Consider the following 57,671-nt stretch of genomic DNA (forward strand, 5'->3'; position numbering starts at 1 on the left):
CAGCGCGGCTTGTTGATCGGGCCGTAGACCAGCGGGGACGCTTCCGGGTCGAACTCATCGTCGGCGCACATGCCGTAGACCTCGGAGGTCGACGGGAACACCAGGTGCTTCTTGTACTTCACGGCCGCGCGGACCATCGGCAGGTTGGCTTCGAAATCGAGCTCGAACACGCGCAGCGGGTGACGCACGTAGGTGGCCGGGGTGGCGATGGCCACCAGCGGCAGCACCACGTCGCACTTGCGGATGTTGTACTCGATCCACTCCTTGTTGATGGTGATGTCACCTTCGGAGAAGTGCAGGCGCGGATGGTTCACGAGATCGCCGAGGCGGTCGGAGGCCATGTCCATGCCGTAGACCTCCCAGTTGGTGGTCTCGAGGATGCGGCGCGTGAGGTGATGGCCGATAAAGCCGTTGACGCCAAGAATCAGGACTCGCTTGGGATGCATGGTTTCAGACAGGAACAGAAAGGTAAGCAGGAAAGCCGGTCAGCGCGACGTCGGGCTCGGGGTGGGCACGTTGGTCACCACCACCCGGCGCCAGTCGCGCGCCACCACGTACAGCGGCAGCGTGGGCGACAGCGCCAGATAGTTCTCCGGCGACATCACGGCCATGGCGGGCTGGCCGTTGCGCCAGACCTTGGCGAACGCGGCCATATCGGGCAGCCAGCGCTCCGGCTCCACCTCGGTGCCGAAGGACAGTTCGTCCGCCTCCGCCACCATGGTCAGCGGGTGCTGGACGTAGAACGGCAGGGTGTGATCGAGCATCTTCACGCCATAGAACGGCATGCCCGGGGTGAGCTCCTGCTGGACCAGCGGGGCGATGTCCGCGCCGGACGCCGGGCCGCCCACGGTTTCATGGCCGACCAGCGCCACCGTGAAGCCCAGGTACATGCCGAGCGCATACACGGCCACGCTGGGCAGCACGCCGCGCCGCAGCAGCCAGCGCGCGGCGGCAATGCCCAGCAGCATCACCACGAACGCCGCCGCTGCCCAGATCGCATAGGCGCGATAGAAGGCGTTCGGCGTATGGTTGGCGTTGAGCGTGGCCACCACCGGGCTGGCCAGCAGGCCGCACGCGGCCACGATGGCCATGCCGCCGAGCTGGCGCCGCCAGGCGCGCACGTCGAGGCGGTCCAGCGCCACGCCGGCCAGGATGCCCATCGCCGGGATCACGGGCACGATGTAGCCCGGCAGCTTCGAACGCGACAGGCTGAAGAACACGAAAATGGCGATGGCCCAGATGCCCGCCAGCAGCGCCGGGCGGAAGCGCTCCGCCGCATCATCCGKCTCATCGACCGGCGGCGTACCGATGGCACGCCACAGGCGCGGGAACAGTCCCACCCACGGCAGGAAGCCGCCCACCACCAGTGGCAGGAAGTACCAGATCGGCCCCGGCCGCGAGTGGACGCCCGAGGTATAGCGCTGCCAGTGTTCGTGGATAAAGAAGAAATGCAGGAATTCCGGGTTCCGCACCGATACGAGCCAGAACCACGGCACGGCCACGGCCAGCAGCACCAGCATGCCGGTGAATACGTGCAGCCGACGCCACAAGCGCCAGTCGCGCGTGATGCCTATATAGATAACGAGGACCAGCCCCGGCAGCGCTACGCCCACCAGCCCCTTGGTCAGCACGGCGGCGCCCATCGCCGCCCAGCAGGCGAGCATCCAGCCGCGCCGCGCGCTGGCCGAAGCGGCGGGATGCTGCGCCAGCAGCATGCAGGCGAGCACGCAGGCCATCACGCCGGCCAGCGTCATGTCGAGGGTGTTGAAGTGCGCCGCCACGCTCCACATCGGCGCCGCCAGCAGGGCCAGCCCCGCGAAGGCCGCCGCGCGGATGCCGAACCAGCGCCACGTGGCCAGCATCGACATGACGATGCCAGCCAGCCCGGCCAGCGCCACGCAAAGCCGCGCCTGCCATTCGCCCACGCCCCACAGCGCGTACGTCAGCGCCGTGACCCACATGTGGAACGGCGGCTTCTCGAAGTACTTCAGCGCGTTGTAGCGGATGGTGACCCAGTCGCCGGTAGCCAGCATCTCGCGCGAGATTTCGCCGTAGCGGCCCTCGTCCGGCCCCAGCAGGTGCCGCATGCCGAGCGTGCCGAACCAGACCAGCAACGCCACGGCGATGAACGCAGCGGCCCAGGCCATGGCTGGCGACCAGGCGCCCAGGCGCCAGCCCTCCAGCGGACGGGCCGGGGTGACGGCGGGCTGCTGAGTGGACAGGGAGGGGGACTGCGGATGAGACTGCGATTGCGGCATGCGCGCGGGGGGACTGGGTGAGACGAGCGCGCAGGTTAGGAGAGCAACCTTAATCCCACATTAAGCGTGCGACGCCGCCCGCGCGGTGCTACGCTTCACGCCGTTCCCCGTGCCGTATGCGCCCTTTTTCGCACCCAAGATGAGAATCCTTATCGTTGAAGACGACCCCATGCTCGGCGACGGCCTGCAACGCGGGCTGAAGCTCAAGGGGCATGCCGTGGACTGGTTCACCACCGGCGCGGAGGCGGATCGCGCCATCGCCAACATGCAATACGACGCCGTGGTGCTCGACCTCGGCCTGCCCGACGACGACGGCGTGGCCCTGCTCGCCCGCTGGCGCCAGCAGGGCTGCCAGACGCCGGTGCTGATGCTGACCGCGCGGGATGCGGTGTCCAGCCGCATCGGCGGCCTCGATGCCGGCGCCGACGACTACCTGATCAAGCCCGTCGATCTCGACGAACTCGCCGCCCGGCTGCGCGCCGTCACGCGACGCAGCGCGGGCATGCCCGAGCCGGTCTGGCACCACGGCGCGCTGGCCTACCAGCCGGCTGCCCGACAAGCTACGTGGCAGGGCCAGCCCGTGGACCTGACTGCCCGCGAGGCCATGCTGCTCGAGGTGCTCCTGGCGCACCCGAGCCGCGTGCTGACGCGCGAATTCCTGCGCGAAAAGCTCTACGCCTGGGAACAGGGTTCGGAGAGCAACACGCTCGAGGTCCACATCCATCATTTGCGCCGCAAGATCCACCCCGGCATCGTCCGCACCCTGCGCGGCGCCGGCTACACGCTCGGCACGCCGGAAGCCATCGCCAGCCCCGGAGACGACGCATGACCCTGCAGCGGCGCCTGATCCTGGCCGTGCTGGTGGGGGTGGCCCTCGCCTGGAGCCTCACCAGCGTGTTGATCTACCTCAGCACACAGGAGGAGATCAACGAGCTGTACGACACCGCCATGGTGCGCATGGCCCAGCAGATGCAGGCCGTGCTGCCGCTGATCAATGTGGGCGCGGTGCCGCAGCCGCCGCCCCAGAACGGTCCCCTGCCCGGCGATGCCGATCTGGGCGACATGGGTGACGCGGGCCTGGGCGACCTCGCCATCGCCGCGTGGCGGCCCGGCGGCGAGCCGCTGCATATCGATCCGGACGGCGACCGCCTGCCCCGCGCGCCGCGTGTGAAGGGCTTCACCAACGTCTCCATCGACGGTGTGCCGTGGCGGCTTTACTACCTCGACGATCCGGTGGAAGGCTGGCGCGTCTGCGTCGGACAGATCCAGGCCGAGCGCGAGGAACTGGTGGTGTCCTACCTCCAGGCCCAGGTGCTGCCGTGGGTGCTGGGCGTGCCGCTGCTGATGGCGCTGGTGGTGTGGGCCGTGCGCGCCACGCTGCGGCCGCTGCGCGCGCTCTCCACTGCCATCGCCGCGCGCGCCCCCGGCGACCCCGCGCCGTTGGAATTGGCCGATGTGCCGCCGGAACTGGCGCCGCTGGTCGGCGCGATGARCACCCTGCTCCACCGCGTCTCGGCGCTGATCGAGCACGAACGCCAGCTCACCGCCGATGCCGCACACGAGATGCGCACCCCGCTGGCCGCGCTCAAGGCGCAGTGGGACGTGGCGCGCCAGTCGAACGATCCCGAGGAACGCGCGCAGGCCTCTGCGAACGTGGAGGCCGGCATCGACCGGCTGAGCCATCTGGTGTCCCAACTGCTGACCATGAGCCGGCTCGAGGACGAGGACACGCAGCCGGTGCGCGCGGCGGTGGACTGGCGCGAGATCGTCCAGCAGGTGCTGTCCGATTGCCTGACGCTGTCCGAGCGTCGCCAGGTGGACATGGAGGTCACGTGGCCGGCGGCCATCCACCCGCCCCTGCCGGTGTGCGGCGATCCGGCACTGCTCGGCATCATGCTCCGCAACCTGATGGACAACGCCATCCGCTACAGCCCCGCCGGCACGCTGGTGACGCTGGCCTTCGCCCCAGACGCGATCACGGTGTCCGACCACGGCCCCGGCGTGGCGCCCGGCCTGCTGCCGCGCCTGGGCGACCGCTTCTTCCGGGGCGTCGGGCAGCGTGAACAGGGCAACGGGCTGGGCATCTCCATCGCCCGGCGCGTGGCCACGCTGCACGGCCTGTCATTAACTTTCGATAACCTCGCCAGCAGCGGCCGCACCGGGCTGCTCGCCACCATCCGCCCCGCCGAGGGCCAGACGCCGCCCCCCCAATCGCCATGAGTGCCGTGCCAGACCTCGAACACACAGACGCCCGCGGCAACGCCTGGGCGGTCTTCCTGATCTTCCTGCGGCTGGGGCTGACGTCGTTCGGCGGCCCGGTGGCGCATCTCGGCTATTTCCGGGAGGCCTTCGTCACGCGGCGGCGCTGGTTCAGCGAGCAAGCCTATTCCGATATCGTCGCGCTCTGCCAGTTCCTGCCCGGGCCGGCCAGCAGCCAGGTCGGCATGGTGATCGGGCTGTCCCGGGCCGGCTACCGGGGCGCGCTGGCGGCATGGCTGGGCTTCACCATGCCATCGGCCATCGCGCTGATCGTGCTGGCGATGGGGCTGTCGGCCACGGGCAACCATGTGCCGGAAGGCCTGCTGCACGGCCTGAAGGTGGCGGCGGTGGCCGTRGTGGCGCAGGCCGTGTGGGGCATGGCGCGTTCGCTCTGCCCGGACGCGCCGCGCCTGAGCGTGATGGCGCTGGCGGCGACGGCGGTCATCGTCGTGCCGTCGCCGTGGTGCCAGGTGGCCGTGATGCTGGCGGCGGGGCTGGCCGGCGCGCGCTGGTTCCGGCCCGCGCAGGCGCAGCCGCACGCGGCGCTGCCGGTGCCCATCGGCCAGCGTGCCGGCGCGGCCTTCCTGCTGGCGTTCGTCGTATTGCTGGTGGCACTGCCGCTGGCCCATCGGCTGTTTCCGAGCCAGCCGTTGGCAATGTTCGATGCCTTCTACCGGGCCGGCGCGCTGGTGTTCGGCGGCGGCCACGTGGTGCTGCCGCTGCTCCAGGCGGCCGTGGTGCCTACGGGCTGGGTCGACAACGACACCTTCCTGGCCGGCTATGGCGCCGCGCAGGCCGTGCCGGGCCCGCTGTTCACGTTCGCCGCCTTCCTCGGCGGCGCGATGCAAACGGCCCCCTCAGGATGGGCGGGCGGCATGCTCTGCCTCGTGGCGATCTTCGCGCCATCGTTCCTGCTGGTCTTTGGCGCGCTGCCGTTCTGGGAGCGGCTGCGCCGCAACGCCGGCACGCAGGCGGCGCTGGCCGGGGTGAACGCCGCCGTGGTCGGCCTGCTGGTGGCGGCGCTGTACTCGCCGGTCTGGACCAGCGCGATCCACGCCCCGGCGGACTTCGCGCTCGCGCTGCTGGCACTGGTGGCCTTGGCCGCGTGGCGGCTGCCGCCGTGGGCCGTGGTGCTGGCCTGCGCGGCGGCAGGCTGGGCGCTCGGGGGCTGAAGTGTCGAGGTATTAGCCCGGCAATGCGCTGGCGTCGTACATCGCCGCGAACTCGGGGCTCGGCGGAATGGGCTGGATGATGTCCAGCATCACGCCGCTGGGGTCCACGGTAATGAAATGGCGCTGGCCGAACGCTTCGTCGCGCAACGACAGCAGGATCGGCAACCCCGCCGCCTGCATGCGGGCGTGCACCGCGTCCACATCCTCCACTTCGAAGTTGAGCAGCAGCCCCGCCGCCCGCTGGCCGCGCGCCGGGGTGGGAATCGTCTCATGCGTGCAATCGAGAATGGCGAGGTTCGTGCGCGCGTCGGCGTTGGACTGCAGGTGCACGTACCAGTCGCTCTCGAACAGCGGGCGGAAATCGACGTGCTGCGTGTAGAACGCCACCGTCTCCGCCACGTTCGTGGTCATGATCACCGGGTAGTAACTCGTKGTTTTCATCGCAAATCTCCGTTGTGGCGCGCCGGCCGGGCGCGGATCGCATAACATACAGCCTGTATCTTTCCTGAATTTATAACATACAGGCTGTATGTATGCAAAGTAAAAAGACCCGTTCGAACCAGGAACGGACAGAAGCGACGCGCGCTGCCCTGCTATCCGCCGCGCGCAAGCTGTTTGTCGAAAAGGGCTATGCGGCCACTTCCACGCCCGAGATTGTGGCGGCGGCAGACATCACGCGCGGCGCGCTCTATCACCATTTCGCGGACAAGCAGGACCTGTTCCGCGCCATCCTGGAGGAGGAGGCGCGCGCCGTGGCCGGGGAGATCGAGCTGGCCGCGCCGGACGCGCTGCCGGTGCGCGCGGCATTGATCGCCGGCAGCGAGGCCTATCTGGCCGCCATGACGGTGCCGGGCCGCACCCGGCTGTTGCTGATCGACGGACCGGCCGTGCTCGGCACCGAAGCGATGTTCGCGCTCGATGCCGCCCACGCGGGCCGCACGCTGCGCGAGGGTCTGGCGATGGCGGTCGGCCACGGGCTGCCCGGCGGCACGCCGATCGATGCGCTGGCCGCCCTGCTCTCGGCCGCCTTCGACCGCACCGCGCTGGCCATCGCATCCGGCGCGGACGCCAACGCATTCCGCGCGGCGATGATCGGCATGATCGAACGGACAGTGGCGCCATCGTGATGCGCGCGTGGCGGTGGCTCGTCGGCAGCGCAATGGCCGCCACGCTGGCAGGCTGCAACGCCACGCCTGCTGCCGCCCCGGTCACGCCGGTCACCACCATCGACGTCGTGGAAGGCGACTGGCACACCGAACTCTGCATCCGCACCGAGGACGCCGATGCGCGTCTGCTGCGGCTGACCGTGGGCTACGCCGGCTCGCGTTTTCTGTGTTTTGGATTTGGGGATCGTCAATACCTGCTGAGCCGCGAGCGCGGCCCGATGACGCTGATCTCGGCGCTGTTCCCCGGAGAAGGCGCCATCCTGCTGACGATCCTGCGGGATACCCCAGCGGCGGCCTACGGCGCCGGTAACGTGGTGCGGCTCGCGCTCGACGAAGCCGGCATCTCGCAATTGCGCGAGTTTCTTGGCGATGCGGTGCAGACGGACGCGTCGGACAAGCCCATCGGCCTCGGGGATGGTCCCTACGAAGGCGGCGTGTATTTCGCGGCCACGGCCACCTACGCGGGCTTCTACACCTGCAATACGTGGACCGCGCACGCCCTGCGCACGGCCGGCGTGCCGGTGCGCGGGCCGGTGCTGTTTGCCGAAGGGGTGATGCGGCAGGTGCGCGAGATTGCGGCGGCGGCCCCGGAGGCGCCCTGAGACAGCTAGCGGGGCCGCCGCCCGCCGTTCTCCTAACGGCGTGGCGTCACGCCATCAGTCCTTCAGCAGCGCGGCGCGTCGTTGCACATCGGCAAGATCGCCGCTGACCGCCTTGGTCAGCCGCTGGCCATAGTCGGCATCGGCCTTGTAGAAGTGGCTCAGCATGATCTGCTTCACTTCCGCATGCTTCACCACGCCGAGGTCGGCCGCCAGGTTGCCGATCAGGTTCTCCTGCCCCGATTTGGACAACTTGCGATAGTAGTCGCCGGCTTGCGTGAAGTTGTCCGTGCGAGCGATCGGCGCCTGCTGGGTCGTGCCCGCCAGCGGCGTGCGTGCAAAGCGATAGTGCGGATTGTCGGAATACGCCCCGGCCATCCGCGACGGCTGGTAGTTGATATCGCCCGTCGTGCCGCCGATATCGCCATGCCCGTCGCTGTTGTAGTTGCGGACCGCCACGCGCGGACGGTTGACCGGCAGCTTCTGCTTGTTGGCGCCGAGCCGGTACGTCTGCGCGTCGTAGTACGAGAACAGCCGGCCCTGCAGCATGCGGTCTTCGGACGGCTCAATGCCCGGCACAAGGTTCGACGGCGCGAAGGCCGACATCTCCGAGGTCTCGAAGAAATTCTCCGGCACGGTATTCAGCGTCATGGTGCCGAGCTTGCGGAACGGCACGTCGGGCCAGACCTTGGTCGAATCRAGTGGATCGAATCGATATTTGCCGAGATCCTCGGGCTTCATCAGCTGCACGTAGAAGTCCCATTTCGGGAAATCGCCCCGCTGGATGGCGCCGAACAGATCGCTGGTGAGGTTGTTGAAGTCGGCGCCCTGGATCTTCGCGGCCTCTGCCCGGGTGAGATATTTCTCGCCCTGGCGCGGACGCCACTGGAACTTGGCGTAGTGCACCTCGCCCTTGGCGTTGATCAGCTTGTACGCGTGCACGCTGTTGCCCTGCATCATCCGGTACGACGCCGGGATGCCGAGGTCCGAATAGAGCTGCGTCAGCATATGGGTGCTCTCCGGCACGCTGCTGAAGAAGTCGAAGAAACGGTTCGGGTCCTGCAGGTTGGTCACGGGCGACGGCTTCAGCGAGTGAACCATGTCCGGGAACTTGATCGCGTCACGGATAAAGAAGATGGGCGTGTGGTTGCCCACCAGGTCCCAGTTGCCCTCGTCCGTGTAGAACTTGGTGGCGAAGCCGCGCGGATCGCGCACGGTCTCGGGCGATCCCTTGCCGTGGATCACCGTCGAGAACCGCACCGTGACCGGCGTGCGCTTGCCAGCCCCGGCGAACACCTTGGCGGTAGTCAGGTCCGAAAAATCGCCTTCGGACACAAATTCTCCCTGTGCTGCAGTGCCGCGTGCGTGCACCACGCGCTCGGGAATCCGCTCCCGATGGAAGCGCTGGAGCTTCTCGATCAGGTGGACGTCCTGCAGCAGCGTGGGACCGTTCGGGCCGGCGGTCTGGGAGTTCTGGTTGTCGCCGATGGGCGCGCCGTTGTCGCGCGTCATGGTCTGGGCACCGGCGGAGAGGGAAAACAGGGCAGCAAGGCCGTAAGCGACGGGTCTGAGTGCGAATCGTCTGAATCGAGCCATTTTGTGGGTCCTCGGAAATGCCTGAAAACAGGCAAGTGAGGGGGCGCCGCGCCATCTTATTTGGCCCGCCTGCCACGGCGCCAATTGTGATGTTCAATGACCCTGATGCATTGCATCAATCGATGCGCCGCACCATTTCTTACACCCGTTTGAGATGTTGGATGCCGCGTGCGCCAGCGCTACAGTGACGCGGCTTCACMTATCGAATAAAAACGAATTCCAAGGAGACATCATGCATCGAGCTGTTTCGCAGGCAGCCCTGTTCGTCGTGGCCGGCCTCCTCTTGTCGGGATGCGGCGGTAGTGACGATCCACCACCTGCTCCGCCTGTCGCCGAAACCCCGCCGCCCACCGTGCAGCCCGAGGACGCGCGRCCGCAGGACACCCGCRCGTTCACCATCGACACCGCCGCCGTGACGCAGAAATTCACGCCGATGGCGGGCGCACCCGCCGCCGACCGCTGGTCCGGCGTGCTCGGCAAGGCCGGCTACATGGTCGAGGTACCTGCGGCCTGGAACGGCAAGCTCGTGATGTATGCGCATGGCTACGCCGGCACCGGCAACGCGCTCGACGTCAATCCGCCAAGCATCCGCCGTCACCTGCTGGAAGCCGGCTATGCCTGGGCCGCGTCCAGTTATTCAACGAATTACTATGACGTGCGGGCCGGTGTGGAAGACACGAACGCGCTCGCGCTGGCCTTCGTCAACATCGCCAAACAGAACGGCCGCACGCTGGCCGCGCCGACGCGCGTGTACATCATCGGCCATTCGATGGGCGGCCATGTCAGCGCGGCGGCCGTGGAAGCCGAGACGATCGCCACGGCCAACCACAAGGTCACGTACCACGGCGCGGTGCCGATGTGCGGCGTGGTGGGCGACACCGAGCTGTTCAACTACTTCGGCGGCTACCAGACCGCCGCCCAACTGCTGGCCAAMGTGCCGGCCACGTCCTGGCCCGTGAGCAACTGGGCGCAGATCGTGACCTCGGTGCAGGCGGCGCTGTTCACCACCTACCCGGTCACCAACACGGGCCAGGGCGAGAAACTCCGCCAGATCGTCAAGAACCTGACCGGCGGCGAGCGGCCGATGTTCGCCATCGGCTTCAGCGGCAGCCCCGCCTCCAAGAGCCTGCAGGACGCGGTCTGGAGCACCTTCGGCCAGGATGGCACGGTCAACGGCGTGCTGACGCAGAACGTGGTGGACACCACCGGCCTGACCTTCCAGATGGATGACGACGCGGCGCTGACGCCCGAGGAGCAGGCGATCAACACCTCGATCTTCCGCGTGAAGCCGGTGGCCGACGCCAACCGCCTGCGCCGCGACGGCCTGCGCTGGATCCCGAAAACGGCCGCGCAGATCAGCGTGCCGGTGCTGACGCTGCACACGCTGGGCGACATGTACGTGCCCTTCAGCATGGAGCAGATCTACAAGCGCCGCGCGGACACCAACGGCACGGCGAAATGGCTGGTCCAGCGYGCGATCCGGGGCATCAGCCACTGCGATTTCACCGTGGCCGAGCAGGTGCGCGCGTTCGACGACATGGTGGCCTGGGAGCAAACCGGCACCCCWCCCRCCGGCGACGACGTGCTGACGCCATCGGTRGTGGCCAACGCCAACTACGGCTGCAAGTTCACCGACAACACGCTGGGGGCGGACGACTCAGACACCAACAAGGCCCTGCGGCAGGGGGCGGCGATGGCGGCGCCTTGTTTGCCGTAGCGGGCTGGAAATGAAAACAGAGCCGTCGGGAGACGGCTCTGTTTRTCAACTAGCGTGGATTATCTGGCGATATGGTCGGAAGCTGGACAGCAGTAATTGGGGCACCGTGCCGCGACAGCAATCTCGACTGTGTGGAGCATTTGGTCGTCGGCTCCCCTCATGTCCGTGTGGCGGATCTGCGGAGGTTCAGCCAACGCGCTATCCGGCATACCCGAGTTCTTCAGCAGTCGCTGCACGTGTTCCACTCTCGTTTCGGCCGTTTTACGGGTAACCCCATAGCCCTCCCACGCGACGATTATTATTGCGTCGAACCCCGAGGGAAAATACTTTCGCGTCTGGATCCGCCAATCCGCAAACCGCTTGACCTCCGTGGTCGAGAGCGTCGTCGAACCGGGAAGAAACTTCACTTCGTGCGTGGCTGCCGACAGACTGCAGGTGTGGGAACCAAAGCTTGTGAGCGTGAACGTTGCGATCACTGCGAGGCACGTCAGGGTTTCCATTTGTGGTCTCCGGAGCCGTGCGGGAACATAGCCGACGGCCACCAGATTCTCTCGGCTGAACCGCTCGAAGAGCCGTCGGGAGATGGCTCTGTTTGTCGGGTTGGATGAATCAGCGGACGACGTTGTCGGGGAGTGGTTCGAGGCTGCAACAGTAGTTGGGGCAGTGAGCAAGGGCGTCGATACGCACCACATCTGGCCCATCGGTTATTGATGCGGTATACCACGGCCGTATTTCCACCTCTTTCAGCGCATCCTGAGGCAGGCCGGAGTTCAATAACAGCCTCTGAACCTCTGAGATCCGCTTCTTCGCCATTTCACCGGTAATGCCGCGCCCTTCGAATCCCAAAAGGTAGACATCGAAGCCAGAATAGAATTTCTTGCGGGTGCCAACTCGCCATTCGGCAAATTTCTTGATCTGGTGGACTCCCACAGCTGTAGCGCCATTTTCGAAGTACACGGTGTGCTCCACTTCGAGCATATGGCAGGCGCCGGCATTGAATGTTATGGCGGCGAGAATTAATGCAACTGTAAGGCGACTCAAGGATTTCATCGTCCCCCTCCATTACCAGTTCGGAACGTCGGCGACATATGCAGCGATGTTATCGGCATTTTCAATGACGAATCTATTGCGGAGCTTCGCCAGCAGCCGGGCCGCCTTGATGCCAGAATAGCGATCTACCGTGTCCATTGCAGCGGGAAAATGGGAAACCTCATGAATAAAAACCGTGGTCATACTGCTGACATTTTCGATTATTCCTTGATAATTCCTCTTTTCCTCATGCAAATAACAAAACGTGGTGCCAATGAATATCGCAAACGTCTTATCGGRCTTACAGACGCTCGCCCCATGCCGGTTCATCGCCTTTCCCGGCGGCGGGCACACAGCCAACGCGCCGCACCGCTTCCTCACTAAAGCGCTCGAAATTTTTCTCGGTAAGCGATAGAGAGATTTTCCGAATTCTCGTGATTCCCTCACGCAAGCGTTTGCGAATGTCCGGCGTGGCATTCGYAAACCAGATGCGTACCTTATCCTTATCCGACTCGCTCCAGCGCGCCAGTTCCATCAAACGCGCCTCCATGTGTGCGACGGCAATATCCCGTACCCGCATGACCGCCGCATAGAATTCCGCGTTGGTCATATTGGGACAAATCATCGTCGGATCCGCCTCGTACGCGGCAAGACTCGCTGCGTCAGGCGTGGTTGTACGGCCCGCCAAATTGTTATGGGTGTACGGCATTTTCGAATCGGCGCCCGCCGCCGCGCCCTTCACATTGCCGCTGACAACCTCCGTGGACATCGTGAACTGCGATGCAAACACCCGCGGCTTTTCCTTGCATTGGCAATACACGCGCGCGCCTTCCACCAGCACGGATTTCCCCATGTCGGTCCAGCGTGGATCGCAGTCGTTGTAGACCGGGCCGCCGACCTTGCAGGCGGGGCACGTGGCGTGGTCCCCTTCCAGGCCAAGGCGTTTGCCCATGTTTGTAGAATCGCTGGTGGCGATCAGCCAGCCACCAGTGCCGGTGCGGCTCGCCCCATCCAGCATGTGCCGCTTGTCGTTTCGCATCATGTCCTCTTCCATTCATGGTAAGAGCACACAGCATCACGTGACGCGATTGAGGCGGTCTATAGCAGTTCTCTGAATTCGCGCGGCGTGCGGGGAGTTTCCCGCCGCGGCTTCCGAATCGTCGTGGGACTGCAATGGAAATGTGCCGGCGCACAAACAAATAGAGCCGTCCTTAGGACGGCTCCGATTCCCCGCTTGCTTGGCAATCCACCCGACCCATCCCGTAGCTCTATGGCTTGTCGTGGATATCGGTCAGGCGGTGTTTTGTCGGGCCCGTGGCAACCCCTCCGGTCGCATTATTCAGTGCGATATATACAGCGGACGCGACAAGATGACATTCTGCGCACGCAATATTTCCGTAATAAGTCGCAGTGGGGCAGCATCGCGCACATCCACTGTCTGCTGACRCAAATTTCGAAAACTACGCGACCTGATCCATCGTTAGAATGAAACGGCCCTTAACTCGGAGTTGCCATGAAACGCCATCCCATTGCCGTGACGGAAACGACACCAGAGGGCCTAGCTGCCCTCGTCTATCACCTTGCCCATGGTGCCAGCCAGGGGCAGCTCGACCCGGAATTCGTGCGTAAGCTTGCCAAGCGCGTTGGCAAGGAGCTGGAGGCCATGGAAGCCGCCGACATGTTGTCGCCGCACGACAAGACGCAGTTGCATCAGGCCATCAACACGCTGTGCCACACCGCTGAAGCCGAAGAGGGTGCGATGTTAACCAAGGCGCTGGAGCGCCTGCGCGCCGAGGACGCGAGCCACGCCCGTCCCATCTGATCCATTTCCGCGCCGCTCCCAATACCGAACACAAAAAGCAGAACGCCCCTTCCCGCCAAGCCGGGTAAGGGGCGTTGTGCTTTCCGGCAGGACGAGGGGAAAGGCCTCGCCTGCCGGCTCTCGCTCAAACGTGGTGCTTAGAAGCGATGACGCACGCCGACGACTGCGCCGGTCTGGTTCTGGCCGGCCACAGCCGTGCCAACTCCGCTCAGGCCCAGGTTGGACGTGCCCTTGTTGCGCACGTAGCCAACGTTCAGGTAAGCGTCCGTACGCTTCGAGAACGAGTAGTCGGCCGACAGGACAAACATCCACGGATCGTTGCCGCTGTCGTTGGCATCGGTGTAGTACGCGGCGCCGGTCAGCGACAGGGCCGGCGTCACGCGGTACAGGCCGCCGAGCCAGTAGACGTTGCTGCGGGTCGCTGCCGTGGCTGCGGTAGCGATGCCGTCATCGCGCATCCAGCGGTAGCCGGCAAACACCTTGGCCACGCCGAAGTCGTACGACGAGCCCACGGCCAGGCGCTTGGCAGCGCGGTCGGACGTAGCCGACGTGGCGCCCTGGTACTGGTCATACGCCGTGCCGATCGAGAAGCCGCCGGCGGTGTAGGCCACGCCTGCGCCCACGTTGCGGCCAGCCTTGTAGTCGCCCGGCAGTTCGCCCGGCGAGCCAGCCACGGCGTCACGGCCCGTGCTGTAGAAGGCCGTGGCGGTCAGGCCGCCGAACTTGCCGGTGTACTTCAGGGCGTTGTCGGCGCGGCCGTTGAAGCCCGAATCGACGCTGTTCAGCGAGTAGCGCGGGCCCACGCCCATCGGGTCATAGGCACCGAACAGGTCGTACAGCGAGTTCTGCTGGCGACCCAGGGTCACGGCGCCGAAGCTGCCTTGCAGGCCGACGAAAGCCTGGCGACCGAACAGGCGGTTGCCCTGGCCGGACACGCCGGTGTCAATATCGAAGCCCGATTCCAGGGTGAAGATGCCCTTCAGGCCGCCACCGAGGTCTTCCACGCCACGCAGGCCCCAGCGCGAGCCGGACAGGTTGCCCGAGTTCATGCGCACGGCCGTCTGACCATTGCCGCCCGGCACGTGGGTCGCCACTTCTACGCCGGCGTCGACGATGCCATACAGCGTGACGTTGGATGCGGACTGGGCGAGGGCTGCGCCGGACGTTGCGCAGGTAGCGGCTGCCGCCAGGGCAAATAGAGCTTTCTTCACTGTGGTTTCTCGTTTTGTTAAGACATTGAGATGCTTCCCCGTTCCGGTCGCGGCGCGCGCGCGGCGGCGCCTTGCTGGACCAGATGCCCGTGCGGGTCTTTGGGGGGCGAGGCGGATTGTTACAACCCAATATGAAATGAATGTGTCGTAGGCATTACTGCAACACCCTACTACCGGGGGATACGCGCACGCAAAACATGCAAAATCCGGGTTTTCCCGACCCGGGTTTTGGTAGGATTCACACCTTTCGAGATTGGCGTGTGAGCGGACCGGATGTGATGCGGACGCAACATGYCTGCGTCATGCCCCTGGACCCCATCAGAAGACCTRTCAAGCCAAGGCTTGCCGCCCCGCTGGCTCGACTGCGCACCCACCTGCAATCGCGGTGGCTGCCCGTCCTGCAACCGGCAATCCAGCGGCTGCGCCGTCCCACCCGGCGCGAAGTCCTGCTGGGCCTCGCGGCCATCCCGGCGCTGTTCCTGCTTTATCTGCTGGTCCTGATTCCGTTCACGCCGGGCATCAGCGACATCCGCAAGGCCAAGTCCGAACAGCCAGCGCAGGTACTCTCCGCCGATGGCAAGGAACTGGCCGTCTACCGCTGGGCCAACCGCGACTGGGTCGGGCTCAAGGACATCTCCCCCAATGTCATCGATGCGCTGATCGCCACCGAGGACCACCGCTTCTACCAGCACCACGGGCTGGACTGGCGCCGCACCGCCTCCGCCGCGTTCCACACCTTCTCGGGCGACCGCCAGGGCGGCTCCACCATCACGCAGCAGCTGGCCCGCAACCGCTATCCCGAAGACATCGGCCGTGCGCCGACGATGACGCGCAAGCTCAAAGAAGCGATCACCGCGTTCAAGATCGAGGCGCTGTATTCCAAGGACGAGATCCTTGAGACGTATCTCAATACGGTGCCCTTCCTGTACAACGCGTTCGGCATCGAGATGGCCGCGCGCACCTATTTCGACAAATCCGCCGACAAGCTCGACGTGCTGGAAGCCGCCACGCTGATCGGCATGCTCAAGGGCAACAGCTACTACAACCCGGTGCTGAACCCCGAGCGCGCGCTGGAGCGGCGCAACATCGTGCTGGCGCAGATGGTCAAGCGCGGCAAGCTCGACGCCGGCCGCTTCGAGACGCTCAGGAAACGGCCATTGCGGATCGACTTCGAGCGCCAGACCGAGGCCCCCGGCCCGGCCGCCCACTTCGCCCAGCAGCTACGCAAATGGCTGATCGGCTGGGCCGATCGCAACGACTACAACCTCTATACCGATGGGCTGGTCGTCCGTACGACCATCGATTCGCGCCTCCAGGCCATGGCCAACCAGGCGGTCACGCGCCAGGGCAACCAGCTTCAGTCGATTGCCAACGCGGCCTGGGCGCCGCGCGCGGGCTGGGCGGAAAGCCGGGCGCTGGTGCAGGCCTTCGTGCGGGAGACGCCCGAGTTCCGCAACGCCGTCGCCAGCGGCCAGAGCGAGGAGGACGCGCTCAAGCGTCTCTTCGCCGACCGCGCGTTCATGCAGGCGCTGCGCCAGCAGAAGACGCGCGTGCAGGCCGGCTTCATGGCGCTGGACCCGTCCACGGGCGCCATCCGCGCCTGGGTCGGCAGCCGGGACTTCACGGTCGATGCCTTTGACCACGTGGCCCAGGCGCGCCGCCAGCCGGGCTCCACGTTCAAGCCCTTCGTCTATGGCGAAGCCTTCGCGCACGGCCACGCCCCCGAGGAAACGCTGTTCGACAACCCGGTGGAAATGCAACTGGCCGGCGGCGAGATCTGGCGCCCGACCGACGAGTCCCCCGCCACGGGCCGCGCCCTGAGCCTGCGCGACGGGCTGGTCTATTCGAAGAACACCATCACCGCGCAACTGGTGCAGGCCGTGGGGCCAGACCGCGTGGCGCGGCTGGCGCGGGCCATGGGCGTGCGCGAGAGCAAGCTCGATGCCGTACCGTCGCTGGCGCTGGGCACCAGCCCGGTCACACTCAAGGAGATGGTGTCGGCCTACGGCACCATCGCCAACGGCGGCCTGTACATCGCGCCGACCATGGTCACGCGCATCGAGGACCGCGAAGGCAATGTGCTGGCGCAGTTCCGCGAGCCGTCACCCGAGCGTGCGCTGTCGGCCACGGCCACCGAGACGCTGGTCGATGTGATGCGCGATGTGATCGACCGCGGCACCGGCACCGCCATCCGCAGCCGCTACGGCATCCGCGCCGACGTGGCCGGCAAGACCGGCACCACGCAGGACAACGCCGACGGCTGGTTCATCCTGATGCACCCGCAATTGGTGGCGGGCGCCTGGGTGGGCTTCAACGACAGCCGCGTGACGCTGCGTAGCGACTACTGGGGCCAGGGCGCCCATAGCGCGCTGCCCATCGTCGGCGATTTCTACCAGCGCGCGCTACGCACGCGGGTCATCGACGGCCGCGCGCGGTTTGCGGAGGCGGACGAGAAGACCTGGTACACGTCGATCACGGGGCAGGTGCGTGGCTGGTTCCAGCGGCTGTTCGCTTCGAACAAGTCTGATCAGGCGCCGGCCACCCCGCGCCCGTCGCCGCGCCGGCCGGTACTGCCGGCCACGGAGGCGGAGGCCATGCCATCCGGAGGTTCGGGAGGTTCGGGGGGAGCTGGTGCCTCTGCGGCGATGGCTGGGAACAGTCAGGCAGGCGGGGCAAATACCGAGCACGGGGAAGCCGCCGAGCCCGGCATGGCGCTCGATGCCAATGAAGTCGTCGAGGTCATCCCGGCATCGGAGCCGGAACCGGTGATGGCTTCTGCGCCAGGCGCGCCGATCGGACCCAGCGCACCCTCCCCGCTCCCTGCGGGCCCGTCGATGGCGCCGGCGCCCGTCCGCTAAGGACGGCCGGGTTTACTCGCCGGACCGCAGGCGCATGGCTGGGTCGGTGCCCGGCTCGGACACCTTGTCGCCCGGCAACACCTCCACCGGGCCGGAACGGATCACGCGCAAGGCGTCTTCCGAAATCGTCAGCGGCGGCTCGGCCGTGGGCCGTGCCAGCAGGTAGCCCTGCGCGTAGTCGATGCCAAGGTCGCGGCAGATGCGCAGATCCGCTTCCTGCTCGATACCCTCCGCCACCAGCGCCGTGCCGCTGCTATCGGCCAGCCGGCGTATGGCGCGCAGCGCCTCCARCTGGAACGGCGACGTCGCCACGCCATCCACCACCACGCGGGCGATCTTCACGTAATCGGGTTTCAGGGCGATCCACTGCCCCAGGCTGGCGTGGCCGGTGCCGTAGTCGTCCAGCGCGAACTGGGCGCCGCGCCCACGGATGGACTCCACCGCCCGCGACAGGCTATCCAGCGAGCCCAGCGGGGCCTGCTCGGTCAGTTCGATGACGATGCGGTCCGAAGTAATGCCGTGGGTTTTCAGGAAGGCGCGCACTTCGTCGCGATGGCTGTCCACCTCGCGAATCGAATCCGCGCTGTAGTTGATGAAGAGCTTGCCGGRGAGCCCGGCGCGCATGAACGCGGCAATACAGATGCGTGACGCCAACCGCTCGAGCCGCACCAGACAACCCAGACGCGCCGCTTCAGCGAACAGCGCAACAGGGCTCTCCAGCGGCGTCCCGGCGGGACCGCGGATCAGGGCCTCGTAGCCAATGATCTCGCCATTGGCGAGCGACCCGATCGGCTGGAARACAGGCCGCAGGCGTTGGTGTTCGAGGCAATCGGCAATAGTAGGCGTCAGAGGTCGCGACAAGGGCTTGCACTCAAACTGGCTGTGGATCGTGCTGTGGGCAAAAGCCACTCCCACTGTTGGCTAACGGCGCGCCCAAGACGCAACTTGATCCCCCACTTGCAGGGGGGATGCCATGCAGCGTGCACTTTGCGTCACACCGGTGCCGTACCCGCGACAAGGCGGCGGTCCATGCGCCCGGTCCGGCATATTCCCGATCTTGTGTGGCAATTTTGTGACGAAAGGCGCATGGGTGCTGTCATGGCGGCGTCATGAAACGGCCGGAGAATCCACCCCGAWTCAACAGGCGCAAGCCCGCCGGGCCTGCCGCAAATGCGGCACYGCAGCGACGGAATACCTTGACGCCTGATTTTTTGGCGCTTCAATGAAAACGTTTTCATTGCTCGCCGACTACCCGCCGAACCTGCCCATGCCCAACGCCCGCCGTTCCGTTTTGCTGTCTGCCGATACCGAAGGCGAACGCGGCAATGGCGTGACGCTGGCGGACGTGGCGCTGGCCGCCGAAGTCTCGTTGGCCACGGCCTCGCGCGTGTTCAGCCATCCGCAGCTGGTGCGGGAGACCACCGCCCAGCGCGTGCACGAGGCCGCGCGCCGGCTGGCCTTCCGGCCCAACCTGCTCGGCGCCAAACTGCGCTCGCAGCAGACGCGCATCCTGGGCGTGATGCTGCCCACGCTGGAGAACGCGGTGTTCGCCGAATGCTGGGCCGGGATCGAGGAAGTCTCGCTGGCCACCGGCTATTCGCTGATGCTGGTGACCAGCGGCTACGACTCCGCCCGCGAGCGCGAACGTGTGGAATATTTGCTGCGCCACCGCGTGGACGGCATGGTGCTGACCGTCTCGGACGCCGCGCAGAGCGCCGTGCTCGACCAGCTCGACAGTGAAGGCGTGCCCTACGTGCTGGCCTACAACCAGGCCAGCCCGGCCGGCCAGCGGCACTCGGTCTCCGTGGACAACCGCACCAGCGCCTGCGAGGGTGTGAACGCGCTGATCGCTGCGGGCCATCGGCGTATCGCGGTGGTGTCGGGCGCGTTCATGGCGTCCGACCGCGCCCGCCAACGGTTTGCCGGCTATGAGGATGCGATGCGCGCCCATGGCCTGCCGCCGCTGCCGCCCGTGAACCTGCCCTCCCATACCGCCAGCCATAGCGAGCGGATTGGCACGCTGATGGGCGGCGCCACCGCGCCCACCGCGTTCTTCTGCACCAACGACCTGCTGGCGATCGGCGTGATTTCGGATCTCAAGCGCCTGGGCCTGCGCGTGCCGCGCGACGTCTCCGTGCTCGGCTACGACGGCATCGCGCTCGGCGCACTGGTGGAGCCGCCGCTGGCCACCGTGGTGCAGCCCAATACCGACATCGGCGCCACCGCCGTGCGCCTGCTGCTCAAGCGCCTGCACGCCGGCACGCGTCCGGAGGCGCTGTCCGCCTCCGCCCCGAGCGTGACCCTGCTGCCCCACGCGCTGCGCGTGGCCGGCACCGTGGCCGCGCCGCCTGCATCCTGACCGATCGCCTGACTGACCGTTTCGCCTGCCGCCCTGCTGTCCTTATCCAATCGATCTCAAACCCGGGAGCCTGACATGACAACGCAATTTTCCTGGCGCCGCCCGCTGCGCTGGCTGGCCACTGCCGTGGCGGCCACCGCCTTCGGCGTCGCCTTCAGCCAGGGCGCGGCCGCGCAGACCGCCATCTGCTACAACTGCCCGCCCGAATGGGCCGACTGGGCCGCGCAGATCCGCGCCATCAAGGAAAAGACCGGCGTGACGGTGCCGCTCGACAACAAGAACTCGGGCCAGGCGCTCGCGCAGCTGGTGGCAGAGCGCGCCAGCCCGGTGGCGGACGTGACCTACCTCGGCGTGACCTTCGGCATCCAGGCCAAGGCCGACGGCGTGACCCAGCCGTACAAGCCGGCCCACTGGGCCGACATCCCCGAGGGCCTGAAAGACCCGCAGGGCAACTGGTTCGCCATCCACTCGGGCACGCTGGGCTTCATGGTCAACGTCGATGCGCTGCGCGGCAAGCCCGTGCCGCAGTCGTGGGCCGACCTGCTCAAGCCGGAGTACAAGGGGCTGATCGGCTACCTGGACCCGTCCAGCGCCTTCGTCGGCTATGTGGGTGCCGTGGCCGTGAACCAGGCCCTTGGCGGCTCGCTGGACAACTTCGCGCCGGCCTACAAGTTCTTCAAGGATCTGCAGAAGAACCAGCCGATCGTGCCGAAGCAGACCGCCTACGCCCGCGTGCTGTCCGGCGAAATCCCGATCCTGCTCGACTACGACTTCAACGCCTACCGCGCCCGCTACAAGGACCGCGCCAACGTGGCCTTCGTGATTCCGAAGGAAGGCTCGCTGGTGGTGCCGTACGTGATGAGCCTGGTCAACAACGCGCCCCACCCGGCCGAGGGCCGCAAGGTGCTGGACTTCGTGCTGTCGGACGCCGGCCAGGCGCTGTGGGCCAACGCCTACCTGCGCCCGGTGCGTAACGTGCCGATGCCGAAGGACGTGGAAGCGCGCTTCCTGCCGGCCGCCGACTACGCCCGCGCCAAGCCGGTCGATTTCGGCAAGATGGCCGCCGCGCAGAAGGCGTTCAGCGAGCAGTACATGAAGGAAGTACGGTAAGCATTTGCAGCTTGCCGCGTGTGTTCTCCCCTCTCCCGCTCGCGGGAGAGGGGAGAACACCAATCTTGGACCAAACCGCCCCCGTCACTGCCATGACCAAGCGATCTCTCCCGCTGTTCCTGTTCGCCCTGCCCGCGCTGGTGGTCTTCCTGGCGTTCTTCTGCCTGCCGATGGCGCGCCTGATCGAGGTCAGCGTCACCGGCAAGCAGGGCGCGGGCGTCTACTGGACCGTGCTGACCAGCGCGCGCTACCTGCATAGCCTGCTGGTGACGGTGGCGCTCTCCGCCGCCGTCACGCTGGCCACGCTGGTGATTGCCGGCATCGCCGGCACCTTCCTCCAGCGCCACCCCGTACCCGGCAAACCCGTGCTGGTGGCCATCCTCACCTTTCCGCTGGCCTTTCCCGGCGTGGTGATCGGCTTCATGGTCATCATGCTCGGCGGGCGCAACGGCCTGCTGGCGATGGTCGGCGACGCGCTCGTCGGCGAGCGCTGGACCTTCGCCTACGGGCTGGCCGGGCTGTTCGTCGGCTACCTGTATTTCTCGATTCCGCGCGTGATCCTGACCGTGATGGCCGCCGTGGAGAAGCTCGACCCCTCGCTCGAGGAAGCCGCACGGTCGCTCGGCGCCAGCCCGTGGCGCGTGGTGCGGGACGTCATGCTGCCMGCGCTGATGCCGGCCATGCTGTCCAGCGGGGCGATCTGCTTCGCCACCAGCATGGGCGCCTTCGGCACCGCGTTCACGCTCGCCACGCAGCTCGACGTACTGCCGCTGACCATCTACAACGAGTTCACCAACTACGCCAACTTCGGCATGGCCGCTGCGCTCTCGCTGCTGCTCGGCGCGGTCACCTGGGCCCTGCTGGCTGTGGCGCGCTGGATCTCGGGCGACGCCGTCGCCGCCACCGCATGAGTACCGCGAAAAAAGCCATGAAGAAACCGCCGATGACCGCACCGCGCCGCCGCGCCGGCTACTGGCTGCAACTGGCGCTCACGCTGGCCGTCTGCCTGTTCATGACCGTGCCGGTGGTGCTGTCCGTGCTGGCCGGGCTGACCAACAACATCTTCGTGGGCCTCTCCAGCGGGCTCACCACGCGCTGGCTGCTGGAGGTCTGGGCGCTCTATCGCAACACCATCTTCCTCTCGCTCGGCATTGCGCTCGCCTGCCTCGCCTGCACGCTGGTGATTGGCGTGCCTGCCGCCTACTACATGGCGCTGCGCCGCAACCGCGTGACGCGGCTGATCGAGGAACTGCTGATGCTGCCCGTGGCCGTGCCGGGGCTGGCCACCGCGCTGGGGCTGATCCTGCTCTATGGCGGCTGGCAGGCGCTGCGCACGAGCTGGGTGTTCATCCTGATCGGCCACGTGCTGTTCACGCTGCCGTTCATGGTGCGGGCAGTGCTGGCCATCCTGTCCGCCATCGACATCCGCACACTGGAAGACGCCGCCGCCAGCCTGGGCGCCACGCGGCTGCAGCGCTTCTTCACCGTGGTGCTGCCGAACTGCCGGCAGGGCATCCTGGCCGGGGCGCTGATGGTGGTCACGCTGTCCGTGGGCGAGTTCAACCTGACCTGGATGCTGCACACGCCCACCACGCAAACCCTGCCGGTGGGGCTGGCAGACAGCTATGCGTCGATGCGGCTGGAGATCGGCTCCGCCTACACCATCGTCTTCTTYGTSATGATCATTCCGCTGCTGGTAGCGATGCAGGCGTTCAGCGCCATGGGCGCCCGMGCGCGSCGCCATGTATCAGAACCTGCCGAGCCGGCCACCGCCCCACTCCCCGCCGCCACGCCCGTAACYGCCTCCGCCGAGACCCGCCATGCATGAGCCCACCCCGATTCGCCTGCGCCAGTGCGCCAAGACCTTCGCGGATGGCACGCTGGCCCTGCAACCGCTTGACCTCGACATCGGGGCCGCCGAGACCGTGGTGCTGTTGGGGCCGTCCGGCTGCGGCAAGACCACCACGCTGCGCATCATCGCCGGGCTGGAGCAGCCSGACGCGGGTGGCGAGGTCTGGTTTGGCGAGACCCGCGTGACCGACCAGCCGATCGAGCAGCGCGGCGTGGGCATGGTGTTCCAGAACTACGCGCTGTTCCCCAACATGACCGTGGCCGAGAACATCGGCTATGGCCTGCGCGTGCGGCGCGTGGATGGTGCCACGCAGCGCCGGCGSGTCGGCGATATGTTATCGATGATGCACCTCGAGCCGTTCGCCGACCGYCGCGTGGACCAGCTCTCCGGCGGCCAGCGCCAGCGCGTGGCCCTGGCGCGCGCCATCGCCGTGCAGCCGCGCGTGCTGCTGCTCGATGAACCGCTGACMGCGCTGGACGCCAAGCTGCGCGACGCCCTGCGCGCGGACATCAACCAGCTGCTGCGCAGCCTCCATATCACCGCGGTCTACGTCACCCACGACCAGGCCGAGGCGATGGCGCTGGGCGACCGCATCATCGTCATGGACCGCGGCCGCATCGCCCAGTCCGGCACGCCGCAGGAGATCTACCGCGCGCCGGCCAACGCCTTCGTGGCGGACTTCATCGGCACCATGAACCACCTGCCCGCGCAGGCCGAAGCCGGCCTGTGGCGCGTGCCAGGCGGCAGCGTGCCGATGGGGCCGCCCAGCGACGCCCCCGCGACGCCAGCCGCGCGGCTGATGTTCCGGCCCGAGGACGTGGCGCTGGTGCACGCTGATAGCGCCGATCGCGCCCATGTGGAAGGCACCGTGGTCACCGCGCTGTTCCTCGGCAACCACACACGCCTGCTGGTGGACGTGGGCGCCGCCACGCCGCTGATTGTCGATACCGCGCGCCGCGACGGCTGGCCGGCTGGCGCRCGCGTCGGCCTGCGCATCGACACCGCCCACCTGATCACCCTTCCCGACGCTGCATGACCGCTCCTTCCCCCTATCTCGTCGCGCAACTGAGCGACCTCCATATCAAGGCCGGCGGCAAGCTGTCCTAYCGGCGGGTCGATACGGCCGGCGCGCTCCATCAGGCCATCGACACCCTGCTGGCGGCCCCGCAAATCCCCGATAYGGTCATCATTACCGGCGATCTGGTCGACTTCGGCAGCGAAGACGAATACCGCTTCCTGCGCGACATCCTGCAACGGCTGCCGATGCCGGTGCGGCTGCTGCCCGGCAACCACGACCACCGCACCACGCTGCGCAAGGTGTTCCCCGACCACGCCTACCTGTTCGACCACGGCGACGGCGAGGCGCCCATCCACTATGCGATGGCGGCGGGCCCGCTGCGGCTGGTCGGCTTCGACTGCACCGTCCCCGGCCAGCCCGGCGGCCGGGTGACACCCGAAGGACTGGCCTGGCTCGATGCCACGCTGGCCGCCSCGCCGGCCCAGCCGACGCTGCTGATGCTGCACCATCCGCCCTTTGTCACCGGCATCGGCCATATGGACCAGCAGGGGCTCGACAACGCCGCCGCGCTGGAGGCCCTGATCGCCCGGCACCCGCAGGTGGAGCGCGTGGTCTGCGGCCACCTGCACCGCCAGATCACGCGGCGCTTTGGCGGCACCATCGCTATCACCGCGCCGGGGCCGGCCCACCAGGTGGCGCTGGACCTCGATCCGCAGGCCGCCTCCCGCTTCCGCATGGAGCCGCCCGGCTACCTGCTGCACTGGTGGCACCCGGCCCACGGGCTGGTGACCCACCTCGCCGCCAGCGGGGACTACGGCCCGGCGCACCCGTTCTTCGACGCCAACGGGCGGCTGATCGACTGATCCGGCCCGGAAACCGCAAGACACACTAATAGATATAGGGAGATGAACAGGAGATGAGCGGAGCGCGGTTGTCACGCGCCCGCCACCTTGGGTACCATCGTCGGCTTACCCAACTTCCGGATCGCGGTTCCGCATAACGGAACACGACGACCTGCTTCGACATGGATCTCCTGCTGCTGAGCAATTCCACCTCCGACGACGGCTACCTCGTGCACGCGCACGCAGCCATCACGGAACTGGCCGATGGCCGTACCGACGCGCTGTTCGTCCCCTACGCCGGGGTCACGCGTGACTGGGACGCCTACACCGAACAGGTCCGCGAGGCGCTGGCGCCCATCGGCATCACCGTGCGCGGCCTGCACGCCGAGGCGGACCCGCTGGCGGCAGTCAACGCGGCCACGCTGATCGTGGTGGGCGGCGGCAATACCTTCCGSCTGCTCCAGGTACTGCGCCAGCAGGCGCTGCTGGCCCCGATGGCCGCCCGCGTGCGCGCCGGCGCCGCGCGCTATATCGGCTGGAGTGCCGGCTCCAACCTCGCCACGCCCAGCATCCGCACAACTAACGACATGCCCGTGGTAGACCCGGGCGGCCTCGACGCCCTCGGCCTGATCCCGTTCCAGCTCAACCCGCACTACTACAACCTCGTGATCCCCGGCTTCCGCGGCGAAACCCGCGACCAACGCCTGGCCGAGTTCACCACCCTCTCCCCCGACACCCCCGTCCTCGGCCTGCCCGAAGGCAACTGGGTTCGCGTGTCGGGTAATCGCCACACTTTGCATGGTCCGCACGCGGCGCGGTGGTTTTTGGGGGATCGGACTTGGGATGTGGCGGCGGGGCCATTGGCAGCGCCTTGACTTCATAAGCGGCGACCATTGGGCTGTAGAGATCTCTACAGCATTGAAGCAGGGCCTACGACCCATTAAGCTGGGCGCATGACTGCTCTTCAATTCGCTTCCCCCTGGGTGGTGCTGGTTGTCAGCCTGCCCACCTCGGCCGCCACCGCTCGCATGCGATTCTGGCGCGGCATCAAGGCGTTGGGCGCGGCGGCATTACGCGATGGCGTCTATGTCGTGCCCGACGTCGCAGGCTTGCGAGACCCGTTGCAAGCCCTGGCCACAGACGCGACCAGCGAGGATGGCAAGGTCTGGACGCTTTCCGTGCAGGCCACCGACACACAGCAAGATGCCGAGTACCGCGCGTTGTTCGATCGGACTCCCGAATACGCCSACTGGATGGCCGAACTCTCCCGCGCCCGTGCGACGTTGGCGGAAACGGACGAAGCAAGCCTCCTACGCATGGCTCGCCGGTACGGCCGTGGATTCGAAGCGATCCGCAAGATCGACTTCTTCCCGAATGAGGCCTCGGCCCGCGCCGAAGCACAGTGGCGCGATTTCAATGCGGCCATCGACATCATGCTGTCGCCGGGCGAACCRCAGGGCATGGCGGGCAGCATTCCGAGACGCGACCCAAGCCAATACCAAGGCCGACGCTGGGCAACGCGCCGGCACCTCTGGGTGGACCGCGTTGCCTGTGCCTGGCTGATCCGGCGCTTTATCGATCCCCACGCCAAYTTCCTCTGGCTGGAGGACGTTCGCCAATGCCCAAAGGAGGCGCTGGGGTTCGACTTCGATGGTGCGACATTCACCCATGTCGGCGACCGGGTCTCCTTCGAGGTGCTGCTCGCCAGCTTCGGGCTCGACGAGAACAAGGGACTGGCGCGCGTGGGCCAGATGGTTCACGTACTGGACATCGGCGGGACACCCGTTGCGGAGGCCAGTGGTTTTGAAGCGGTACTGGCAGGCGCACGCGAGCGCCTGCCCGATGACGATGCGCTACTGGAGGAGGTAGGGAATGTCCTCGACTCGCTCTATGCGCACTTTTCCAGCGCGCGCAAACGCTAGGTCGTTGCCTGCTSCCAGACTGCCGGACCGCTCTCCACGCAAGCCAAGATGAACTCACCCCAGCCGCCTGCTTCCGCCCCTTCCGGCCCTTCTGCGCACGAACGCCCCGGTTACACGCTGCGGCAACTGGTGATGTACTTCCTGCGGCTTGGCACCTTGGGCTTCGGGGGACCGGTGGCGCTTGCGGGCTATATGCACCGGGATCTGGTCGATGCGCGGCAGTGGATTACCGATGCCGACTACAAGGAAGGCCTTGCCCTCGCGCAACTGGCGCCGGGCCCGCTTGCCGCCCAACTCGCGATCTACCTCGGATACGTGCACTACCGCATCCTCGGGGCCACACTCGTCGGCGTCGCCTTCGTGCTGCCATCATTCCTGATGGTGCTGGCGCTCGGCTGGGCCTATGTACGCTTCGGCGGTCTCACCTGGATGCAGTCGGTGTTCTACGGCGTGGGCGCGGCGGTGATCGGCATCATCGCGATCAGCGCCTACAAGCTGACCAGGAAGAGCGTAGGCAAAGACAAGCTGCTGTGGTTCATCTATCTGGTGCTCGTGGCGGTCACGGTCATCACCGAATCGGAGGTCGCGTGGCTGTTCCTCGCGGCCGGGGTGCTGGTCTGGTTCTGGCGCGCACCGCCAAAGTGGCTGCGGCAAGGCAGGCTGAATGCGATCGCGGCAGCCCCATTACCGGCCGCAAGCGGCATGCTGAGTACCGTGGATTGGCCGCTGCTCTCGCAGATCGGTGTGTTCTTTGCCAAGGCCGGTGCATTCGTCTTCGGCTCCGGGCTTGCCATCGTGCCCTTCCTCTATGGCGGCGTGGTGACCGAACATCACTGGCTGAACGACAAGCAATTTGTCGACGCCGTGGCGGTCGCCATGATTACGCCCGGCCCGGTTGTCATCACCGTCGGCTTCATTGGCTACCTTGTTGCGGGCCTGCCTGGTGCCTGCGTGGCGGCCGCGGCGACGTTCCTGCCTTGCTACCTGTTCACCGTCCTGCCGGCGCCTTACTTCAAGAAGTACGGGAAGTTGCCGGCCATCCTGGCGTTCGTCGACGGCGTCACCGCGGCGGCCATCGGCGCCATCACCGGGGCGGTGATCGTCCTGGCCAAGCGCTCGATTGTCGATATCCCGACCGCGCTCCTGGCGCTCCTTACCGTCGCCTTGCTGATCAGGTTCAAGAAGCTGTCCGAACCCATGATCGTCGCGGCTGCGGCCTTGATTGGCCTGGTGGCCTATCCGTTGCTCCATCACTGACGTGTTGCGGCACAGCAAATGATTCGCGCATTGCTTTCCGACCTTGCCTTTCCACCCGGCACCGACGCAGGCGTGATGCCGCTGCTCGCCGGGCGGGCGTTGCGCGGTTTCTGCGATGGATTCGTGGCTGTACTGCTGCCCGCGTACCTGCTGGCCCTGGGCTTCGACCCACTCGCCGTGGGACTGATCAGCAGCGTCACGCTGATTGGCTCCGCGATGACGACCATTCTGGTCGGACTCGTCGGGAACCGCTTTCCGCAGCGCCGTCTGCTGATACTGGCGGCCGCCCTGATGGCCGGCACCGGGGCGGCCTTTGCGGGTCTGTCATCGCTCTGGCCGCTCTTGATCGTTGCCTTTATCGGCACGCTGAACCCGAGCTCGGGGGATGTCAGCGTGTTCCTGCCGCTCGAGCAGGCGCGGCTGGCCGAGGCCGCGACACCTGACGCGCGCACGGCATTGTTCGCGCGCTACGGACTTGCGGGTTCCCTCTCCGCGGCGTTCGGAGCGTTGGCCGCAGCGATACCTGGTTGGCTTGGCAGGCATACCGGCCTGTCCTTCCTGGACGGCATGCGCCTGATGTTCCTCGTCTACGCCTTGACGGGCATGGCGCTCTGGGTGCTCTACGCGAGGTTGCCCGAACCCCATCCGCAGTCGATGTCGACGGCCGCGCCGTTGGGGCCATCGCGCCAGATCGTCATCCGGCTCGCGATGCTGTTCAGTGTCGATGCGTTTGCGGGCGGCCTGGTCGTCAATGCCTTGCTGTCGCTTTGGCTGATGCAGCGTTTCGGGATGTCCCCGGGTGCGGCGGGCCAGTTCTTCTTCTGGGCCGGGCTGCTTACCACGGCTTCCCAGCTCGCCGCTGTGCCACTGGCCCGAAGGATCGGGCTACTGAACACCATGGTGTTCACGCATATCCCTTCCAGCGCGTTCCTGATTGCCGCCGCGTTCGCACCGTCGTTGAGCTTGACGTTACTGTTGCTGCTGGCGCGCAGCGCGCTGTCTCAAATGGATGTACCAACACGGACGGCATTCGTGATGGCGGTGGTCACCCCCGCCGAGCGGACGGCGGCAGCAAGCCTGACGGCGGTGCCGCGCAGCCTGGCTGCCGCGATCGGCCCAGTGCTGGCCGGTGGGCTCATGGCAATGGGGTGGGCTGGAGCGCCATTGCTGGCTTGTGGTGTGTTGAAAATCGGCTATGACCTTGCCATGCTGGTCGCCTTCCGGCGTGTTGGCACCCTGAATTGATGGGAACACGGCGTTGAATATCGCCATGAGCGCACCACGTCACGGCAGGGTGCCGGGCGGCAACACGCTCCATCCTGAAACGCTACTGGATGTCGTCCTCCCGTGACTCCGGAGGACGCCGTTTTGGTCGAATTCGAAAAGGACCATCACCGACCGAATCTCGCCGCCTGAGAACAGCGGGCCAATGAACGGCAGAAAGCTCTCGGGATGTGGCCTGGAGCTGGCAAACGAATAGATCAGGACCGTCGAGCCGCTACTTAGGGATGCCCGCCAGGTCGGATTTCCGAGCTGCCCGGTAACGTCGTCGAGCGTGGAGAAGCCGATCATGAAGTACGACAACTGTTCCTGCTTCACATCGACGCCAGTCGACACGCAGGCAGCCAACCCGAACGTCGCCAAAAGAATGTGAACACCCGTCATGGCGAACCGGGCTCGTCCATGGAAGACCAGTGTGAGGAAGGACATGGCGCTTCTGGCGACTGACCGTTGACGGCAACCACCGGCCAGATGGATTCCGTGAATCGTTCACAAACACGTGGCCGTCTCCTACATTTATAGGCGCCTGAAGAGCACAACCCCATGCCGTGGGGGCTCATGCCACGCGTCCCGGAGCACATCATGGATACAAAAAGCGAATTGCAAAGCACCATGGATGCGCTGGTTCAGGCCGGCAAAGGCCTCTTGGCCGCCGACGAGAGCGGGCCAACGATTGCCAAGCGGTTCGAGCACATCGGTGTCCCATCAAGCGAGGAGACGCGCCGCGCGTGGCGCAGCCTGCTCTTGTCCACACCGGGGCTCGGCGAGTTCATCAGTGGCGTGATCCTGTACGAGGAAACGCTGGGCCAGCGCGCCGACGATGGCACACCGTTACCGGAGATGGCGGCGCGCCAGGGCATCGTGCCCGGCRTCAAGGTGGACAAGGGCAAGCTGGCGCTCGCCCACGCRCCCGGGGACGAGATCACCGAGGGCCWCGATGGGCTGGCGAAACGGCTCGCGGGCTATCGCCAGCAGGGCGCGCGCTTCGCTAAGTGGCGCGCGGTGTACAACATCTCGGACACGCTCCCGGGCCGGCTCGCCATCACAGCGAACGCGGAAGCGCTGGCGCGCTATGCCGCGACCTGCCAGGAAGCGGGCGTGGTGCCGATCGTCGAGCCCGAGGTGCTGATGGACGGCGCGCACACCATGGCGCGTTGCGCCGAGGTGTCCGAGGCCGTGCTGCACGAAGTCTTCCACGCCTTGCACCGGCACAGGGTGGTGCTCGAGCACATGCTGCTGAAGCCGAGCATGGTGCTGCCCGGCAAGGCGTGCGGGCTTGCTGCAGCGGCCGASGTGGCCATGCATACCGTGCAGATACTCAGGCGCACGGTGCCGGCGGCGGTGCCGGGCGTTTTCTTCCTGTCCGGCGGCCAGACACCCTCYGAAGCCACCGCCAATCTCGATGCGATGAACCGACTCGCCCCGCTGCCCTGGCGGCTGTCGTTTTCGTACGGGCGCGCCTTGCAGGAACCGGCGCTGCTGGCGTGGAGAGGCGAGGCAGGCAACGCGGCGCTCGCACAACGGGCCCTKTTGCAACGCTCCCGCCTGAACGGCATGGCCTGCCTGGGCCAATACCAGGCGGCGCTCGAGGATGCCACAGGCTGAGCCTGCAACACGCTCAGTGCGCCACGTGGGACGTCGGCATCCGAGCGGCGTCTCGTTCGTTCAGAGGGATGGGCGAAGACCGTGGAATTGGCTCGCCCTTTCCAGCAGGCCGGCGAGATGAAGAATCGTCGACCCGGCCTGCCAACTGGATACCAATTGAACGTTGATCGGCATGCCGTCGTGGCTTGAACCGAACCGAATCGACAATCCCGGAAGGCCGGTCAGRTTCAGGGGCACGGTTGCTCCCTGCAGATAGGTAGCGTCCACGGTTTGGCCATTGATGAGGAATGTCGAGACGCCATGCTTGTGTGCCGGAATCGGTAACACGGGCGTACGGCGGGACCGCTGCCGGCGTAAGCCCGGCCCCGCACACCGTCGACAAGCAAAAAGCCCAAAAAAATACCCACTGCCGGGAGGGAGTGGGTATCCAAAGTGGTATGGACAAGTCGCGGAATTCGTCCACGTGGCGATCCTCGCACCCCGGCACGCGAGTGCCAATAATCTTTCCGGACTAGCCGGGCGTCTGCGCAACGCCCCGCATGGACAAGCTGGCCGGAATCGAGTCCAATCGTCTCCTCCCCCGCCCCCCGCCGTTCCATGCCCCGTGCCCGCCTCCTGCTGATCGATGACCACACCCTGTTTCGCACGGGGCTCAAGCTGTTGCTGGCGGACAGTCCGAGCGTGGATACGATCATCGAGGCCGGTTCGGTGATGGAGGCCGTGGCGCAGCATGGCGAGAAGCCGGTGGACATCGTCCTGCTCGACATCCAGATGCCGGGCCTGAACGGGATCGAGGGCGYAAAGGTACTTAAGCGTCACTTTCAGACGGCGAAATTCCTGATCGTCTCGGGCACCTCCGGGCTSGACGCCATATCAGCCGAGGCGCGCAAGGACATTGCCGGATTCCTCCCGAAGTCCGCCGATGCGCGCGAGATCGAGGAAGCGATTGCCTGCTGCCTGAGCGGCGGCACGCATTTCGCCACGGATGGCAACGGCGGCTGCCTTGATGGCCTGAATGGGCTGAATGGCGCCCCGCAGGCGGCGCACTATGCGCCGAGCCAGCTCACGCCGCGCCAGTTGGAGGTGCTGGGGCAGCTCAACCTGGGGCGGTCGAACAAGGTCATCGCCTATCACCTGGGGCTGTCCGAGAACACCGTGCGCGTGCACGTGGCGGCCATTCTCGGCCACCTTGGCGTGGTCAGCCGCGTGGAAGCCATCCTCGAGGCCCAGCGCCGCGGGCTGGTGCAGGCGCAACGCTGACTGCCCGCCGCCATCCGCATGACATCGACTCCATTCGGCCTGCTCCCGCGCTACGACGAGCCGCGCCTGCTGACGGCGCAGATGGAGTTGATCGACCAGAGTTTTGGCATCGCCATGCTCGGCTGCGCGCTGGCCGCGCTGATATTGGCCAGCGGGCTGACCATCACCGGCGGGCACCCGGGCGCGCTGCCCTGGGCGGCGGCAATGGCCATCGCCTGCGCGGCGGCCTATTTCGGCCGGCTGGCGGTACCGAACCGGCTCACCGAATCCGGCTCGGGCCGCTACGCGCGGGTCATGACCGTGATGCTGGTGCTGATCGGCAGCCTGTGGGGGCTGGTGGCCTGGCTCTATCTCGATATCCGCTCCCCGGCCGTGGTGATCTGCGTGCTGTCGCTGATCGCCGGCATGAGTGCAGCGGCGCTCGCGGTGTTCTCGGCCTGCCTGCCGGTGGCGGTGGGCTTCTTCATCCCGTCGATCGTGCCGGTCTGGATGGTCTTCCTGGCCACGGGCGATATCGCCTACCTGCCGATGTTCCTCGGCACGCCGCTCTATCTGGTCGTGCTGATGATTTTCGCGCGCAACTACGCGCGCGTGGCGCGGCATGCCATCGCCCTGCGCTTCGAAAACGTCGAACTCATTTCGCAGTTGCGCGACCAGACCGCGCGCGCCGGCCACGCCCAGCGCGGGGCCGAGGAAGCCAACCGGGCGAAGTCGGTGTTYCTGGCCTCCGCCAGCCACGACCTGCGCCAGCCTTTGCACGCGCTGGGGCTGTTCGTGGTCTCGCTGGGCCGCACGCGGCTCGATGACCACCAGCGCCAGYTGCTGGCCCATATCGAGGCTTCCTCCGGCGCGGCCCGCGAGATGCTGAACACGCTGCTCGATTTCTCGAAGCTCGAAGCGGGCGTGATCACGCCCCGGCCGCGCCCGTTCCGTCTGCAGCCGCTGCTGTACAAGCTCGAGAACGAGTTCGCGCCGCAAGCCAACGCGCGCGGGCTGGTCTACCGCACGCGCGACACCACCGCCACGCTGTTCGGCGACCCGACGCTGGTGGAACTGATCCTGCGCAACCTGATTGCGAACGCCATCCGCTACACGCGCACGGGYGGCGTGCTGGTGGCCTGCCGCACGCGCCGCTTCCATGTGTCGGTGGAGGTCTGGGACACCGGCATCGGCATTCCGGCCGCGCAGCACCAGGACATCTTCCGCGAGTTCCACCAGCTCGGGAATCCYGAGCGCGACCAGCGCAAGGGGCTGGGCCTCGGGCTGGCCATCGTYGAAGGACTGGCGCGCACGATGCAGACGCGCGTGACGCTGGCCTCCGCGCCAGAGCGTGGCTCGGTGTTCCGGCTACGGCTGCCGCTGGCCTGGACCGCGCCCGAGGAAGTCGCCCATCCGCGCGCCGCGATGCGGTTGGACGGGCTGCGCGTGCTGGTGATCGACGACGACCCGGCCATCCGCGAGGCCATGGCCGGGCTGCTGGCGGTCTGGCACTGCCAGTGCCGCACCGCCGAGAGCGAGGAAGAGGCGCTGGCCACGCTGGAGGCCTTCACCCCGGACCTGATCCTGGCCGATTACCGCCTGCGCGGCCATCGCACCGGGCAGGAAGCCATGGCGGCCATCCGCGAGCGCGTGGGCCGTGCGCTGCCGGCCATCATCATCACCGGCGACACCGCCGCTGACCGCCTGCGGCATGCCCATGCCGGCGGCACCGCCCTGCTCCACAAACCCGTGGTGCCGGGCGAACTCCACGCGGCCATCAGCACCCTGCTGCGCGAGTCCCACTGGGTGGAAATCGACCAGGGTGAATGCTCGCGGGCGGAACAATAAGCCCCACCCCYATTCATGCATTAAAAGCATGAATGAATCAGTCCTATTAATTGGACTTAGATCAGCACGCCCACCACACTGCAAGGCAGAAGCGGGCGCGGCACCGCAGCTCGTCCGGCCAATGCGCACGTCATCCCCAACAATGACCCAGCAGCGAGGAGCCTTCCATGCCTTTATCCCCATCCGGCGACCTGCCGTCCCATGATCTGCTGATCGACGGCCAGCGCGCGCCGCCCGGAAGTGGCGAATACTCCACTGACATCAATCCGGCCAACGAAACGCCCATCGCCCGCGTGGCGCAGGGCAATGCCGCCGACGTGGACCGCGCCGTGCAGGCCGCGCGCGCCGCGCTGAAGGTCTGGAACCGCATGCGCGCCGCCGAGCGCGGGCGCATTCTCTACCGCTTCGCCGACCTGCTGGAAGCCCACGCCGAGGAACTGGTGCAGCTGGAAAGCCAGGACTGCGGCAAGCCGCTGGCCGGCGTGCGGCGCCAGGACGTGCCGGCCGCCATCGACACCGTGCGCTACTACGCCGGCTGGTGCGACAAGATCAACGGCCAGGTGATTCCCGCCCGCAACGACGCGCTGACCTACACCGTGCGCGAGCCGGTGGGCGTGGTGGCCGCCATCGTGCCGTGGAATTTCCCGCTGATGATCGGCATGTGGAAGATTGCCCCGGCGCTGGCATGCGGCTGCACGCTGGTGGTGAAGCCGGCCGAAATCACCCCGCTCTCCGCGCTGCGCGTGGCCGAGCTGGCGCTGGAGGCTGGCGTGCCGCCGGGCGTGTTCAATATCGTCACGGGCAAGGGCAGCGTGGTCGGCAACGCGCTGGTGGCGCACCCGGGCGTCGACAAGGTGACCTTCACGGGCTCGCCGGGCGTGGGGCGCGGCATCATGCAGGGCGCGGCGGCCAACTTCAAGCGCGTGACGCTGGAGCTGGGCGGCAAGTCCGCCAATGTGATTTTTGCCGATGCCGACCTGGACGCCGCCACGCGCGCGGCGGCCTCCGGCATCTTCTTCAACGCGGGCCAGGTCTGCTCGGCGGGCTCGCGCATCCTGGCGCAGCGGCAGGTCTACGACGAAGTGGTCGAGCGGATGGCCGCGCGCGCCCGCGCGATCCGCGTGGGCGACCCGGCCGAGCCCGGCACGACCATGGGCCCGGTGGTCTCGGCGGCGCAGATGAAGACCGTGCTGGACTACGTGGAGATCGGCAAGAAGGAAGGCGCGAGCGCGGTCACCGGCGGCGCGCGCATCGGCGAGCGCGGCTTCTACGTGGCGCCCACCGTGTTCGCCAACGTCGAGCACGAGATGCGCATCTCGCAGGAGGAAATCTTCGGCCCGGTGGCCAGCGTGATCCCGTTCGACGATGAGGCGGACGCGGTGCGCATCGCCAACGGCACCGCCTTCAGCCTCGCGGCCGGGGTGTGGAGCGCGGACATCGCGCGCGTGCACAAGGTGGCCGGCGAGCTGCGCGCGGGCACCGTGTGGATCAACACCTATGGCTATACGGACGTGAGGCTGCCGTGGGGCGGGTCGGGCGACTCGGGCCTGGGGCGCGAGCACGGCGATGCCGCCATCGAGAACTTCACGGAACCAAAGGCGATCTGGCTGTCGCTACGCTAGCGTCAGCCAGAACGGAGGAGGATGGGATGCGGAGGGTCGGTCAGCCGACCATCCGCATCGGCAGCAGCGCGTAGGCGATCGTCAGCACGCCGACGATGGCCGGGGAGCCGTACTTGAGCGCCAGGCTCTGCGACTGCACGCCCAGATACGTGTACGCGCAGATCAGCATCATGGCGCAGGCAAAAACAAGGCCGTCATAGACTTGCATGGATGTCTCCCAGAGTTCGTTCTTCGACTACTTCTGTGATGGCGGGCTGGCTCGAATCGGGGCGCCCGCGGTACTGCCCAACGCAATCTATTGAGGCCCATGGTCGTCACTTCACCGGGCCGTGACAATCATGGAAATCCCTGCTCCTGCCGCGCCTGGCTCATCGCCTATGGCGCGTGCCTTATTTGCCGCATCGCACCAATCCGCGCCGCCGCAGCCGGCGCTGCGGACGGGGCGTGCCCAGCGACGCGGCGTCGTTGCCGAACGGGATCGGGTGGTCCATGTACGCGTTGAGCTTGTCGCGCACGAAGGAGGTGTCATCGCCCACCGTCGAGATGATGCCCGTGGTGGCGCCGCCGCCCAGCAGCAGCGTGAAGATGCCGCGATACGGGAAGTCGCCATAGGCCGGGGCGCTGACGTCGAACGGTATCGAGCGCTCGAACATGTCCTCGGCGCTCGTGCCCATCGCCCAGTGGAAGGCATCCGGGAACTGCAGGGCGATGATCTTCGGATTGATGTTGTGGTAATCGCTGCCGATGGCCGGATCGCCGAGGATGTACGTGCCGCCCGTGCCCCAGTTCTGCGTGTCGAAGTTGTCGTTGACCGGGTCCGTGACCAGCGGCGCATGGCTGGCCGGCACCTGCCACGGCATGATCGGCACCTTGAGATCGCGGCTCAGTTCGGCGCAGAAGTCGAAGAAGCGCTTCCACTCGTGCACCCAGTAGCAATAGCCGTTGGCGTAGGCGCGGATGGTGAAGTCGTCGGCCTCGTAGCGGTCCACGGCGAGGAAGTCCGGCGCGTACGGCCCCTCGTGGACCTTCAGCGCCCGCACATACGCGGCGGTGACCCGGCCGTTGCGGACCGGTGAGTCGTCGGATGCGTAGATCCACTCGGACGCCCCCACCCCCCACAGGTTGACCTGCCAGCCGAAGGTGACCGCCGGCGCCACGGTGCGGATCAGCCAGTTCACGGCCGCCACATAGCCCCGGATGTTCTCTTCGATGTTCTGCGGAATCGTGGCGACCACCTTCCAGTGGGCCAGGGCCTGCCGCAGCGGCTCGCGCACCGGCATGGCGTAGTCCGGCGCGAATCCGCCCTGCTGGCAGGCGCCGAGGAAGTCCGGGTTGACCACGAAGCCGCACGGCACCGGATGATCGACATCGGTGTGGGCCTTCGCCAGGTTCAGCGACAGGATGAGGTTGCCGAAGCTGTGAGCCAGCCCCTGCGTGTTGGCGAGCTGCGTGGGCGTGTCGCCGAGCGACAGGTTGCAGGTATAGGACACCATCACCGGCAGCACCTTGTGGCCGCCGCCAATCTGCTGCTCCACATCGCGCGCCAGCAGGATGGTGCGCGTGGTCTGGGCGTCGTCGGTCAGGTATTGGCCGGGATCGCCGGCCCCATCGAAGCCCGCGTACTTGAACACCGATGACGCGCGCGCCGCGACGAAGTCCACCGCATTGCCCGGCGTCAGGTCGGCGCAGCCGCCGAAGCTCAGGAAATCCGGGAAGCCGCGCACCTTGAGGTTCGCGCCCTGCGMGACGTCGATATGCAGCTGCGCCTTGCCCGTGGACAGCACGACGAGGTAGTCCGCGGTCTGCGTGTTGTACACCACGCCGTCGTAGATGAAGTCCGACACCTCCACGGCGTACGTCTGCGGCTGCACCGGCACGGCGAGGTTGTAGCTATGCGTGCCCGCCACGAGGTGGAAGGTCTGGTGATAGCTCATGTTCGGCGCCACCAGRCGCACGTCCAGCGGCGCGTTGACGGTCACGTCCGAGGTGATGACGACCGGCAGCGTCACGAAGCCGGCGGTGCTGACCGGCGTGGAATGCATGTCGGCGGCCGTGAACGCAACGAACTGGAGCTTGGTATCGAGCGAACGGTGCTGGGACGGGAACGTGTGGCGAACGTTGTTCACCGCGATGCTCGCCACGCTGATGTCGACCACGCCGACCAGCGGCAGCCCGTGCAGTTGCGTGAGATGCCCGGGCGGGCTCGAGAACGCGGCGAGCGGGTCCTGGCTGTTGCGGGACACCACCGTGACGTCGAGCAGTTCGTCCGCCAGCACGGGAATATCGCCAATCGACACATCGAGCGCCGCGGTGTACTTCGCCGGGTCGTAGACGACCATGATGACTGCATTGCTGCCGGGCGTGACCGTGACGGTCGACGGCTGCACATGGGCAGTGGACACGACCGTGCCGGCATGGTTCGACAGCGGGCTGGCGGTAATCGAATACGTGCCGGCCGGCAGCGCCAGCGGCGTGGTCGTGCCCGGCGCCACTGTCTCCACATGGACTTGGGTGCCCTGCGTGAAGTACAGGGTCTGGGCGGACGAGTACAGCCGCTCATCGGGCGCCGAGTTGGCCTGCACGCTGACGATGCCGTTGGTATCCGGCAGCGTATCCGCAGCCAGCGCGAACGACGACAGGTAGTCGGCCGCGTCGGGGCCGGTCAGGTCGCCATTGATGCCGATATTGATCTTGTCCTGGGCGGCAAACGTGTGCCCCAGTTCGAAAATGAGCTTGGCGGTGACGTCCCAGGTCTGGCTGTCGATCTGGTCATTCGTGGTCTCCGCCGTGGTCGGCGTCCACATCCAGAACTGCGGATTGAAGTCGGTGGGCTGCACCGATGCCGGGGAATGGAACCCCATGCCGAGGAAGTCGTTGACCCGGACCGCGCTGCCATCGGCGTAGCGGATATTCGTGACCGAGATCACGCCATACCACTGCGACGCCCCGCTCTCCACCTTGATGTCGTAAAGCACTGCCATGATCCCTGCCTCCGCATGTTCGTCAGCGCGGCGCCCCGTGCGCCAGCGTCAGCGCAGGTTAGGCGGCAAGGCAGGATCGGAGAATGGATTGGCGATGCGCGCCGGATGCATCAGATGGATCAGGCGCGCCGGGAAAGGCYGGACAAGKGGAAGTCAGGGACTCAGCGCTGGCCGAAATGCGCGTCGCGGAACAGCTTCTCGAGCCCGCGCGGCTGGGAGCGCCAGTACTGCTTCGGGGCGTCCACGCTGGCGCCGAGCTTGGCGGCGGCATGCCACGGCCAGCGCGGGTCGTAGAGCATGGCGCGCGCAATCGAGATGACATCGGCCTCGTGGTTGGCGACGATGGATTCGGCCTGCTCGGGTTCCGTGATCAGGCCCACGGCCAGTGTCGGCAGGCCCACCTCGGCCTTCACGCGCTGCGCGTACGGCACCTGGTAGCCCGGTCCGAGCTTGATGGCCTGCTGCGGGGACACGCCGCCCGTGCTCACATGCACCGCCGCGCACCCGCGCGCCTTGAGCGCGTGGGACAGCGCCAGCGTGCCGTCGATGTCCCAGCCGTTCGGCACCCAGTCCGTGGCGGAGACGCGCATCCACACGGGCCGCTCGGCCGGAAACGCCTCGCGCACGGCATCGAACACTTCCAGCGGGAAGCGCATGCGGTTCTCCAGGCTGCCGCCGTACTCGTCGGTGCGATGGTTGGCCAGCGGAGACAGGAACTGGTGCAGCAGGTAGCCGTGCGCGCCGTGCACCTCGATACCGTCGATGCCAAGCCGCGCAGCGCGCTTGGCCGCCGCGACGAAGTCGTCACGAATCTTGCGCATGCCGGCCTTGTCCAGCGCCACGGGCGGCACTTCGTCCGCGCCATGCGGCACCGCCGACGGCGCCAGAGTCTGCCAGCCGCGCGGCTGGTCCGGGCGGATYTGCGCGCCGCCCTCCCARGGTGCCTGGCTCGACGCCTTGCGGCCCGCATGCGCGAGCTGCACGCTCACGGCGATGGGCGAGTACTTGCGCACCGCGTCCAGCACGCGGCCCAGCGCGGCCTCGTTGGCATCGCCGTACAGGCCGAGGTCGTCCGGCGAGATGCGGCCCTCGGGCGACACCGCCGTGGCCTCGACGATCAGCAGCCCGGCGCCGGACAGCGCCATGTGGCCCAGGTGAATCATGTGCCAGTCGGTGGCCGAGCCCTCGTCGGCCGAGTACTGGCACATCGGCGCAATCGCGATGCGGTTGGCAAGTTCGAGATTGCCGATCTTGTAGGGCGTGAAAAGTTGGGACATGAACAGGTTCCTTCGGAGGCCTTCAGGCGTAGSCGGGTGTCACGATGTTTGGCGATTGTAGTGGCGCGCGGAAAACCTTGCTCGCAACGCCCCTACAGCGCCGCCGACCCTTATCGCACCCGTCCCCGCAGCGCCAGATCCGCCCCCAGCGCAATCACGAAGGCCACCGCGCCGCAGGCAAAGATCAGCGCGTAGTTCTCGTGCGTGTGCGCGAACAGGTAGGAGTAGCCGTAGCCGGCCAGCACCTGGAACAGCGCGAAGGCGCTGGTCACGCGGCTCCAGGCGGCGCGCTGCGCGCTGGGGTCGTGCGGCAGCGCGTCGTGCACGCGGCCGAGCATCAACGGCACCACGCCGGGCGTGAACGCGCCGAGCACGATGGTGGCCGCCACGATCGCCACGGGGCCGTCCCACAGCGCCAGCGCCGCCACAGCCAGGGCCTGGAGCGCCAGCGCCAGCCGGTAGGCATTGCGGAAGCCCATGCGGTCACCCATGAAGCCGGAGACCAGCGGCCCGGCGATGGCTGCCACGCCGTAGAGCACCCAGTAGCCGGCGCCCACGTTGGCGCCCTGCCCCAGCCCGCGCGCCACGTAGTCCACCAGCAACACCATCGCCGGCACCAGCCCCAGCGCATTGGCCGCGTATTGCAGGCTCAGCAGCCGCAGCGTGGGCCGCTCGGCGCGGAGCGCTGCACCAATTTCGGGGTGCCCGGCGGGCGAGGCCGGCGTGCCGGCCGGCGCATCGGTGGTCGGCCAGCCGAACCAGCTCAGCGCCGTCAGCACCAGCGACAGCGCGCCAAGGCCGAGCCACGTCTCGCGCAGGCCCAGCGTCAGCAACGCCGGCACCAGCGTGCCGGATGCCGCGATGCCCAACCCCAGGCCGAGAAAGATCATGCCGCTGACGAACCCGCGCCGCGCCGGCGCGATATGGGGCAGGATGGCCGTCGCCACGAGCACCATGATGGCGCCGCCTGACAGCCCGGACAGGAAGCGCCAGACGAAGAACCAACTCACCGAGAGCGGAAACGCGCAGGCGAAGAACGCCGCCGTGGCGGCCACCATCAGCCAGCGCAGCGCATGGCGGTTGGACAGCCGCGCGGCGATCGGCCGGCCAAACAGCGCGCCGGCGAAGTAGCCCGCGAAATTGGCGGCGCTGAGCGTGACCGTATCGGCGGCGGTGAACCAGTGCGCGTGGATCAGCGGGGGAATCAGCGGCGTATAGGCAAAGCGTGCGAGGCCGATGGCGACCAGGCTCGCGCAGAGGCCGGCCAGCGCGGCATAGAGGGCCCGGGCATCGAGCGCCCCGTCCGCGGAGGGCCGGATCGCGGTGGGTGTTGGTGCCGTAGCGGCATCTTGGGACATGACGGAACTCCTTGGGGACGAACGCCGCCCCCGCGCTGCGCCGGCAGCACGTTGGCGAATGGATCAGGGGGAATGCGAGGCGGGCCGGGGGCCCTCAGCGGATCAGCGGATCGGCATCAACACGATGGCGGGGACGTGGACGGCAGACCCAGCATGGACAGCGCCTGCCGCACCATCGCCTCGAGCAGCGGGCGCTCGGGCATCACGCGCGACAGCACGCGCAGGCCCACCTGCACGGCCAGCAGGTTGGCGGCCACGTCCTCGGGGACGAAGTCGGCATCCAGCGTGCCGGCGGTCTGCGCGGCGCGCACGGAACGTTCGAAGAACGCGCGGAGATCGTCCAGTTCCTCGGCTACCACCTCGCGCAGCGCGGGGTCGTCGGACGAGGCATCCAGGGAAGCATTGATCAGCATGCAGCCGCGATGCTGCGGGTCCGCCAGTGCGCGCTCCACGCTCTCGGCGAAGAACGCCGARATGGCCTCCGCCGGCGGATGRTTCGCTTCCGCGCGCGCGATGCGGGCACGCAGCGACTTGTTCAGGTAGTCGTCCAGCGCCAGCAGGAACAGCGAGCGCTTGTCGCCAAACGCGTTGTAGAGGCTGGGCTGGGTCAGGCCCATGGCCTGCGTCAGCTCGCGCGTGGACGTGGCCTGGTAGCCCTTGTCCAGGAAGGTGTTCTGGGCGGCGGCCAGCGCAGCCGCTGCGTCGAATTGCCGGGGTCTTGCCATGACGATTCCGTTTTGTATCGGTCGATATGAAACGGATTATAGAGCGATCGATACAAAACGCAAGGTCGGATGCTGCGTCGCCACAAAAAACAAACCGCCCGGCGGGGAACCGGGCGGTGTCTTTTGGGAATCGGGGTGACGCAGAGCCCTCTTATTGACTCAGTTTCACCACGGTGAGCTGCGGGTCCGCCGCAATCGCCTGTTCCGTGAACGGCAGCGAAATCCAGCGTTTGGCCGAGAACTGCCGCATCTGGTCCCAGGCGTGCGGCGAGTTGGGATCGACCGACTGGCCGTAGACGAGCAGCGCCTGCGCCACCGGCCCTTGGTCATCGAACCCCACCGTCTGGACATAGCTGGTGCCGAAATAGACGTGCAGGCCCTGCGCCGACACCGGCTGGCTGGTCAGCTTGTTCAGCACGCCCTCGTACTCCTCGCCGCCGTGGAGCGCGATGCGGCCCGCCGGGGAAATCGCCGCCTGGACGTCTCCAAGTGGCGCATCGAGCGCAAATCCAGCCGTGCGCATGGCCCCGACCGCGTCCTTGAGCGCCTTGAACACCGCCGGGCCCACCGTGCCGTCCTGCATGCGCAGGCCGCGCGGCGTGTTGACCGGGTCCGCCGCATTGAACGCCACGGCGTAGACGTTGGGGATGGTGTGCGCGCGCATCCAGAACTCGCGGAACAGGGGTGCCGCGCGGCTCTCCACGTTGCTGCGGCGGTCCCACTGGCCCAGCGCCGCGCACCCATCGCGCAGATCCGCATCGGCCTGCGCCGCCTTGCCGGCACAGGCGCGCAACAGGTCGTCCAGTACGATTTCGGCCGCCAGGTTGCGGTCACGGAACAGCACGGCTTGCAGGCTCGGCACATCGAAACGATTGCCGGGCAGGCCATCCACGCCCGACAGCCGCTTGCCGATCTCCATCAGGCCCACGCGTGTGCGCAGCCGCTGTGGCACGCCCTGCGGGCCKAGCACCGGCGAGAAGCCCTCCAGCTTCTGCGCCGGGTTGGTCAGCCAGGAGCTGTCGTTGCTATTGGCCACGAAGTCGTCGCGCTCCAGCACCGGCATGGCCGATGGCGGCACAAGGCCCGGCACCGGCGAGGCGGCGTCCACGGTCCAGTTGCACGCGGCGCGTGAGCCGTCCAGCAACACCATGCCGGTGCCCACGAGCAGCTTCTTCGCCAGCGCGGCGCCCTCGCCGGCCGGCGCACACTGGCCGAGCATCGCCGTCGAGACGTTCGGCGTGACCGAGACATCGGCGAACAGCGCACGRCCATGGCGGTCCGTGGCGATCGTGTTGACCCAGGGGATGCCGAGGTTGCCGATGGCCTGGCGCACATCGCCCACATTGCCGGCGCGGGCGATATCCAGCCAGGTGTCGATGGCGCGCATGTTATTGCGGTTGGCGTCGCGCAGCGTGTAGGCGCGCTGGGCGGTCCACGGCAGGCCGGCAGCCGGCATCGCCACCACGGGGCCGTACTCGGTCAGGTAGATCGTGTGCGTACGCGCCGCCAGCGTGCCGTCAGGCTGGCGCACGTCGTAGCGCACCGTCTTCGTGGTCATCTTGTGCGGCTTGCCGTCGATCAGGTAGGTCGTCGGGTCGCCCTCGGCCAGCTTCAGTTCGAACAGCGTGAAACGGCGCGCGGTGGACACCGTGTGGGTCCACGCCACGTCCTTGTTGAAGCCGATGCTGATGATGGGGAACGAGGCGATGGACGCGCCCATCACGTCCAGCTTGCCCGGGACGGTCAGGTGGGCTTCGAAAAAGCGGTTGGTGGTGGTCCACGGGAAGTGCGGRTTGCCGAGCAGCAGGCCGCGCCCGTTGACCGTGGCGGCCTTGCCGAAGGCCCAGCCGTTGCTGCCGATGGGCGGATCGAGTAGCTGGAGGTCACGGTTGACGGCGTCGACGTCGATCGACGCGACATCGATCTTGTCGGACAGCGCCGCAGCAGCCTTGCCGGCGGCAGGCGGCGCAGCGGCCAGGATGCCGGCCGCGAGGGCGCCGGCGCTGGCCTGGATGCTCTTTTCCTCGGCCAGCCGCGCCATGTCCAGCGCGGTGATGGGCCGCACCCACGCGGCATTGCGGCAGGCGGCGGGGCGCTGCGCCGGCGGGGTATCGCGCAGATAGCGGTTGTAGCCGGCGATGTAGCCGCGCAGCAGTTCGCGCGCCTCGGGCGACTGCGTGGCCATGCCGGCCTGCAGGGCGTCGTCGTCCAGAATCGCGCGGAAGAACGCGTCTGCGTCAGTGTTGCGCATGCGCTTGAACGAGACCTCGGTGGTCTGGTCCGGGCCGAACACGGCCGAGCGCTCGCCGCTGACCGTAACAAGCTGGTCGGCCATCAGGCAGACGTTTTCCTGCGCATAGGCGTAGGCCATGCCGAACGCCACGCCGGCGTAGTCGTTGGCACGGATGTGCGGAATGCCGTACGACGTGCGCCGGATTTCCGCGCTCAGGCCCTGCTCGCTGCCATATCCCCCGCTGGTGGCGCAGCCGGTCAGCGCGGTGGCTGCCAGGGCCAGCGTGGCGAGCGCGATCGCGCCTCGCGCAATGCGATGCTTCATCTGTCTCTCTCCGTCTCTTGTGATTGTTCTGGGTGCCGCGTGGCCAATGGTCGGGTAAATCGGGGCATGACAGGTAGGGGGAATCTCGCCAGAATTGGTGGCAATGCCGCCATGCGGCGCCGCCCCCGCTCCGATGACCATCGTCTATCTGATCTGCTATCCCGCCGTGGCGGTCTCCACGCTGGCCGTGGCGGCCGATACGCTGATGATCGCGAACACGCTCGCCTCCATGCAGCCACGGCGGCGCGGCCACGCCACGCCCTTCCAGTGGCGGATCGCAGCAGCCGAGCCCGATCGCTGGCGCGCCGCCGCCGAGGTCATGCGGGCCGAGGTGGTCGGGCTGGACGCCCTCGCGCAGGCCGACAGCGACAGCATGGTCGTGATCGGCCCGCCGCTGTTCGACCATATCGCCGGGCTGGAACTGCTGCTATCAAAGATCGATGCCGAGCGCGCGGCCATCGCGGCGGCGGCGGCCAACGGCGCACTGCTGGTGGCGCCATTCACGGCGGTGGCGCTGCTGGTCGGCCTGACACTGCCCAAGCCGTGGCGGCTGGCCGTGCCGTGGCTGATCGGGAACTGGATGCGCGCCGGGGAGCCGGCGCGGCGGCTGCCGGCCGATCAGGCCATCGTGGAGAGCGGCAACCTGCTCAGCGCGCGCGCGATGGAGCAGATCCACGTGCTGATGCAGCGGGCCGTGGCGCGCATGGCCGGCGACGCGCTGGCCCGCACCGTCGGCAATACCCTGCTGGACCAGCCCGAGCGCGGCGCGGCGCTGAAGATATGGCTCCGCGCTGGCGACGCGCCCCGAGAAAGCGTGGTGCTACGCGCCCGCCGGCACCTGCAACAGCATCTGGCCGATCCCTACGACCTGGCGCGGCTGGCAGCGGTGGCCGCCACCAGCGAGCGCACGCTGCTGCGGCATTTCATGAAATCGGTGGGGATGTCGCCGCTGCAGTTCCTGCACAAGCTGCGCGCGGAACGCGCCTGCCATCTGCTGGAGGTGACCACGCTGAGCCTGACGGCGATTGCCGAGCAGTGCGGCTATCAGGATATGTCAGCGTTCCGCTCCGTGGTGCGCAAGCACACCGGCCTGCCGCCCGGGGCGCACCGGCGCGCGCACTCGGTGCGGGCCGAGTTGCGCGCGGGGGCGGCTTAGCCCCTGCCACGTGCTGCGGGGCCGGGCTCGGTGATCGCGCTATAGACCAGCGTCCGCAACTGGCGCCGCACGGGGAACGCGGACGACGGCAGCAGCTGCGTCAGGAACACGCCGATCAGGTCTTCCTGGGGATCGACCCAGAAGAAGGTACTGGCGGCGCCGCCCCAGAAGAAGTCGCCCGCACTGCCCGGCATCAGCGTGCTCGCCGGCGTGACCGTGGTGGCGAAGCCGAGACCGAAGCCCACCCCATCGTAGGTGGCCTCGCTGAACATCGAGCGCGACAGGCGCGGGATGTCCTGCCCGCCCGGCAGATGGTTGGCGGTCATCAGCGCCAGCGTCTTGGGGCCGAGCAGGCGCACCCCATCGAGTTCACCGCCTTGCAGCAGCATGCGCGAAAAGCGCAGGTAGTCGGCGGCCGTGGAAACGAGCCCGCCGCCGCCGGAAACCAGCGTGGGCGGCTTCAGGTACGGGCTGGTGCGCGGGTCGTCCTGCAGTGTCGGACGGTCCTGGGACACCACTTTGGAGCCAAGCACGCCSACGGCATAGCAGGCGCTGAAGCGCGAGACCTTGTCTTCCGGCACGTGGAACGCGGTGTCCACCATGCCCAGTGGATCGAGGATGCGCTGCTTGACGAAGCTCTCGAACGGCATGCCACTGACCTTGCCGACCAGATAGCCCAGCACGTCGGTGGAAACCGAGTAGTTCCACGCCTCGCCGGGCGAGAACTCCAGCGGCAGCTTCGACAACTGCYCGACCATGTCGTCCAGCGTCGTGCCCTCGGTGGTCCGGTCGGCAATCTTCAGCTTGCGGTAGGCGGCATCGACATTGCTGTTCTGCTGGAAGCCGTAGGTCAGGCCGGACGTATGGCGCAGCAGGTCCACCACCAGCATCTGGCGCTTGGCCGGCCGGGTCTGGAAGCTATCCATATAGCCGCCCGCATAAACGCCGAGGTTCTCCCAGGACGGGATGTACTTGCTGACAGGATCATCGAGGGCGATCTTGCACTCCTCCACCAGCATCATGATCGCCACCGAGGTGATCGGCTTCGTCATCGAGTAGATGCGGAAGATCGAATCCTCGGCCAGCGGCGTCTGCCGCTCGCGGTCGGCCACGCCCAGCACGGAATTCAGCACGACTTCGCCGCGCCGCCACACCTGGACCAGCGTGCCGGGCAGCTTGCCGCTGGATACGTAGTTGGTATCGAGGAACTGCTCGACCCGCTCCAGCCGGGCCCGGGACATACCTTGCACCGTCTTGTCTTGCATCGCCGAATCTCCTGGTTGTTTTTATCGCGATGATCACACAATGCGGACCAGCACCGGATGGTAGCCGGACATCTTGGCATCCGCCGTCAGCAGCGTCATGCCTTCTGACAGGGACTGTGCCACCAGCATGCGGTCGAACGGATCCTTGTGGTTCGGATTCAGCGCGAGTCCGTCAAGCGTGCGCGCATGCAGCTTGGTCAGGTCCAGGGAGCGGTATCCACACAAGTCGAACACAGTCGAGGCTTGCGYAGCCGTGAGTTCGAGCTTGCCGATGGACGACTTGATCCCAATCTCCCACAGGCTGRCCGTGGACACAAAGATGTCGTTGATGGGATTGGCGATCAACTCGGCGGCGGCTGGCGGCAATTGGGGGGCATCGAAGGCCGCCCACAAGGCGATGTGCGTATCCAGCAGCAGCCTCATTCACGCTCCCCATAGAASAGCGCGGCAACGTCCTCGTCCACTTCGTTGAACTTGGCCAGCGTCGTGTCGTCCATCACCGCCCCGAACAACGCCCTGCCGCCGCCGATGCGCCTGGACACATCCACCGAAGCCGATATCGGCACCAGCCTCGCGGCCGGCTTCCCATTGCGGGCAATGATGACTTCGGTCTCCAGGCCGGACTCGACCGCATCCACCAGCCTGGACAACTGACTCTTGGCCTCATGCATGTTGATGGTTGGCATCTTTTATCCTAGCTAATCTTCTTAGCTAAGTATAGCCCATCCGGCGGCAGGACGAAAACGCCCTAAAACTTCGGAATCCGCAGCGTCTTGCTGATCATGAACGAGCCGCTCAGGACGAACAGCAGCGCCATCGGGTGGAAGGTGCCGGGGCCGATCAGCCAGGCGCCGGCGGGCAGGGCATCGCCGATGCGGCCAGCGGCGGCGCACCAGGCCAGGATGCCGGTCAGGACCACGCTGGTCGGGATCGGGGTGCCTTCGAAGTACTTGACCTTGCCGGTGCCCTCGGCCAGCGTTTCGGCGGTCACGTTGAAGCGTGCCAGCCGGCTGACGCCGCAGCAGACGAAGTAGATCAGCGCGGCGAGGTCCCAGCCGCCGCGCATGCCGGCGGCGAAGGCCAGCGTGGCCGGGCCCACCCCGAACGAGATGATGTCAGACAGCGAATCGAGTTCGCGGCCCAGCGCCGAATGGGCGTGGCGCCAGCGCGCGATACGGCCGTCGAGCACATCGAAGATGAAGGCTGCCGGCGCCAGCGCCGCGGCGATGTAGAAATAGGTCAGCATCGGCTCGGCCACGTAGTACATGGCAAAAAATACCGATCCCATTCCGCACGCCGCGTTGGCCAGTGTAAAAAAATCGGCCAGCTGCAGGTCGCGTAGCATCGAGAAATGCCGTGGGCGCTCCTGGGGTGTCGCCATGCGCAACCTCCGGGTCAGAGCACGGTGGTGACGTGATGCACCTGGGGCGGCGCGGCAAAGCAGTCGCCCACGAGCTTGCGCCAGGTCTGGAAGTCGTCGGACTCGCGGAAGTGGACCATGTGGTCTTCCACGGTTTCCCAGGCCACCACGAGCGCGTATTGCGACGGCTGCTCGATCGAGCGTCGCAGGTTCATGCCGTGGCAGCCGCGCGCACGCAGGAACAGCGGCTTGGCCTGCGCCACAGCGCCTTCGAACTGCGACTCCATGCCGGGCTTGATGGTGATCTGGGCGATTTCGTGAATCATGATGGTCTCGTGTTCGGGTGGGATCAGAGTCTTCCGATCAGTCAGCAATGCGCCGCGAAGCGGCTTGCTGTCTACCTTAGCAGATTTTGGCGCGCGCTCGTCACGTCACGCGGTGCCGCGCCAGCCCCATCACGAGGTAGGCCACCACGAGCGCGTTSGCCACGGCCAGCCCCACATGGAGCCATGTGGGATGGCGGATCGCCTCGTAAACCTCCACCGGAATATAGATGCCGCCGGACCACACGCCGAGCCAGTTGCCCCATGCGCGCCCACGCCAGAGGCCATAGGCTTCGGTGAACCGCATCAGCGCGTACATCGCGGCCGAGCCGCCAATGGCCCAGAGCCGCCCATCCGTGGGATGGGCAAGCAGCGACAGGAAGATGGTGGGATACCGGCTCGCCGGGTTGATATGGAAGCGGCTGACGATGGCTTCCGCCAGTGCCTGCGCGTCGCGGTGCAGCAGCGCCACGAGGCCGATGCCGGCCAGGATGACGAGCGCGCCCTTGGCGGCTTCGAACATTGCAATGCTCTTGAGGCCCAGTTGCGGGCTGGCTGCTGCCCCTTTTGCCATGGCGAGTTGCGGGAGTCGACGAAGCCGCCATTGTGCAGCATTCGCGGCGGGACGGATCGCCCGGCTGGCCTAGCGCGCCTGCCGCTCCACCATCGGGCCGCCGGCGTCGATGCCACCGCCGGCCTCGAGCGGGCCGGTGACCGTGAGCGGCCCATCGACATGCAGGTCGCCGTGCACCACCATCGTGCCATGTACCGTCAACGGCCCATGGAACACCTTGAGCAGGCCGCGCGCCGGCGGCGGCGGATAGCCGCGCCCCGGGGAGGAGAACCACGCAGCAGTGATTGGACCCTCTGCGTAGACGCTGCCGTCCACGCTCAGGGTGCCCTGCACCGTGACTGGCCCCTTCACATGCGCCGAGCCGCCTACCGCGATCGATCCCGTGGTCGAGGGCTGGGCGCCTGCCCACTGGGGCCACAGCATGCCCAGCGACAACTGGGTGGCCGCCATCATGGCAACAAGCAGTCTCGATGGCATGGCGCCCTCCTCTTTCATGGCGCCGCTACAARAAGAAACTGGCGCGATGCATCCAGTGTAGTGCTCTGGATACCTCGCGCCAGCGTGCCCCTGCCGGGGCTTACGACTTGTTACGCCGCTTACTGCCTAGGCTACTGGGCGGTTTGTTGCGCCGCCGGTTGCGCGGTGCCGTTGGCCGCCACCGACTCCGGCAGCGGACCCCAGCCGCCGCCGAGGCTGCGCACCAGCGACACCGTCGCCGCTGCGCGCAGGCCCGCGACCTGATTAGCCTCACGCTGCGACTGAAGCACCGTGCGGTCCGCGTCGATCACGGTCAGGTAATCGACCGCACCGGCATCGTAGCGGCTGCGCGAGATGCGCTGCGCGCGGCGGGCGCCGGCCAGCGCGCCGTCMAGCGCCGTACCCTGCTGGCTCAGCCAGCGCACGTCGGCCAGGCTGTCTTCCACTTCGCGGAAGGCCACCAGCACGGTCTGCCGGTACGACGCCACGGTTTCCTCGTGCGCGGCGCGGGCGCCGGCCAGATTSGARCTGTTGCGGCCACCGTCGAACACGGTCTGCGCGACGGTCGTGCCAATCAGCGGCCCCAGCATCCACGTACGCGACGACCACTTGAACAGGTTCGACAGATCGGCCGATTCGAAGCCGAACAGCGCGGTCAGCGAGATACGCGGGAAGAACGCGGCCTTCGCCACGCCGATCCGCGCGTTGGCGGCCGCCATCTGCCGCTCGGCGGCGGCGATATCGGGACGGCGCTCCAGCAGCTCCGACGGCAGGCCGGCCGGCACCGCCACAGGTGCCGTGTCGAACGGCCGCGCAGCCAGCGTGAACTGCGCCGGCGGCACGCCGGTCAGCACGGCCAGCGCATGCTCCTGATTGGCGCGGCGACGCTCGATACCGGCCAGGTCCGCGCGCGCGGTGCCCAGTTCGGCTTCGGCACGGGCCGGATCGAGGTCGGTAGTCTCGCCGGCGTCGTAGCGCTTCTTCAGCAGCGACAGCGCATCCTCGCGCAGCTTGATCGTCGCGTTCAGCAGTTCGCGTTCGCTATCCAGCGTGCGCAGCGCGAAGTAGGCCTGCGCGGTGTCAGCCTGCAGCGCGAGTTGCACCGAGCGATACAGATCCTCGGCAGCCTGGGTGTCTGCCCGGGCGGCGTTCACACTGCTGGCCACGCGGCCGAACAGGTCCAGCTCGTAGCTGGCGAAGGCACGGGCCTTGTACACGGTCTGCGGCGACACACGGGTGCCGTCAGGCAGGCCCTGCGAGGCGGCTGACGCCTGCGTACGCGTCGGATCGAGCCCGACGCTCAGTTGCGGATAGAGGTCGGCCTCGGTCGCGCCCATGAAGGCCCGCGCCTGCTTCAGCCGGGCGGCTGCGGCAGCGAGGTCCTGGTTGCTGCCGTTGGCGGCCGTGATCAGGCGGTCCAGGTCGGCATCGCCGAATACCTTCCACCAGTCACCGCGATGCTGGCCCTCGGCCGGCGTAGCGGTCTTCCACTGCGCGCCTTCGGCCTGCGCCGCTTCCGCTTCCTTGAACGCGGGCACGGAGGCGGTCTCGGGCACCTTGTAGGTCGGCGCCAGCGAGCAGCCCGCCAGCACCAGCGCGGCGGCCAGTGTGGCCAGGCGGGGCAGCGTGCGTGTCAATTGCGCAATCATGATGTGTTCCCTTTTTGCTTTCATGTCTCTGATTGGCTTATTCCGCCGATGCCACCGCGTGCGAAGCCGAGGCGTCATTCGCCACGGCCTTACGCTGGCCACGGGTGGCCCACAGGCGCAGCGCCACGTAGAACACCGGCGTCAGGAACAGGCCGAAGAACGTCACGCCGAGCATGCCCGCGAACACCGCCACGCCCATCGCATGACGCATTTCCGAGCCRGCGCCGGWSGASACCACCAGCGGCACCACACCCATGATGAACGCGAACGACGTCATCAGAATCGGGCGCAGACGCAGGCGGCTCGCTTCGATCGCGGCCTGCACCACCGTACGGCCGTGGTGCTCCAGTTCCCGTGCGAATTCGACGATCAGGATCGCGTTCTTCGCGGACAGCCCCACCAGCACGATGAAACCGATCTGCGTGAAGATATTGTTGTCACCACGCGTCAGCCACACGCCGGTCATGGCGGCCAGCAGGCTCATCGGTACGATCAGGATCACGGCCAGCGGCAGCGTCAGGCTCTCGTACTGGGCTGCCAGCACCAGGAACACCAGCAGCACGCACAGCGGGAAGATCCACACACCCGCGTTGCCGGCCAGGATGTCCTGATAGGTCAGCTCGGTCCATTCGAACTTGATACCCTTCGGCAGCGTTTCGGCGGCGATGCGCTCGGCTGCAGCCTGCGCCTGACCCGACGAGAAGCCCGGTGCCGGACCGCCGTTCATGTCAGCGGCCGTGAAGCCGTTGTAGCGCACCACGCTGTCCGGGCCAAAGCCCTGCTTCACCTGGACCAGCGAGGACAGCGGCACCATGTCGCCATTCACGTTGCGGGTCTTCAGTTGCAGGATGTCCTCGGCATGGGCGCGGAACTGCGCATCTGCCTGCACCTTCACCTGATACGTACGGCCGAACTTGTTGAAGTCGTTCACGTACGCCGAGCCAAGGTAGGTCTGCAGCGTATCGAACACGTCCGTCACCGGCACGCCGAGCTGCTTGGCCTTGGTACGGTCCAGCTGCACGTCGAGCTGCGGCACGTTCACCTGGTAGTTGCTGAAGATGCCAGCCAGCTCCGGCGTGGCGCGTGCCTTGCCCATGAACGCATTGGTCGCATCGAACAGCGCGTCATAACCCAGCGCGGCGCGATCCTCGATCATCAGCTTGAAACCGCCGATGGTGCCCAGGCCCTGCACGGGCGGCGGCGGGAACACGGCGATGAACGCGTCCTGGATCGCACCGTACTGCTTGTTCAGATCCGCTGCGATGGCATCGCCGGACAACTCCTTGCTCTTGCGCTGATCGAACGGATCGAGCGAGACAAACACAATGCCGGCGCTCGGGCTGTTGGTGAAGCCGTTGATCGACAGGCCCGGGAACGCAATGGCCGATTCCACGCCCGGATGCTTGAGGGCGATATCCGACATGCGGCGGATCACGTCTTCCGTACGGTCCAGCGTGGCGCCGTCCGGCAGCTTGGCAAAGCTCACCAGGTACTGCTTGTCCTGCGCCGGCACGAAGCCCTTCGGCACCATCTGGAACACGCCCCACGTSGCCACCAGCATCACGGCATAGACGCCGAACACYGCRCCCTTGCGACGGATCACACCCGTCACGCCGCGGCCATAGTTGTCCGAGCTGCGGTGGAAGAAGCGGTTGAAGCGCTTGAAGAAGCCGCCGAAGACCTTGTCCATGCCACGCGTGAGCCAGTCCTTCGGCGCATCATGGCCGCGCAGCAGCAGGGCCGACAGCGCCGGCGACAGCGTCAGCGAGTTGAAGGCCGAGATGATCGTCGAGATCGAGATCGTCAGCGCGAACTGCTTGTAGAACTGGCCGGTCAGGCCCGTCATGAAGGCCAGCGGCACGAACACGGCGATCAGCGTCAGCGCGATGGCGATAATCGGGCCGCTCACTTCGCGCATGGCCTTGTAGGTGGCCTCCTTCGGCGAGAGTCCTTCCTCGATGTTCCGTTCGACGTTCTCCACCACCACGATCGCATCGTCCACCACGATACCGATGGCCAGCACAAGGCCGAACAGCGACAGCGCGTTGATCGAGAAGCCGAACGCATGCATCAGGCCGAAGGTACCGACGATCGACACCGGCACCGCCAGCAGCGGGATGATCGACGCGCGCCAGGTCTGCAGGAACAGGATCACCACCAGCACCACCAGCGCGATGGCCTCGAACAGCGTGTGAACCACGGCCTCGATACTATGGCGCACGAACTGCGTGGGGTCATAGACGATGCTGTAGTCCACGCCTTCCGGCATGTTCTCCTTGAGCTCGGCCATGGTCTTGCGCACGTCATCCGAGATCTGGATGGCGTTGGAGCCCGGTGCCTGGAAGATCGGCAGCGCCACGGCGGACTTGTTGTCCAGCAGCGAGCGCAGCGCGTACTCCGACGCACCGAGTTCGATGCGGGCGATGTCCTTCAGGTAGGTCACCACGCCGTCGGACGAGGTCTTGACGACGATGTCGCCGAATTCCTCGACGGTCTGCAGACGGCCCTGCGCGTTCACCGACAGTTGCAGGTCAGTGCCAGGCAGCGACGGCGACTGGCCGATCACACCGGCYGCCACCTGCACGTTCTGCTCGCGGATGGCCTTGACCACGTCTGACGCGGCAAGATGGCGCTCGGCGATCTTCTCCGGGTTCAGCCACACGCGCATCGAGTAATCGCCCGCGCCGAACATCTGCACCTGACCCACGCCCTGGATCCGCGCAAGGCGGTCCTTCACGTTGATCAGCGCGTAGTTGCGCAGGTACGTCATGTCGTAGCGGTCGTTCGGCGAGACCAGGTGGACCACCATGGTCAGGTCGGGCGAGCTCTTGACGGTCGTGATACCCAGGCGGCGCACGTCCTCGGGCAGGCGCGGCTCGGCCTGCGAGACGCGGTTCTGCACAAGCTGCTGGGCCTTGTCCGGGTCCGTGCCCAGCTTGAAGGTCACCGTCAGCGTGAGGTTGCCGTCGCTGTTGGCCTGCGAGTTCATGTASAGCATGTCCTCGACGCCATTGATCTGCTCTTCCAGCGGCGTRGCCACCGTTTCGGCGATCACCTTCGGGTTGGCGCCCGGGAACTGCGCGCGCACCACCACCGACGGCGGCACCACCTCGGGATACTCCGAGATCGGTAACTTGAACATCGAGATGGCGCCGATCAGGAAGATCAGCACCGACAACACGCCCGCGAAGATCGGGCGATCGATAAAGAATTTCGAGAGATTCATCTTGGTCTCGGCGAAAGCACTCCCCCTGGCCGTCCGCCGGAGCGGACGCCATATGCTGCAAGGGAGAAAAAATTAAGCTACCTGTGCGTACTGCGGGGTAGTGCTCAGCTCACGGTCTTGGCCGCTGCGGCTTCGGCAGGCTTGTCGGCCTGGCCCGCCTTGTCCTCGGCAGCCTGCTTGCGGTCCGGCGTGGTGCCACGCGGTTCGAGTTCGCTGCGATAGGCCATGGCCACCGGCTTCGGCGCCACGGTATCGCCCGGACGCACGCGCATCAGGCCATTCACGACGATGTTCTCGCCCGGCTGCAGACCCTTGCGGATCACGCGCAGCCCTTCGAACGACGGCCCGAGGTTCACCTCGCGGTAGACCAGCTTGTTGGCCTTGTCCACCACCAGCACGAACTTCTTGCCCTGGTCCGTGCCGATGGCGCGGTCATTGATCAGCACCGCCGGGTGCGGCGTGCCGCCCCCGAGCTTGACCTTGGCATAGAGGCCCGGCAGCAGGCGGCCGTCGGCGTTGTCGAACACCGCGCGCACGCGGATGGTGCCGCTGCGCGTATCGAGGCGGTTGTCCACCGAGTGGATCTTGCCCTTGTGCGGGTAGTCGTCCTCGTTGGCCAGGCCGACGAACACCGGCAGGTCGTTCTTGCCGCCGCCGGCGCCCGGCGCCGTGTAGCGCAGGTAGCTCTGCTCGTCCACGTCGAAGCTCGCGTACACCGGCGAGACCGACACCACCGTGGTCAGCGGCGGCGAAGCCGCACCCGCCGCCACGAGGTTGCCCACCGTGATTTCCGCACGCGACACCTTGCCCGAAACCGGTGCAACGATGCGCGTGTAGCTCAGGTTCAGGCGCGCCACTTCCAGCGCAGCCTGCGCGCCACGCACGTCGGCGGTGGTCTCGCTGGCAGCGTTGATGCGCTCGTCGAACTCGCGCTTCGAAATGGCGTTGTCATCCAGCAGGCGCTGGGCGCGTACCTTTTCGCTCTGCGCGTGGCTGGCGCGCACCTGGGCCGCGTTCAGCGCGGCGTCGGCACGGGCCACTTCGGCCGCATAGGGACGCGGGTCGATCGTGAACAGCGGATCGCCCTTCTTCACGATGGAGCCTTCGCGGAAATGCACCGTGTCGATGGTGCCGGAGACGCGCGGACGAATCTCCACGCGGTCCACGGCCTCGATGCGGCCCGAGAATTCATCCCATTCGGTGATGGTCTGCCCCACAGCCGCCGCCACTTCCACCGCAGGGGCGGACGGTGCCGGGTTGGCCTGTGCTTCCCCGCCGTGCCAGGGACGCAGAACCGAGGTCGCCACGCCGGCGCCCAGGATTGCCACGATGGCAATGGCGATCAGCGTGCGTCGAGACTGATGATTCATTTTTCTTCACTCCGTGTTCGTCGGGTTTTCTTCAACTGGAAAAGCAAAAGGCCGAACGCCCCCCGCCGGGCTGGAAGGCCCGGAAAAATGGGAAACAAGGGTTCGTCCCCGCCTGGATGGACGGGGCTATGCCACTACCGCTGCCAGCCTCRAAGGGCGCTGGCTAACTTGCTCCGGTCGCTCAGGCTCCTTGAGCGCCGGGCCGGCGTTCGGCCGGTGATGAGGTATCGTCGGTTTGCGCAAAACACTCGCGCAAGAACCGCGCACCTTCGTTGACCCATGCCTGGCACTGCTCATGGGATTCTTCCACCCCGTCGCCACAGGCGCCGGGCATGATCAGGGTGCGGGCCGGAATGCCCGCCTTGACGAGTTTTGCCGCGAAGGCTTCGCCCTCGGCGCGCAACGCATCTTTCTCGGCCACCTGCACCAGCGTGGACGGCAGCCCCACCARGCGCGATGCCATGGCCGGTGCCGCATACGGGTGCACGCTGGCGGCCGGCGTGGGCAGGTAATCACGATAGTTGCAGGCCAGGCGGCGCAGCATCTCCATCGGCACCTGGCCGGTCGTGCACATCGACGCGTGCTGGAGGCACGGGTCCGTTACGGGGCGGATCAGCCATTGCCCGGCGGGCTGCGGCAGGCCGCGGTCACGCAGCATCTGCGCCAGCGCAATCGCGAGATTGCCGCCGGCTTCCTCGCCGACCAGCGCGAAGCGCAGCTTGTCCACCTTCAGCTTCTTGGCGTGCTTGAGCACCCAGACCGCCGTATTCACCGCATCTTCCGGCGCGGCCGGAAACGGATGGTCAGGCGCCAGCGAATACGCCGGCGTCACCACCACGGCCGGGACCGACTTCGCCAGATCCCGCGCCAATGCCTGTGCCGCTTCCACGCCACCTTCGACAAAACCGCCCGCGTGCAGGTACACCAGCCACGGCAGCAACTCGGTGCTGCCCGCCGCCGGTGCATACCCGGCGGGATAGGCCACGCAGACCTTGATCTCGCGGTCGCCGCTCGCCACCATGTATTGCTCAGCGCGCGCTTCTCCCTTGCCTGCAGCCGGTTTCACGGCGGGGGTGATGGGATTCACGGTCTTTGACATGGTGGTTACGACGCCTGCACGGGCCGTCGATACTGTGTTGCGATGCAACGAATTATGGTGATTGACCCGATTGGGATAAAGCTGGAGATTGCCAACGCACTGTTTCTGGAGTGGAATAATCGCCAGAGTGTTGCGAGAAGTGAAACCACACGCTTGGCAAGGACACCGGAAATGTGATTCACTCCGGTCCTCGGTGCACGCACGGTTGGGGAACCGCGCCCGCCACCGAGCCCCCAGACCTCCACCCATCCCCGCTCCGGCCGCCACTGGCGGACCGCCGGCAGCAAACCCAGGGCACGCACTTGACATGCGCGACCCCACTCCCGCCAGACACCATCCTTCGGAACGTAGCCCCCGGTCTCACCCCTTTCGGAAGCAACATCATGGATCGTCTTGTCTCTATGCAGGCATTCACTCGGGTGGTGGATGTCGGCAGCTTTGCGCGCGCGGCGGAGTCCCTGGACCTGCCAAAAGCCACGCTCACCCGCCTGATCCAGAACCTGGAGACCCATCTCGGCGTCAAGCTGCTGCACCGGACCACGCGGCGCATCAGCGTGACCACGGACGGCGCCGCCTATTACGAACGCTGCGTGCGCATTCTGGCGGACGTGGAGGAAGCCGAGCAGTCGCTC

52 protein-coding genes (1 of these 52 running past the window's edge) are annotated in these 57,671 nt (G+C 66.9%); 24 read left to right on the plus strand and 28 right to left on the minus strand.

Going from position 1 to position 57,671, the window contains the following annotated elements:
* Together AB4Z27_RS22940 and AB4Z27_RS22945 are read right to left on the minus strand one after the other, a co-directional pair.
* A partial coding sequence (locus AB4Z27_RS22940; protein ID WP_441592685.1) for a bifunctional UDP-4-keto-pentose/UDP-xylose synthase occupies nt 1-446 on the minus strand: 446 nt, incomplete at its 3' end.
* A 39-nt stretch (nt 447-485) separates the two neighbouring features.
* A complete protein-coding gene (locus tag AB4Z27_RS22945) occupies nt 486-2,258 on the minus strand; it encodes a glycosyltransferase family 39 protein (RefSeq protein ID WP_441645331.1) in 1,773 nt (590 codons plus the stop codon).
* A gap of 139 nt (nt 2,259-2,397) precedes the next feature.
* Here AB4Z27_RS22945 and AB4Z27_RS22950 point away from each other — a divergent pair, with 139 nt between their 5' ends.
* The 3 genes from AB4Z27_RS22950 to chrA are packed head-to-tail and all read left to right on the plus strand — an operon-like array spanning nt 2,398 to nt 5,689.
* Entirely contained in the window at nt 2,398-3,087 is a 690-nt protein-coding gene (locus AB4Z27_RS22950; protein ID WP_092295131.1) for a response regulator, read from the plus strand.
* Nucleotides 3,084-4,478 (plus strand): ATP-binding protein, encoded by a 1,395-nt coding sequence (locus AB4Z27_RS22955; protein WP_441645332.1) that lies wholly within the window; start codon nt 3,084-3,086, stop codon nt 4,476-4,478. The genes AB4Z27_RS22950 and AB4Z27_RS22955 overlap by 4 nt, the downstream gene beginning before the upstream one ends.
* Nucleotides 4,475-5,689: a chromate efflux transporter gene (gene chrA, locus AB4Z27_RS22960; RefSeq protein WP_441645333.1), complete on the plus strand. Its 1,215-nt coding sequence runs from the start codon at nt 4,475-4,477 to the stop codon at nt 5,687-5,689. Before AB4Z27_RS22955 ends, chrA begins: the two co-directional genes overlap by 4 nt.
* Nucleotides 5,690-5,701: 12 nt before the next feature.
* Here the strand turns inward: chrA and AB4Z27_RS22965 are convergent, their stop codons facing one another.
* Nucleotides 5,702-6,130 (minus strand): VOC family protein, encoded by a 429-nt coding sequence (locus AB4Z27_RS22965; protein ID WP_092295069.1) that lies wholly within the window; start codon nt 6,128-6,130, stop codon nt 5,702-5,704.
* Between the two features lie 92 nt (nt 6,131-6,222).
* Here AB4Z27_RS22965 and AB4Z27_RS22970 point away from each other — a divergent pair, with 92 nt between their 5' ends.
* Together AB4Z27_RS22970 and AB4Z27_RS22975 are read left to right on the plus strand one after the other, a co-directional pair.
* Nucleotides 6,223-6,816, plus strand: a complete 594-nt coding sequence (locus AB4Z27_RS22970; RefSeq protein WP_092295068.1) for a TetR/AcrR family transcriptional regulator — start codon at nt 6,223-6,225, stop codon at nt 6,814-6,816.
* The gene (locus tag AB4Z27_RS22975; RefSeq protein WP_441645334.1) at nt 6,816-7,457 is read left to right on the plus strand and encodes a DUF2459 domain-containing protein; all 642 of its coding nucleotides are present in this window, start codon (nt 6,816-6,818) and stop codon (nt 7,455-7,457) included. Before AB4Z27_RS22970 ends, AB4Z27_RS22975 begins: the two co-directional genes overlap by 1 nt.
* A gap of 54 nt (nt 7,458-7,511) precedes the next feature.
* Here AB4Z27_RS22975 and AB4Z27_RS22980 read toward each other — a convergent pair whose 3' ends face one another.
* The gene (locus tag AB4Z27_RS22980) at nt 7,512-9,050 is read right to left on the minus strand and encodes a catalase (protein ID WP_092295065.1); all 1,539 of its coding nucleotides are present in this window, start codon (nt 9,048-9,050) and stop codon (nt 7,512-7,514) included.
* Between the two features lie 232 nt (nt 9,051-9,282).
* On the opposite strand from AB4Z27_RS22980, the gene AB4Z27_RS22985 reads away from it, so the two are divergent.
* Nucleotides 9,283-10,767 (plus strand): alpha/beta hydrolase, encoded by a 1,485-nt coding sequence (locus AB4Z27_RS22985; protein ID WP_441645335.1) that lies wholly within the window; start codon nt 9,283-9,285, stop codon nt 10,765-10,767.
* Between the two features lie 59 nt (nt 10,768-10,826).
* Here AB4Z27_RS22985 and AB4Z27_RS22990 read toward each other — a convergent pair whose 3' ends face one another.
* The 4 genes from AB4Z27_RS22990 to AB4Z27_RS23005 form a co-directional block, all read right to left on the minus strand.
* Entirely contained in the window at nt 10,827-11,267 is a 441-nt protein-coding gene (locus AB4Z27_RS22990; protein WP_441592691.1) for a hypothetical protein, read from the minus strand.
* 109 nt (nt 11,268-11,376) lie between these two features.
* Entirely contained in the window at nt 11,377-11,817 is a 441-nt protein-coding gene (locus AB4Z27_RS22995; protein ID WP_144203527.1) for a hypothetical protein, read from the minus strand.
* A 12-nt stretch (nt 11,818-11,829) separates the two neighbouring features.
* Nucleotides 11,830-12,000 carry a M35 family metallo-endopeptidase gene (locus tag AB4Z27_RS23000; protein WP_441645336.1) on the minus strand — a complete coding sequence of 57 codons (171 nt, stop codon included), beginning with the start codon at nt 11,998-12,000 and terminating at the stop codon, nt 11,830-11,832.
* A gap of 97 nt (nt 12,001-12,097) precedes the next feature.
* Nucleotides 12,098-12,838 carry a PAAR domain-containing protein gene (locus AB4Z27_RS23005; RefSeq protein WP_441645337.1) on the minus strand — a complete coding sequence of 247 codons (741 nt, stop codon included), beginning with the start codon at nt 12,836-12,838 and terminating at the stop codon, nt 12,098-12,100.
* A 471-nt stretch (nt 12,839-13,309) separates the two neighbouring features.
* On the opposite strand from AB4Z27_RS23005, the gene AB4Z27_RS23010 reads away from it, so the two are divergent.
* The gene (locus AB4Z27_RS23010; RefSeq protein WP_092295057.1) at nt 13,310-13,618 is read left to right on the plus strand and encodes a hypothetical protein; all 309 of its coding nucleotides are present in this window, start codon (nt 13,310-13,312) and stop codon (nt 13,616-13,618) included.
* 137 nt (nt 13,619-13,755) lie between these two features.
* On the opposite strand, the gene AB4Z27_RS23015 is transcribed toward AB4Z27_RS23010, so the two are convergent.
* Nucleotides 13,756-14,829: a porin gene (locus AB4Z27_RS23015; protein WP_092295055.1), complete on the minus strand. Its 1,074-nt coding sequence runs from the start codon at nt 14,827-14,829 to the stop codon at nt 13,756-13,758.
* Nucleotides 14,830-15,131: 302 nt separating this feature from the next.
* Here AB4Z27_RS23015 and AB4Z27_RS23020 point away from each other — a divergent pair, with 302 nt between their 5' ends.
* Nucleotides 15,132-17,687, plus strand: coding sequence for a transglycosylase domain-containing protein (locus AB4Z27_RS23020; RefSeq protein WP_441645338.1), 2,556 nt, complete (start codon nt 15,132-15,134; stop codon nt 17,685-17,687).
* A 12-nt stretch (nt 17,688-17,699) separates the two neighbouring features.
* Here the strand turns inward: AB4Z27_RS23020 and AB4Z27_RS23025 are convergent, their stop codons facing one another.
* On the minus strand, nt 17,700-18,548 hold the full coding sequence (locus AB4Z27_RS23025) for an EAL domain-containing protein (protein ID WP_441645339.1): 849 nt from the start codon (nt 18,546-18,548) through the stop codon (nt 17,700-17,702).
* Nucleotides 18,549-18,954: 406 nt separating this feature from the next.
* Here AB4Z27_RS23025 and AB4Z27_RS23030 point away from each other — a divergent pair, with 406 nt between their 5' ends.
* From AB4Z27_RS23030 to AB4Z27_RS23075, 10 genes are all read left to right on the plus strand, one after another.
* Nucleotides 18,955-20,046, plus strand: a complete 1,092-nt coding sequence (locus AB4Z27_RS23030) for a substrate-binding domain-containing protein (RefSeq protein WP_092295125.1) — start codon at nt 18,955-18,957, stop codon at nt 20,044-20,046.
* Between the two features lie 75 nt (nt 20,047-20,121).
* Nucleotides 20,122-21,156, plus strand: coding sequence for an ABC transporter substrate-binding protein (locus AB4Z27_RS23035; RefSeq protein WP_092295053.1), 1,035 nt, complete (start codon nt 20,122-20,124; stop codon nt 21,154-21,156).
* A 92-nt stretch (nt 21,157-21,248) separates the two neighbouring features.
* Nucleotides 21,249-22,067 carry an ABC transporter permease gene (locus AB4Z27_RS23040; RefSeq protein WP_092295123.1) on the plus strand — a complete coding sequence of 273 codons (819 nt, stop codon included), beginning with the start codon at nt 21,249-21,251 and terminating at the stop codon, nt 22,065-22,067.
* Between the two features lie 32 nt (nt 22,068-22,099).
* A complete protein-coding gene (locus AB4Z27_RS23045; protein ID WP_092295121.1) occupies nt 22,100-22,984 on the plus strand; it encodes an ABC transporter permease in 885 nt (294 codons plus the stop codon).
* Nucleotides 22,977-24,044 carry an ABC transporter ATP-binding protein gene (locus tag AB4Z27_RS23050; protein ID WP_092295051.1) on the plus strand — a complete coding sequence of 356 codons (1,068 nt, stop codon included), beginning with the start codon at nt 22,977-22,979 and terminating at the stop codon, nt 24,042-24,044. The genes AB4Z27_RS23045 and AB4Z27_RS23050 overlap by 8 nt, the downstream gene beginning before the upstream one ends.
* Complete coding sequence (locus tag AB4Z27_RS23055) at nt 24,041-24,889, plus strand: phosphodiesterase (protein WP_441645340.1); 849 nt, start codon at nt 24,041-24,043, stop codon at nt 24,887-24,889. Before AB4Z27_RS23050 ends, AB4Z27_RS23055 begins: the two co-directional genes overlap by 4 nt.
* 161 nt (nt 24,890-25,050) lie before the next feature.
* The gene (gene pepE / locus AB4Z27_RS23060) at nt 25,051-25,743 is read left to right on the plus strand and encodes a dipeptidase PepE (RefSeq protein WP_441592696.1); all 693 of its coding nucleotides are present in this window, start codon (nt 25,051-25,053) and stop codon (nt 25,741-25,743) included.
* A 78-nt stretch (nt 25,744-25,821) separates the two neighbouring features.
* Entirely contained in the window at nt 25,822-26,790 is a 969-nt protein-coding gene (locus AB4Z27_RS23065; protein WP_441645341.1) for a chromate resistance protein ChrB domain-containing protein, read from the plus strand.
* A gap of 48 nt (nt 26,791-26,838) precedes the next feature.
* Entirely contained in the window at nt 26,839-28,047 is a 1,209-nt protein-coding gene (locus AB4Z27_RS23070) for a chromate transporter (RefSeq protein ID WP_092295044.1), read from the plus strand.
* 18 nt (nt 28,048-28,065) lie between these two features.
* A complete protein-coding gene (locus AB4Z27_RS23075; RefSeq protein WP_092295042.1) occupies nt 28,066-29,292 on the plus strand; it encodes an MFS transporter in 1,227 nt (408 codons plus the stop codon).
* Nucleotides 29,293-29,331: 39 nt separating this feature from the next.
* On the opposite strand, the gene AB4Z27_RS23080 is transcribed toward AB4Z27_RS23075, so the two are convergent.
* Nucleotides 29,332-29,712, minus strand: coding sequence for a hypothetical protein (locus AB4Z27_RS23080; RefSeq protein ID WP_092295119.1), 381 nt, complete (start codon nt 29,710-29,712; stop codon nt 29,332-29,334).
* A 198-nt stretch (nt 29,713-29,910) separates the two neighbouring features.
* Here AB4Z27_RS23080 and AB4Z27_RS23085 point away from each other — a divergent pair, with 198 nt between their 5' ends.
* The 4 genes from AB4Z27_RS23085 to AB4Z27_RS23100 all read left to right on the plus strand — a co-directional run bounded on the left by AB4Z27_RS23085 (nt 29,911) and on the right by AB4Z27_RS23100 (nt 35,642).
* On the plus strand, nt 29,911-30,933 hold the full coding sequence (locus tag AB4Z27_RS23085; RefSeq protein WP_441645342.1) for a class I fructose-bisphosphate aldolase: 1,023 nt from the start codon (nt 29,911-29,913) through the stop codon (nt 30,931-30,933).
* A gap of 597 nt (nt 30,934-31,530) precedes the next feature.
* On the plus strand, nt 31,531-32,193 hold the full coding sequence (locus AB4Z27_RS23090) for a response regulator transcription factor (protein WP_441645343.1): 663 nt from the start codon (nt 31,531-31,533) through the stop codon (nt 32,191-32,193).
* 18 nt (nt 32,194-32,211) lie between these two features.
* The gene (locus AB4Z27_RS23095) at nt 32,212-34,020 is read left to right on the plus strand and encodes an ATP-binding response regulator (RefSeq protein ID WP_441592700.1); all 1,809 of its coding nucleotides are present in this window, start codon (nt 32,212-32,214) and stop codon (nt 34,018-34,020) included.
* Nucleotides 34,021-34,187: 167 nt separating this feature from the next.
* Complete coding sequence (locus tag AB4Z27_RS23100; RefSeq protein WP_441645344.1) at nt 34,188-35,642, plus strand: aldehyde dehydrogenase family protein; 1,455 nt, start codon at nt 34,188-34,190, stop codon at nt 35,640-35,642.
* 40 nt (nt 35,643-35,682) lie between these two features.
* Here the strand turns inward: AB4Z27_RS23100 and AB4Z27_RS23105 are convergent, their stop codons facing one another.
* The 6 genes from AB4Z27_RS23105 to AB4Z27_RS23130 all read right to left on the minus strand — a co-directional run bounded on the left by AB4Z27_RS23105 (nt 35,683) and on the right by AB4Z27_RS23130 (nt 44,540).
* Nucleotides 35,683-35,850 carry a hypothetical protein gene (locus AB4Z27_RS23105; protein WP_177219923.1) on the minus strand — a complete coding sequence of 56 codons (168 nt, stop codon included), beginning with the start codon at nt 35,848-35,850 and terminating at the stop codon, nt 35,683-35,685.
* Nucleotides 35,851-36,031: 181 nt separating this feature from the next.
* On the minus strand, nt 36,032-38,623 hold the full coding sequence (locus tag AB4Z27_RS23110) for a hypothetical protein (protein WP_441645345.1): 2,592 nt from the start codon (nt 38,621-38,623) through the stop codon (nt 36,032-36,034).
* Between the two features lie 161 nt (nt 38,624-38,784).
* A complete protein-coding gene (locus AB4Z27_RS23115) occupies nt 38,785-39,900 on the minus strand; it encodes an NADH:flavin oxidoreductase/NADH oxidase (protein ID WP_441592702.1) in 1,116 nt (371 codons plus the stop codon).
* A 110-nt stretch (nt 39,901-40,010) separates the two neighbouring features.
* Nucleotides 40,011-41,258: a YbfB/YjiJ family MFS transporter gene (locus tag AB4Z27_RS23120; protein WP_092295026.1), complete on the minus strand. Its 1,248-nt coding sequence runs from the start codon at nt 41,256-41,258 to the stop codon at nt 40,011-40,013.
* Nucleotides 41,259-41,374: 116 nt separating this feature from the next.
* Nucleotides 41,375-41,983: a TetR/AcrR family transcriptional regulator gene (locus AB4Z27_RS23125; protein WP_092295024.1), complete on the minus strand. Its 609-nt coding sequence runs from the start codon at nt 41,981-41,983 to the stop codon at nt 41,375-41,377.
* A gap of 151 nt (nt 41,984-42,134) precedes the next feature.
* Complete coding sequence (locus tag AB4Z27_RS23130; RefSeq protein ID WP_092295022.1) at nt 42,135-44,540, minus strand: acylase; 2,406 nt, start codon at nt 44,538-44,540, stop codon at nt 42,135-42,137.
* A gap of 133 nt (nt 44,541-44,673) precedes the next feature.
* Between AB4Z27_RS23130 and AB4Z27_RS23135 the strand changes: the two genes are divergently transcribed.
* On the plus strand, nt 44,674-45,696 hold the full coding sequence (locus tag AB4Z27_RS23135; protein WP_092295020.1) for a helix-turn-helix domain-containing protein: 1,023 nt from the start codon (nt 44,674-44,676) through the stop codon (nt 45,694-45,696).
* Here the strand turns inward: AB4Z27_RS23135 and AB4Z27_RS23140 are convergent.
* The 11 genes from AB4Z27_RS23140 to AB4Z27_RS23190 form a co-directional block, all read right to left on the minus strand.
* The gene (locus AB4Z27_RS23140) at nt 45,693-46,961 is read right to left on the minus strand and encodes a serine hydrolase domain-containing protein (RefSeq protein WP_441645346.1); all 1,269 of its coding nucleotides are present in this window, start codon (nt 46,959-46,961) and stop codon (nt 45,693-45,695) included. The two genes, AB4Z27_RS23135 and AB4Z27_RS23140, sit on opposite strands and share 4 nt — an antisense overlap.
* A 33-nt stretch (nt 46,962-46,994) precedes the next feature.
* Nucleotides 46,995-47,384 carry a type II toxin-antitoxin system VapC family toxin gene (locus AB4Z27_RS23145; protein ID WP_441645347.1) on the minus strand — a complete coding sequence of 130 codons (390 nt, stop codon included), beginning with the start codon at nt 47,382-47,384 and terminating at the stop codon, nt 46,995-46,997.
* Nucleotides 47,381-47,647, minus strand: a complete 267-nt coding sequence (locus AB4Z27_RS23150; protein WP_441592706.1) for a type II toxin-antitoxin system Phd/YefM family antitoxin — start codon at nt 47,645-47,647, stop codon at nt 47,381-47,383. The genes AB4Z27_RS23145 and AB4Z27_RS23150 overlap by 4 nt, the downstream gene beginning before the upstream one ends.
* A 62-nt stretch (nt 47,648-47,709) precedes the next feature.
* A complete protein-coding gene (pssA, locus tag AB4Z27_RS23155; protein WP_092295012.1) occupies nt 47,710-48,342 on the minus strand; it encodes a CDP-diacylglycerol--serine O-phosphatidyltransferase in 633 nt (210 codons plus the stop codon).
* Nucleotides 48,343-48,356: 14 nt separating this feature from the next.
* Entirely contained in the window at nt 48,357-48,647 is a 291-nt protein-coding gene (locus AB4Z27_RS23160) for an antibiotic biosynthesis monooxygenase family protein (protein WP_092295010.1), read from the minus strand.
* 100 nt (nt 48,648-48,747) lie between these two features.
* Entirely contained in the window at nt 48,748-49,218 is a 471-nt protein-coding gene (locus AB4Z27_RS23165; RefSeq protein WP_092295008.1) for a DUF2127 domain-containing protein, read from the minus strand.
* A 69-nt stretch (nt 49,219-49,287) separates the two neighbouring features.
* On the minus strand, nt 49,288-49,695 hold the full coding sequence (locus tag AB4Z27_RS23170; protein WP_441592707.1) for a hypothetical protein: 408 nt from the start codon (nt 49,693-49,695) through the stop codon (nt 49,288-49,290).
* Nucleotides 49,696-49,826: 131 nt separating this feature from the next.
* On the minus strand, nt 49,827-51,344 hold the full coding sequence (locus tag AB4Z27_RS23175; RefSeq protein WP_092295006.1) for an efflux transporter outer membrane subunit: 1,518 nt from the start codon (nt 51,342-51,344) through the stop codon (nt 49,827-49,829).
* A gap of 37 nt (nt 51,345-51,381) precedes the next feature.
* Nucleotides 51,382-54,570: an efflux RND transporter permease subunit gene (locus tag AB4Z27_RS23180; RefSeq protein WP_441645348.1), complete on the minus strand. Its 3,189-nt coding sequence runs from the start codon at nt 54,568-54,570 to the stop codon at nt 51,382-51,384.
* A gap of 104 nt (nt 54,571-54,674) precedes the next feature.
* On the minus strand, nt 54,675-55,940 hold the full coding sequence (locus AB4Z27_RS23185) for an efflux RND transporter periplasmic adaptor subunit (RefSeq protein ID WP_092295002.1): 1,266 nt from the start codon (nt 55,938-55,940) through the stop codon (nt 54,675-54,677).
* 181 nt (nt 55,941-56,121) lie between these two features.
* Nucleotides 56,122-57,039, minus strand: a complete 918-nt coding sequence (locus tag AB4Z27_RS23190) for an alpha/beta hydrolase (protein WP_092295001.1) — start codon at nt 57,037-57,039, stop codon at nt 56,122-56,124.
* 383 nt (nt 57,040-57,422) lie between these two features.
* Between AB4Z27_RS23190 and AB4Z27_RS23195 the strand changes: the two genes are divergently transcribed.
* Nucleotides 57,423-57,671, plus strand: the beginning of a protein-coding gene (locus tag AB4Z27_RS23195) for a LysR family transcriptional regulator (protein ID WP_441645349.1). 678 nt of this gene lie beyond the right edge of the window; the window shows 249 of its 927 coding nt (coding positions 1-249); its start codon is at nt 57,423-57,425; its stop codon lies off the right edge, out of view.

This window comes from Cupriavidus sp. KB_39 (assembly GCF_052114485.1).
In the GTDB taxonomy this organism is placed as follows: domain Bacteria; phylum Pseudomonadota; class Gammaproteobacteria; order Burkholderiales; family Burkholderiaceae; genus Cupriavidus.

What these genes read in the sequence shown, in the direction of transcription:
- AB4Z27_RS22950 (WP_092295131.1), top strand. Translation starts at nt 2,398, where the DNA reads ATGAGAATCCTTATCGTTGAAGACGACCCCATGCTCGGCGACGGCCTG.
- AB4Z27_RS22970 (WP_092295068.1), top strand. Translation starts at nt 6,223, where the DNA reads ATGCAAAGTAAAAAGACCCGTTCGAACCAGGAACGGACAGAAGCGACG.
- AB4Z27_RS22975 (WP_441645334.1), top strand. Translation starts at nt 6,816, where the DNA reads ATGCGCGCGTGGCGGTGGCTCGTCGGCAGCGCAATGGCCGCCACGCTG.
- AB4Z27_RS22990 (WP_441592691.1), bottom strand. Translation starts at nt 11,267, where the DNA reads ATGGAAACCCTGACGTGCCTCGCAGTGATCGCAACGTTCACGCTCACA.
- AB4Z27_RS22995 (WP_144203527.1), bottom strand. Translation starts at nt 11,817, where the DNA reads ATGAAATCCTTGAGTCGCCTTACAGTTGCATTAATTCTCGCCGCCATA.
- AB4Z27_RS23000 (WP_441645336.1), bottom strand. Translation starts at nt 12,000, where the DNA reads ATGACCACGGTTTTTATTCATGAGGTTTCCCATTTTCCCGCTGCAATG.
- AB4Z27_RS23010 (WP_092295057.1), top strand. Translation starts at nt 13,310, where the DNA reads ATGAAACGCCATCCCATTGCCGTGACGGAAACGACACCAGAGGGCCTA.
- AB4Z27_RS23030 (WP_092295125.1), top strand. Translation starts at nt 18,955, where the DNA reads ATGCCCAACGCCCGCCGTTCCGTTTTGCTGTCTGCCGATACCGAAGGC.
- AB4Z27_RS23035 (WP_092295053.1), top strand. Translation starts at nt 20,122, where the DNA reads ATGACAACGCAATTTTCCTGGCGCCGCCCGCTGCGCTGGCTGGCCACT.
- AB4Z27_RS23070 (WP_092295044.1), top strand. Translation starts at nt 26,839, where the DNA reads ATGAACTCACCCCAGCCGCCTGCTTCCGCCCCTTCCGGCCCTTCTGCG.
- AB4Z27_RS23075 (WP_092295042.1), top strand. Translation starts at nt 28,066, where the DNA reads ATGATTCGCGCATTGCTTTCCGACCTTGCCTTTCCACCCGGCACCGAC.
- AB4Z27_RS23080 (WP_092295119.1), bottom strand. Translation starts at nt 29,712, where the DNA reads ATGACGGGTGTTCACATTCTTTTGGCGACGTTCGGGTTGGCTGCCTGC.
- AB4Z27_RS23100 (WP_441645344.1), top strand. Translation starts at nt 34,188, where the DNA reads ATGCCTTTATCCCCATCCGGCGACCTGCCGTCCCATGATCTGCTGATC.
- AB4Z27_RS23105 (WP_177219923.1), bottom strand. Translation starts at nt 35,850, where the DNA reads ATGCAAGTCTATGACGGCCTTGTTTTTGCCTGCGCCATGATGCTGATC.
- AB4Z27_RS23120 (WP_092295026.1), bottom strand. Translation starts at nt 41,258, where the DNA reads ATGTCCCAAGATGCCGCTACGGCACCAACACCCACCGCGATCCGGCCC.
- AB4Z27_RS23135 (WP_092295020.1), top strand. Translation starts at nt 44,674, where the DNA reads ATGACCATCGTCTATCTGATCTGCTATCCCGCCGTGGCGGTCTCCACG.
- pssA (WP_092295012.1), bottom strand. Translation starts at nt 48,342, where the DNA reads ATGGCGACACCCCAGGAGCGCCCACGGCATTTCTCGATGCTACGCGAC.
- AB4Z27_RS23160 (WP_092295010.1), bottom strand. Translation starts at nt 48,647, where the DNA reads ATGATTCACGAAATCGCCCAGATCACCATCAAGCCCGGCATGGAGTCG.
- AB4Z27_RS23170 (WP_441592707.1), bottom strand. Translation starts at nt 49,695, where the DNA reads ATGCCATCGAGACTGCTTGTTGCCATGATGGCGGCCACCCAGTTGTCG.
- AB4Z27_RS23185 (WP_092295002.1), bottom strand. Translation starts at nt 55,940, where the DNA reads ATGAATCATCAGTCTCGACGCACGCTGATCGCCATTGCCATCGTGGCA.